The sequence below is a fragment of the Pseudomonas sp. AP42 genome (assembly GCF_001728935.1).
Classification (GTDB): domain Bacteria; phylum Pseudomonadota; class Gammaproteobacteria; order Pseudomonadales; family Pseudomonadaceae; genus Aquipseudomonas; species Aquipseudomonas lactis.
On record NZ_LYSO01000035.1, the window covers coordinates 1 to 53,504 of the forward strand.

A 53,504-nucleotide genomic window follows, 5' to 3' on the forward strand; every position below is an offset into this window, starting at 1 on the left:
CTGTACACCTCAACTGCCGGCACCATCGCCTCAATCAGACTCATGACGCGCTCGCTCATGTCGCCATACAGCGCATAGTTTGAGGAGAACGGGACAATGCCGTGTTGCTTGAGCTTGTGCTTGATCTGGAAATACGGCTCGCCCATCTTAATGAACGGCTTGGCGTCGTAGCTTCGAGCAATGACACAGCCGTCGTTATTGCTCAGCACCACGATGGGCACCTTCGCCAAGTCCGGCCGGAATACCCGCTCGCAACTGGCATAGAAGCTGTTGCAGTCGACCAGCGCAAAGGTCGGTTGCTGCTTAGACATGGCTGCGCACTGTGCTGGTGATCACACCCCAGATTGACAGCTCATCCCCTTCGAGAACGTATCGCGCCGGGTATTTGGGATTTTCTGACAAAAGGACAACCTCTGGGCCACGCTTACATAGGCGCTTGCAGACGGGCTCATTGTTCAGCAGAGCCACCACCACATGCCCGTGCGCCGGCTCAATGGCACGATCCACCACCGCGAGATCGCCTTCAAAAATACCAATCCCCTGCATGCTTTCCCCGGTGATGGCTACCAGGTACACATGCGGTGCGCGGATATTCAGGACCTCATCCAATGAGATGTGCTGCTCAATATGATCCGCTGCCGGCGAAGGGAAGCCAGCCGGAACCTGAAACGAACACATAGGCAGCTTCACGCCTGCCTCAGCGATAGGACCTAAAATGGTGAAGCTCATGATGCGGCCTTTTACATGCACTGTACGAATGTACAGTTAACTTTGTAGGGCGCGTGCGGTCAATTTTTCTGTAGGGGATTTCGACAGACGGAGAAGCCGCATGTGCGGACGATTTGTGCAGTACGAAGGGATGGCGATCTTTATTGAGGAACTGAGCCCCCAAATAGAGCTGTTCGGCGGCTACGACGCTCAGCCTATTGATCGCTACAACGTCGCCCCGTCGACAGGGGTGCAGTTACTGCACGCCGCAGAGGATGGGCTGCATATCGATGCAGTCAAATGGGGATGGGCGCCGTTCTGGGCCAAGGGCAATCGCCCCAATCCGATCAACGCCCGTGTAGAGACGGTCACCACGGGAAAGTTCTTCAAGCAACTTTGGCCGAATGGCCGAGCCCTGGTGCCGAGTGAAGGGTGGTATGAGTGGGTCAAAGACCCTGACGATCCGAAGAGAAAGCAGCCCTACTTCATTCGCCTGAAGAGTCAGAAACCCATGTTCTTTGGCGCGCTTGCCCAAGTTCACCCTGGCCTGGATCCCCACGAAGGCGATGGGTTCGTGATCATCACAGCCGCCAGTGATCAGGGCATGGTGGACATCCATGACCGCAAGCCGTTGGTGCTGACACCTGAGCACGCCAGGGAATGGATCGACCCCGACCTCACTCCAGCCAGGGCCGCGGAAATAGCAAAGGAATGTTGCCAGCCTGTGGAGGACTTTGAGTGGTATTCAGTCGGCAAAGCAGTCGGTGACCCCCTAAATCAAGGAGCCTCTTTAATTCTCCCGTCTGATGGGAAATAGGCTGCCGCAGCAGCAATACGGTTCGAGGAAATTTTAGCTGCTAAAATTCTGCTGCTGTGCTCAAAACGAGCAACCTGGAAGGATCCCCCCTCATGTGATTTTAATGAAGCATTACTCACTCGCTATTTCGTCATGGTCACTTCGCCACCTCGTCATTTCGTTACTTCACAACCTCACAACCTCATAACTTCATAACTCATCAACCTCCTCACTTCGTTATTTCGTCATTTCGCTATTTCGTTAATTCGTTAATTCGTTAATTCGTTAATTCGTTAATTCGTCGATCCACTACGATGCCCTATTGTACCTTTGTACTTACGTACCTACGTACCTACGTACCTATGTACCTATGTACCTATGTACCTTGCATACGCAAAAACGTTTTAACGTTTTAACGTTTTAACGTTAAAACGTTAAAACGTTAAAACGCATGATGCTATCGCTAGACCGCTAAAGCACTGCTAGCGGAGGACACTACAACGCCAAACCCCAACAAAAACGGCCACTACAGGGCATCGACCCCAAGTACGTGCGTAAGTGGGCGTCACTTCCCCAACTTACGCCCGCAAAAAAAACAGCAACAAGCATTGACTTAAAACCCAGCCGCGTACTAGCCTAAAAAGGACTCGGCACAAAACCAAATCTTAGGACAACCAACAACAAGTAGATTCCCGCCATAGCTCCTACGTAGCCTCACTGATTTCCGCAAACGATATATCGGTCCCTGAAGGCTCGAATTTCTTTACAGAGAAAACATCATGAAATGGATCGCTTTACTAATTGCGCTCACCAACGTTTTTGACGCTCTGCGGAAGGCTTGGGAGATTTTTAAGTCCTAAAATATTAGGTTGCTTGGGTTATGGATACCTTGCTGCGTGAGTTTAAAAAAGGGATCCCAGAGAATCTGGTTGCCAGTTCATGATGACCAATTCTCCGCTGAGACCTGACGAGCCTTGCCGCTGGTTTGTGGTGCTGTAGCGAATATCCACCGTTTCGAAATGGAATCCTTCAAACACTCGCCGGATATCAGGGTGATCGTTGATGCTAACCATCACCTTGCCTTTGCAACGCCGCATGAACTCGGCCATCCGCTCGTAATTTTCGAAAGGGAAGTCAACACCATAGCCGGCGGTCTGCCAGTAAGGCGGGTCCATGTAATGGAAGGTATGCGGCCGGTCGTAGCGTTCGGCGCATTCCAGCCACCCAAGGTTTTCGACATACGTGCCGGACAAACGCTGCCACGCTGCTGACAGGTTTTCCTCGATCCGCAACAGGTTAATGGCCGGGCCGGTCGTTGCAGTGCCGAACGTCTGCCCGGTCACTTTGCCGGCGAAGGCATGGTGCTGCAGGTAAAAGAAACGGGCGGCGCGCTGAATGTCGGTGAGGGTTTCCGGGCGGGTCATCTTTTGCCACTCGAACACTTGGCGGGAACTGAGCGCCCATTTGAACTGGCGGACGAATTCCTCCAGGTGGTTCTGCACGACGCGGTACAGCGTGACCAGGTCGCCATTGATGTCGTTAAGAACTTCAACAGGCGCTGCCTGGGGACGCATGAAGTAGAGCGCGGCGCCGCCGGCAAAGACTTCAACGTAGCATTCGTGTGGCGGGAAGAGCGGGATAAGGCGGTCGGCCAGGCGGCGTTTGCCGCCCATCCAAGGGATGATGGGTGTAGACATAAAATAGCAAGACCTTTGCTGTATGGATGAACAGTGCTAGGCTCGCTCCGCTTTGTGCACGAAGCAGGAGCCTTGGCTGGACTTGCAGGGACGATCTGCGGGGAAGGTGGCCGGGTTGGATGTTGACGCATCCTGCCCGGCCGCTCCTTTTACTTCGGTGTAGAAACTTCTTTTGCGTAAGCCTGACAGGCCCGCAGGGCGATCAATCCACGGTCGCCGGCATCGGTGATTCCGATAATTCGTTGAGCATGCGCTGGGTCAAGTTGGGCTCTTGTGGTGCCATGAACCACGCGGCCGGTGGCGGTGGTGGTTGGCACTGAACAGCTGCCGGTGGTTTCGGTGGCGGCGAGTACGACTGACAGCCGCAGATCAGCAGTAGCCAGGCGATCACGCAGACGAGCCTGCTTGATTTGCTCATCGGTCAATTCCTTGTAGTGGGTTTCGTCTTTGTTCTGCAGGCGGAGCTCCAGGGCAAGGCGCTTGTCCTGCTCTGAACGCTGCAGAGCAGCAGAAGCTTGGGATATTTCGTTGAGGGTGTCCGCCTGCAGCCGGGCTTGCCGCTCCAACACGCTGCCATAACGCCACTCCTGAGCAGTCCAGGCCAACGCCGCGGATCCGGCGGCGACCATCAGCAACAAGCCGCCGACGACAGCGATTCGAAACTGCGCGGGGATCAGGTCGAAGAGACGCATAACACTGCCCTCGCCCTATCCCAGAGCTGCAGCCGATCCTCCAGGCCGTTGAGGCCGCCATTGATCCGACGGGTGATTGTGTTGAACTGGTCCTGATCCGCGAGCGCATTCAGCCCATTCACCGACCAGAACCACGCGGCCGACTCTGCAGCCCATTGCGGCTGCTCGAGCAGCTCTGGGGTGCGCAACAATCGTTCATCGCCAAACAGCGCCAGACTGCAGCGCAGGTAGTTGTCGTGACCGGTGACCTGAATCAGGCCACGACCACGGTAGCGCTGACCATCACCGTCGGCTTCTGGGGTGTTACCGAGCTTGGCCGCCAAGGCGCCGGTGTCGTATTTGCTGAGGTACTGATCGCTGCCCAGTTCGCGTACGTATTGCAACTGACCGGACTCGTGGCCGACCTGGGCGAGGAATGCGGCCTGGCGCTTGGGTGTATTGATCTTCCTGTTGATCATCGCTGCATTTAGAGCAGATACAAAAACGCCCGCTTGGCGGCGGGCGTTGGGCATGATGCGTTGAAGTTGTTGCTCGGTGATGGGCATGGCGCCTCCTGAGTTCATCGTTGCGGGTCCCTCGATGCGTTAAGCGGTCACGGCACTGTCAGCACAGTGAGCGGCTTTTTCTGTTTCTTACCTTTGGCCTTGGCTTTGCCTTTTTTGCCGGCGTTGCACTCGACCGTGGTGGACCAGCCGGCCTGGGTGAACACCTGTTCCACCGAGTCCACCAGAAAATCTCCATCCAATCCGTCCTTGAAGCCCTGCGCGTTGATATGGCGCTCGGCAAACAAGTCGGTGCGCCCCACCATCTCCAGCCGAACTGCTGCAGAGGAGCGGTTGAACGCATTCAGCCGTGCCTTGGCGGCCTGTTCCGCTGCAGACTTGTTGGGATGGATGTGTCGGTCGGTATGTACCGGCGGCATGCCTTCCGGGGCGTCATCGTTGCCCAGCTCCAGGGTCACCAGCTCGCCGTTTTTTTTGTCCTGGTAGCGTGTCTTGACCGCCTTTTGCGTGGTGCGATCAGCGAAATGAAACTGCCAGCGGCTGACATCGCTTTTCTTGATGGTGACCACGCCGAGGGTTTTGCCGCTTGCGCTCTGTCCCGCTTGACGCTGCATCACCAACAGCTTGCCGTCGGCGACCTTGGCGGTGCAGTCGTATTGTTTGGACAGGCGAGTGATGAAGTTGAAGTCGGATTCGCCGATCTGGTCGACCCGAGGCACCACAGTGGTGATGGAACATACGGGTTGCCAACCGTTGCGAGCGGCCACGTCGGTGACGATCTGCGCAAGGGTGACGTTTTCCCAGCTACCGGTGCGAGTGGTTTTGCCGGATCCGCGCATGTCGCTGGCTTTACCGCGAATCACAATGGTGTCCGGCGGGCCGGATGCTTCGACCTCATCCACTATGTAGCGGCCCAGGCGCGTCAGGCTGTTGCCGGCGTAGCCCAGGTAGATCTCAATGCCGGCACCGCGCTTGGGCAGTGACACAGCACCATCGCGGTCATCGATACGCAGCTCGAAGTCATCCGACTCCATGCCGGGTTTGTCGACGGTGCGCAGGGAAAGCAGGCGGTCGTTGATCAGGGTCGTGATATCGGTCCCGTCCGCGACAATTCTAAAAGTTGGTTTCATTTCGATACCCCAGAAACGACAAAGCCCCGCATTGCGGGGCTTCGTCATGAATGGGTGCTCAGTTGATGTCGAGCACCACCAGGCTGTCCTCTCGAACAGCAATACAGCTTTGACACACAGGGCAGGCGAAGACGTCGGTCTTCGGCTCAATGACCATCGACTTGGTACACGCCGGGCAACTGCCGACTACCTGGGTTTCACGGAAACCGAAGGTTTTCCACAGCGTGGCGAGGATCACGCCTACGGCCAAAAACCAACCGACGATGGGAATGAAGGCCAGGAGGATCGCCCCCACAATGCCGAAGAAAATCCAATTCATTCGATAGCCCAACTCAGCCCAGATGCCCCGTTTTACCGTCCTTAACACTGTTGATCTTTCCATGAGGCGTCCCGCGCTCGATCCAAAAGGGGCGAGTCTATCGGCGACAGCCCTATGGGGCAATCGGCCATCAGTCCCACAGCTGCACGGTTTTGTCCGTGACCAGAGGAAGGTCTGGGAAGACAATCAGCAACCCGGCTTTGAGCGGTTGCGGCTGGTCGGCCAGTCCTTGGTTGTGGGCCAACACCGCCTCCACGGTGCCGTTGAGGTGTCCGTAAAGCTGGTTACATAGGGTATCCAGCACGTCGCCGTCAGACGTTCTGCAGGTCATCGCCATATCGTACAAACTCCAGGGTAAATACTTGCTTGCGCGGGATCCCGCCCTGCAGCAGCGCGCTCTGTTCTTCCTCGAGGTTCTTCAGGCACCAAGTGCCCAGCACTTCCCCGTAGCCGGTGGTGAGGGTCAGTGGTAGCAATTGGGCCCCGATGCTGCGCAGGGTGTCCAGTTGCTTGAGCCCTCCTTTGAAGCCCGGAAAGATCGAGCCTTTTAGGGTCATTTTTTCCTCGCCCATACCGATGGCCTGTTGCGCCGGTCGACGGCTGAGGCGTTCTTGCGCAGCCCAGCGAAACTCCGTCTGCCGGCGTAACTCGTCGAAGGCCGCCGTATCCAGGTTGAAGTAGTAGGGTTGGGTGTTTGGCTTGAGCGGCTGGATGATCAGCAGGTGAGGAAACGGCTTCACGGCCTCAGCGAGAGGAGTCTGAGACAGCCCCAGGGCTTCGGTCGGTAGAACGTTTGCCAGCGATGGGCTGACCGTCCCGGCCACCTTGTTAATAGCCGCGCCGGCCTTAGCGGCTTGTTCTTTGAGGACACCCAGGCGCTCGTCTATTTGAGAGGCCGCCCGCGAAGCTCGGCTGTATGTCTCAACCACTGCGCCGACCTTGGCCTGTGCTGCACCAATCCCCCGCATGACACGTTGGAGTTTTTCACCTGCACCTGGCGGTAGGAACGGCACATTTTCAAGCTCAGCAGCCGCACCCGTGATCTCGCTGATCGCGCCGTTTACGGGTCCCATAATCCCATCAATGCTCCTCCGGCCCGCCTCGCCCGCGCTGACCAGGTATTTGAAGCCGGACTGCATCTGCTCCAGATATTCCATGATCCCTCCTTATGTATGGGCGTCGTCGTAGAGATTACGTCGGGCTTCCTGCTGTGCGGCGTCATTCAGTGCGCGCTGCATCAGGGGTAGAAGCTGCTGAACAAATTGCTGCGGATCCTTGGCATCACCCTCAACCGTGACCGGCATGTTCAGCGAATAGCTGAACTTCTGGTCCACCCGTGCAGGCTCTGGCTTAGGTGCCGCAGGCGCCTGAATAACCAGATTGGCGGGTTTTGGAGCAACAGGCGCCGCCAGTGAGCGAGTGACGTCGCCCAACGCTGGCCCCATTGGCATCATCATCGGTGCTGTTGGTTTCGGCGTTGCTGTTGCAACCAGCGCCTGTTGCCGCACCGGAGGCACGGCGAGGCTATTTACCGGCACCGGTACCGCCTGAATCAGCGGTTTTGCAACAGGCGACAAGGGAGCCACAGCCGTTCCGATATCCTGCACTGCAGGTGTTGGCTGAGTCGTCACAACGACAGGTTGCCGAGCGGCGAAGCTATTCGCCATAGTTGCCAGACTGGGTACCGCTGGCCCAGGTCGCGCCGCCATCAACATCGGTGTAATCGGTGCGGCGGTCGCTTTGGGTTTGTCACTGCCAAACATCGACAACCCTGCCCAGCCCCCCAGTTGCTGACCTCCCATGCTCCCAAGGTATGCACCCACCATGCCGCCGATGGCTGTGCCAATGATGGGTACCACTGAACCAATGGCAGCGCCCGCAGCCGCACCCGCCATCGTGCCGGCAAGTGTTCCGGCGGCCTCACCATAGCCCTCCGCTTTTTCGTCCTGCGTTTCAGCAGTCAGGTAGGTGTTGAGCACCATGCTGCCGGCCTCGACCAAGGAGGCGCCCGGAACTACTTTGGCCGCTTTACCAACCTTACCGACACCCCCGGCGACCGAGGTCAGCATCTTCGTTCCAGGCCCTGGCAAAACAGGAGGACCAGGCGCTGGAACCGGTGGCCGTAAAGCCGGCGCAGGCACGGGAGGTGTCGCTGGCCGAGTAACCGGACTCCGTGGCTGAACCGGCGGACGCCGTACCGGCGCAGATGCACGCGGCGGACCAATCGGACGCGGTGATCGTGGCGGAGCCGATGGTCGGCGCCGCGAAGTACGAGGAATAGACGGTTTCCTATTTCGGCGCCGTGCAGACCGTGAATTACCCATGCCGCCCATGGACGCCATATTCACAACAAACACACGCTGAATACCGCCCACCGGCTCTGCGGCTTCCCCTCCACTACCCACCGCGTCTTGAATCATCGAGACGACATCAATGCCCGTGGCAACAGGATCCAAACCACCCGCCTTCGGATCAGCCCCAGGACCACCCTTATCTCGTAAGGCGGCGGCAGCTTTCAGCCCTTTCTCCACCACCGACAACGTTGTACCGCCTTTGCCCCTGCCTGTACGGACGCCGTCTGGATTCGAATTGGTGACAAATACCTTTTGCACACCAATTGCTTTTCCGCCCAAACCGCCACGCGCCAAATTAATCAGGCCCTTGCCGATCTTGAATGTCTGAAACGCTGCCACTGCTGCACCAATCGCACCAATAGCTACCGTCGTACTGCTGACGATTTTCGGGAATTCATTGGCAAGGCCCGCAATGCTATTGCCAACCTTGGTCAAGCCATCGGCCGCCAGGTCGGTGAGCGGTCGTAGCGCATCACCGAGGCTGGTCATGGTCGCTTCCATGCTCGATGTCGCCGCGCTCCACTTGGCGTTGGATGTCTCTCGAGCTTTCGCCGCGTCGGACTCGATCTTGGCCTTACCATCGGTTTTCTTGATGGTGGTCATGTTGTCTTTGATCGTGTTGCCGTACTTGATCTGGGCGAGCAACCCGTCACTCGCGCTCTGGTCACTGACGATATTCGCCAAACCCGCCGCCTGGATCAGCGCGACCATGGCCTGTTCTTCCTCGGCGCTGCCATCCTTGGACGCCTTGATCTTGGCCTTGAGCGCCGCAACCTTCTTGGCCTTGGCCGGATCCTGTTTTTGGATCAGCTGCTCACTGAGCATAATGAAGGCTTCAACCGGGTTGGACGCCTTGCCGCTTTTGGTAGCGGCCAGAATCGAACTCGTCAGGTCATAGCCTTGTTTCGCGAATCGCTCCTGGCTGGTGCTGCTGATCACCGCGTTGAGCAAGTTGTTCATGTTGGTCGCAGCAGCAGCCGCGTCCTGGGTCTGCGAGAACTGCGACTGCAGGCTCGCGCCGAGGAAACGCACGGCCTCCGGGCCTTCCATACCCAGGCGTTTAATCGTGCCGAGCAGTGCCGGCATGTACTTGGCCATGTCCTTGGGGCCGAACGCACCAATGTCACCCGCAGCGGCCACCTGACCCAGCATGGCGCCCATATCTTCCTTCTTGACCCCAGCCTCCTTGAAGGCACTGAACAAGGTGGCAATGGTTCCGGCCTCCATGCCCTGGCCGTCGACCAGGTCAGCAATCAGCGGCGCATAGTCCACCGACTCCTCCCAGTCGATGCCCTTCTCGATCAAGCCACCGACCGCCCGAGCGAGAGCCTGCTGCCCCATCCCCTTCTTCGCGGCCACCTCACTGATCTTGTCGGCCATTTTCTGTTCGGCGTCTGTGCCGGCAGTGTGTGCCCACAGCGCCATCTGCCGAATTTGCGTCTGGTAGTTGGCCGATACCTTGGTGGGAATGGCGATTAAAGCAGTAGCAGCCGCCGCCTTACCCAACGTGCCGGTAAGGCCCTCTTTGCCATCTTTGACCTGAGAGTACCCGGTGGCTTTCAGGTCGGCCTTGCGAGCGACCTGCTCCATGCTCTGATAAGCCTTGGCGAGGTTACGCACCTCGACACCCTGCTTTTTCAGCGTGCTCAGATTGGATTCCAATTTGCGCAGCAACGTACTGGCACCAGCGGCGCCGCTATCATTGGCCTTCTTCCATTCCTCCCGCAGTCGGATGGTGTCACCAATCGTGCGCTGCAGCACCCGAGCCTTGGTGCCTTGAGCTTCAAGCTGCTTGATCCGCCCCTGCACATCCTTGAAGGCCGTGCCCACCGTGGAGCTGACGGCGCCGCCAATCACCAGGCCGAGCGCGAGTTTGTTTGCCATGTCGTGGCTCCCTGTAGCGAGTGATTACGGTAGGTGGCTCAATCCGAGAGCCACCAGACCATCTCGGCAAACGGCATGGCCTGAATCTCGGCGGCTGAAAATCCGGTTTCCGCCGCCAAGCGTTTGGCCGCCAGTTTCAACAGTGCGGGGTTAAACCCCGTCGTCCTGCACCAGGCGAAAATAACCGGCCTGCAGGCGGTGGTAGTCCACCAGCTTCAGGCCCTCCAGATCCTGCTGGCCTGCTTCACAAAGGCCGGCGAACAGCATCAGCTCGCGCTGCTCTTCGTCGTCGCCCGAGGCGCGATCAGCAGCGCGCACTTCGCGCACCGTGGGTGAGCGAATCGTCAGGGTATCAACGGTCACGCCGTTGACCTCAGAGGGCCGAGACAAGGTGATGGTGGCATTTTCGGCGGTGAGCTTCAGCCAGGTAGGGAGTTTTTTCAGTTCAGGGGTAGCCATTCGATAAATTCCTTAGAGGCCCAAGTCGCTGCGCATGGATGCCAGTTGATCTACACCGTCGATCACCCGGATCGAGGCGACCATGTCAATTTCGTAAATGAGGCGGCCAGCGATCTCCAGCTTGTAGTAGCTGACAGCAATCGAGTACTTGAACTCGGCTTTGTCGCCTGGCTTCCAGTCGCCTGGGTCCAGCTCTTTGAGCATGCCGCGCAAGGTCGCCACCACTGCTGTGGTCTGCCCTTTTTGCCCTTTGAACGAACCGCGATAAACCCCGTTGAAGGCGGTTTGATCGGACAGCCCAAAAAACTTCATGGCCTCGCGGCGCACGCCGTTGGTGGTGAAACTGGCCTCCATCTTTTCCAGGCCCATGTCCATCTCGACAGGGCCAGCCATGCCGCCACCGCGATATTCGTCCGTTTTAACCACCAGCTTCGGCAAACTCAGGCTGGGCACATCGCCCTTGAAGTTGATGCCGTCGACGAACAGGTTGGTGTTGAAAAGCACTTGAGGAATCATTGTGCAGCCTCCTTAGGCGGCGGTTTCCAGGACTTCGGTGAGCCACTGATTGGTGACCTCGACCCGGAAAATCGGGTTCTCGGCAGGCGGTACGTCGGTGAAACGGATGTTCCAGTAAACCTTGCCCTGCTCCAGCTGGCTGACGGTGTTCAGTTCGGTGTCGGCGAAAACCTCGAAGTTGATCACCGCGCCCTGGTTTTTCAGGTCCTGCATGAATGCCTGCAGGCCGTCGGTGACATCCTTGATGTAGGTCTTGGTGATGCCACGGTCGACCGCCCACTTGTGCCCCGCCAAGATTGCGTCCATGACGATGTCGACCGTGCGCACACGGGTAACAAACGCCCACTTGGGATCCGCCGACAGCGTACGGTTACCCCACAAGCGATACCCGCCGTCGCGGATGATGGTGGTGATGTTGGCGTTATTGAGCAGGTTGGCCCGGCAGGTTTCGTCGCCATCCAGAAACTCGACCGGCCGCGAGGTGCCAGTGATGCCGACGAACTCTTTGTTCGAGGGCGAAGACCAGAAGCCATACTCGGCATCCGTCCAGGCAAACAAACCAGCGGCGAAGGCCGAGGCCGGCGCGTTGATGGTTTTGCTCTGCAGCGTGTCCCACAGTTGCACGCCCGGATCGACCAGGAAGCAGCGCTTGCTGCCGAACTCCTGGGCGTAGGCCATTGCGGCTTCGTCCGTGGTGTTCGGCCCGTCGAGAATCGCCAAGGCCCGAAGCTTGCCGGCCAATGCATCCAGCGCAGTTGCAACCGCCTGGGTCGCGGTATGACCTGGGGCAATCAGCAGCCGCGGCTGGGCGTTGAACCGGCTCTTGCCGTCCAGCAGTGCTTGCATGCCAGTGCGCTGCCCCGATGCCAGAACACCGCCAATGATTGAGGAGGTCTGCTGAGCAGGGTCTTCAACTTTGGCAACGCCGCAGCCAATGACCACGGCCTTCGCACGAACGAAAATCGCCTTGCATGCACGCGTGATCGCGGAGTCTTCGCCCCAGGCGGCAACCGCTTCACGCTCACTGGTGATCAGCGTCAGTTCGTTGGGTTTGGCGGATGCCGCTGGCGCCACAGTAAAGGTGTCGCATAGTCCAATAATGGACGACGACGGCAGCGCAATGGTCCGTGCCCCGGTATCTACCAAGGTGACGGTAACGCCGTGAAAACGACCGGAAGAGGCCATAATGCGAGTTCTCCAGAAATGACAAAGCCCCGCATGAGCGAGGCTTTGAGGGGGTAAGCGGCGGATACAAAAACGCCCCGGCTATGCGGAGCGCTAAAGAGTTTGCTGGTCGATCCAGCCAGGCTTTTTGGGCCGGTATTTTTGAGTCGGAAACTTCGTTGACTGGGGCCAGTCGCGCAGGAACTGCATATAGGCAAGAAGCTCGCCGTACTGGTCCGTAGTCAGTGACGTGGCACTACCTAACTCCAACTCATCGCGGTGGCGCTCACGCATCCATTTGACCGACTCCAGTTCACCATCGCGCCAACGGCGTTCGGCATTGGCATCGTCATCAGCGTTTGAAAGCGGTAGCGTCTGCCCCCCCTCTGTCACCCAACCCATATAAGCGACCCAGTCCTTATTACCCATGTCGTTGGGAATAAACACGCTATCGGGCAATCGCTGCACACCGGCCGGACTGTGTTTGTACTGAATGTTATCCATGAGATCACCTTAAAGTTCAGCGTCTGCCGTCCACTCGATTTGAAGCGTGTAGCCGGGCACGGAGCCGCTCGGCGGCACACATGACAATGCAAAGCCGGTTGCCCACAAACTTTGAATATTGGTCAGCGTGCATGGCTTACCAAGCGATTGCGCCCATACTTCCGATGTTTGCTCACCTGGTGAATACAACTTCAACGTTGGAACGACGCGTTTGATTTCTCGAAAATCCATACGCAAAGCCGACTGTGAAGACTGTGCAGCGGCGGCTTGTGTAAAGGTCGCTATGCAGGTCGACGGCCCATTGTTCGATTTGATCGGGTGATCCTGGAGGAATGATTTCTCAAAATAACGTAGGCATGCGCGGTGCTCCTCCTGATAGGTCCGGTAGTCGTAAGGGGTCGCCACGCTGCCAGTTTCAATCTGGACATTGGTAATGTCCGTGTAGTGGGCGCCCGTTCCCCAACTGGCAAAGATAACTTCTAGAAAGTCATTGGCGACACCCTTGTTCTTGTTCACCACGGCGCCCAAGTCGAGGGTGACAACGTATTTTTTATAGACTGTTGTCAGCTCCACCGAGGTACCCACATCAACGTTCGGCTCGGTTGAGTTAACCCCAAAGTTTTGACGAAGAATCACAGCGCACGTATGTGGCACGCTGGTTTTCATATAGAACGATACGGTGACCTTTCCGCCGGCCAGTGTTTCGACATTCTCGATGCGCTGACTAAGGTTCCAACCCTGCCCCTCACCTTGGCGAGAAAGCCGCAGGCCAAACTTTGCTTCGTTGATATTTGCATCTTGCTCAAGTGGCAGCTGGCTCCAATTGCACATGGCGTTCTTTGGGCTGTAAATCATCCAGCGGTCCGGGCCGAAAGCACTTTCAGGGTCACCGTTGGCTTTGCCAATAACGCCAGACTTACCCCGCTGCCAGACCTGAAAGGCGCCATTGATCAGTCGATTTTTTCGGTAGACGTGAACAGGAAACGCCTGTTTAGGGCTTTCTATCTGAGTCCGCACCGATTCGGTGTTGGCACTACGTTTAGATCTGTCGTCAACGGCAGGTGTTGGAACATTTTGCCCAGCGGCCCATTGGAAAGTCAGAGGTGTTGTTCCCACAACTATCGGGCCATCTGTGATCAGTTGCCAAACTGTGTCGGCGTTGGCGGTACCGCGCTCGACCGTGACAAGCAAACCTGGCGTCACTTTGTCGCTACTGTCGGCATCAACCGCGCGTACCCAACTTTCAGCGCCAACCAGGTATAAACCGTTGTCCTTCGCCTGCGCCTGATCTTTTACCAGCACCCGCGAGCCCGCAGGAGCCACAAAGCCGTCGATAGCTTGAATTCCGGCCAGGACCAAAGGGCCGGTGGTCGCCACCAATACCGACTGTTTAAAGTCCAGTTTGTTGATGGCGGTGGTGATCGACTCGTCTACATACTTACGGGTCGCATTCACCACTGACGGATCGATCATCAGCACCACGTTGGCTGTGCTTTTGACAATGAAATTCATACGCACAATTTGCGTACGGCCGGAGCCTTGGGAAAGCTTAGATTTGTAGCTAGGCGCGCAGTTAGCTACTGCCACCAAGTCTCCGTCTGAATCGAACAACCCCAGCTCACGAACCCAAAAACCGCCATCCTCAGCGGGAATAATTTGCTCGGCCACCAGAGTGCTAGGATTCGCCGGATCTGGACCTAGCGAGTTCAATGGAGCTCGGCGGCGCTCATTGATCAAAGTCTTTTGTAGGCGGTCAGGTATCGGATTGGTGTCATTGGCGTCACCCACGGCCATATGGGTGAGCTTCCAGCTCATGAGGCCGGAATTTGCTTTAACCTGTTTATCTTCCCCGACCGCCGTCAGGATGGCAAAAAACTGCGTAGTCTCGTCAACAATCATGGGTATACGTCCAAAAAGTCTATGGAATGTTCGCGCCCGGACATGCCGAGGTAGCAATCAACCGAAATAGCAGCGGGTGACGGTGGATACACTTCGAGCATGTCAATTGAGTGTTCGTGGCCAGCGCTGCCGATGACGCCCGTGCTGACGATGTCGCGAACGACTGGCGGGTAGACGTCGATAACATCGCCGTCGTAAGTGCTGGCGAAAATATTGATGGTGCCCGTGGTTTCCAAGCTGATGGCTAGGCCTGTCAGGTGGCGCGTGACGGGCCTGGCGTCGTCAATGAGCCAGGTCAGTTCCTGGTACATCTCCTCGGTAATACCGGTTTCCAATACGCCTACCTTCAAGGCAAAGGTGCCGGGAACACCCGTAGGAGTGGTCTCCCACCACTCCTGGACTTCAATCAGGTAACCGAGCGGCTCAACGACCCGACGCAACGCGCCAATGGTGCCCTTGTGTGCATGTACGTAGAACGCCGAACGGATGGCCGAACGCTTGACTGCTTCCGACCAGTTGTTGTCCCAGCGGTCCACCGACCAGGCCCAGGCCAGTTGGTGCAGCAAGTGCGCCGGACAGGTGTCAGGGTTGTACAAAGTGCGCAACGGCACGTCGGTGTCTTCGTCGGTCGCCGCTTCAATGGCCCGTTCCAGTTGCGTGCTGTTTATAGGCAGTAGGCTTTTCACGACGGCCCTCCCTGCTTCACGGTAAAGCCGATGCAGTAAGCCGCCTGGTACTTGGTCGGCTTTATATCCTGCCAGTTGGGAAGGTCCACCCGACCGACGCCGCTGATATGCAACTGCGCGTCGATGGCTGAACGTGGCACCTCAACGCCAAGCCGCCGTCGAGGATTGACCCAACCCGCCAGACGCTGCTCGGCCGCTGCCAGGATCGCCTCGTTTTCCGAACCGGTACCGGCCATGTGCAGCACTGCATCAATGCGGTATTCAATGACCTCCGCGCTTTGCACGGTGAGACGATCACCTACAGGCCGGATGTCGTCATCACTGAGGTATTTCATCACCGCATCCAGCAGCGGCTGCGGGGCGACCCCATTGCCCTGCAGGTGCAGTACGGTGACCACCACCTCTGCTGGGGATGGGCTTTCAGCCGTGGCATCCGCCACCAGGGCAGACGCGTTACGGGCGTGCAGAATGTAACTGTTGCGTGGGCCGGCGGTTGTCAGCCCTTCGTAAACCAACTGCACCCGCTCACGCAGTGCGTCGTTGGATTCCATCACCCGAGGCGTCGGAGGAACGGTATTGAGGTTTTCTTCTTGGATCACCAGGCGCTGCAGTCGAACATTGCCAGCCAGTTGATCAAGATCACCATCAATGGCATAAGCCAGCATCAGTGCCTTGGCCCCGTCATTTACTCGGGCCCGGTTCTGGATGCGCCGGTAAACCCCCAACTCCAAAAGCTTGACCACTGGATCACTTTCCAGCTCGGCGGTCCAGTTCTCGCCCATGTACAAACGAAACGCGGCCAACTCCTCGGCGTAGGTTTGCTCAAAGTCGAGATCCTCCAGCACAGGCGGCGCCGGCAGCGCTGATAAATCCACAGTGCTCATGCGGCGACCCTCAGTAGCGCGTTTTCGCCCTTGAACAGGCCCTTGAGTTCAAACTCGATTCGGCCATCTAAAACAGCCACCACACGCACCTGGCTGATACTGAGCCGGGGTTCCCATCGCCCCAGCGCCCGTGCCACTTCGGCCTGGACTGCGCTTTTCCAACCTTCGGTAACGGGTAGGTCGACGAAGCGGCGTAACTGGCTACCGTAGTCGGGCCGTTGCCGGCGGCTGCCCAACGGGGTGGTCAGGATGTCTTCAATGCACTGACGCAGATGCTCGATGCCGGAGATGGGCTGCCCGGTGCGGCGATCCATTCCGATCATCTGGGTTACTCCGGCGCGGGTTCGAGGTCAGGATGGCTTTGAAGAAATTCGTATTGATCAGAGGTGTCAGCGGTCACCACCCCTTTGATAACCACCAAGCTTTCGCCGTGCGGTGTGATCAGCGTTCGCGAGGTGAACACGGTGTCGCGAAAGCGGCGAGGCAGGCCAACAGCTTTCGGTGACGACTCTACCTTCGGTGCTGGCAATGACTGGGGAGCGGCCGGCTGCTCGTCCGACTTGGGCTTGTTCATGTGGGCAAACTCCAGAAATGAAAACGCCCGCACGCGGCGGGCAAAAATAAGCGGTTAATCAGTGTTTGTGATTTGCGGTGTTGCCACCCGCATCAATGATTTTGCCGGCACCGTTGATATCACCCGTCACCGTCAGCGGCCCGGTGATCGTCACATTGCCTGTGAGTCCGATGTCCCCGGAAACCACCGTTACGGCGCTATCAGTGACCGTGGCTACGGTGCCGCCGACCTTGATGGTGACGGTCCCGGTAGGCAACGTGATGCTGTAACTATTGGCCTGCCAGTCATAGACCAGCGACCCGCCATCATCAAACCGCCACACCTCAACATGATCCCGATTATCTGGCGGCGGACCAGCATCGCCATATAGACCAGGAATGAAGGTGCCCATTGCCGGGTTGCCGCTAGGGCTGAACAGCTTGCCCTGCTCGCCCAGGCTGGGGACTCGCCAGTTCCGAGCCTTGCCGGCGGCGACGCTGTGCCAACGCACCCAGGCGCTGGTCCACTCCCCTGCCCTGACCCTGACAACCGGCGGCGAGGCCGTCGTATCAACGGCAGCCACCACGCAATCCATCAGCATAGCGGCGATCATGCGGTCGCTTTCCCCGCTGGCGAAGCTCATGCCAGCAACTCCGGTGCGACGTACTGATCTCGACTGCCTGGGCCAATTTCAGGGCTGACACCTATCAACAGCGTGCCCAGCGGCTCATCCGGCCAAGGCCACTCTTCGGTACCGAGATAAATCGTCTGATTCCATTCCACCAGCCAGACCGTGTAACCATCCAGCTCAGGACGGGTCCAGTCCTGCACCGCTTGAATAAACTCAGCGCATTCGATCTCTAGGCCCCAGTTCTGCGCCCGTAGCAACACAATCAACTGAGTCGCCAGCTGCACCACCTGGCGATGATGATCAGCCTGAATGGGGTCAACGATGATCCGCGCTTCGAACTTGCAGACCATGGTGGTTTCACCGGTCCCGATATCAGCTCCCGGCTCAATCTCGGACATCTCCAGGAACACAGCTGGCAATGGGATGTGATCCTCAATGTTCGGCCACGCAGCAACGGTTTGAACACCTGGCAGATGCGCCTGCAGGTGCTGCTCGATAGCTTGATAAAGCTGGTCGAGGCTCAACGTTTCGTCAGACACGCGGCGTCCCCTTTAAATACTTCTGCAGTTCAAAGTTGAGTTCCTGTGTGAGGATCTCCAGCAGACGCTCATCCGCACGCTTCACCCAGGCATCAAAGTGCGGTCGCACTTGCTCCAACGACACCTTGGCCTTCGCCAGGGGAAAGCGGTTGTCGTTTTCTTCGACGAAGCCAGAGCGCCTGCCACCCTGCGCGGCATCCGGGTAATCGGTGGTGTTGAAGTGTTTGCTCGACGTGCGGATCCAGATATCAGCATTGCTGCCGTAGACCTTCTTGTAGAAAGCCCCCTGGTAACGCCGGCCGGCGACTGAAACACCCGCGCCGGTTTGCCGCGCACGCCCGACGCGGCTGGCCTCGATGGCATTGATACCGAACCACAACTTGCCGCGCATATCGCCACCGGTAACCGGATACGCCCGAAGTCGCTGCCGGACGGCGCCGATAGCGATGCGTTCTTGCTTGCCGACAGCCCGTGCAATGTGGGTGCGCAACCAACGGATGGTTTTGTTGATTGCACGCCGCTGAGCCGCCGCTGCCGCCTTGGGCACCATGTCGCCGAACTCTTTCAGCGCCTGAACATGCACCGCCGACGGCTGGATAGTGAGCATCCCGCCGTCGCGTTTCTGCTGGGTATAGCTACCGATGCTCATGGCCGCTTCCTCAAAATCAACGCCACCAGACCGTTGCCGTTAGGTTCAAGTTGCAACAGGTCATAGTCGCCACCGCCATCCAACGCCGTCAGATCAACGCTGACCCGCAGACCTTTGACCAAGCCATCCGAATCCTTGACGCGAATCTCGAAGCGCGGCTCTCGCAGGCCAGTGTTGAGCTTGCCGAACTGAGGCTGTTTCCAGGGTGCCGAGAACATACCCAGCACCGGCTCCGGGCGCCCCTCGATCACAGCACTGTCGCCCAGGGTTTCAAAAACCACGTCGTCGATGTCGTCGATCAGATCCCGGAAGGCCACGATCACATCTCCAGCAGGATCTGCGCCCGAGGCCGCGTGCACAGGTGCAGAGGGTTGGACTGGGCTTCGCCGGCCACACCCTTGTTGAACGGCAGCGGCTCGATCTTGCTGTAGTACGGAATGCCCTGGGTGTTGACCGTTTCCATGTAGTCGGCCGGTGCGAAGGACGAGATATACAGATCAGGGACGCCCTCGGGGATCAGCAACGCCTTGTCGTCGTGGACAAACGCAACACCAGCAACTTTGCCGCGATAACGCTCCCAGACGATCCCGCCGAACTCGAAGGCTTCACGGGCATCGCCACGTAGAGACGCGGCTTGCATGGTGTTGAGGTAAGTCTCTTTGACCGACTTGTGGACGATCAGCTTGTTCCAGAAGTTCTTGCCGCACATGGCGCGGGAGCCGCTGCTGGTGACGCTGCCGAGGGCTTCTTCCTGCATATCCAGCGCCTCGCCGCATTTGACCCGCAACTCGGTATCTGGACTGTTCAAGCCCATCGGTAGCTTCTGGCGATTCACGCCGAAGGATTTATAAATATCCAACAGGACTGTCTTGCCATCGGCGTCCAACACCTGCCCATTCAACGCGCCCATACGCTGGAATTCGTGGGTGGCATCCAGCTGTCGTCGGGCCTTTGCCAGGCGCTTGTTGACCACATCCTGCACGGCCTGCAATTCGCTGCGGGTACCGAAGGCGCGGATGCCCTGGATCTCATCAGCCTTGATGGTGAAGCGCTCAGGCAGGTGCACGGTGTTGAAAGGGATCAACGTGCGCTTGGTCCCGCCAACCACCAGGCCCGAGGTGCCGCGCTCGCCCGATGGCACCAGGGCCAGGGTGTCGCCGTCTTTCTCGATCTGCACGGTCAACGTGCTGATGCCCTCTTCGCGGAAAAGGCCAAGGCTGCTGATACGGCCCGGCAGGTATTCCTGTTCATTGATCGCAGCGGTCAACGAGGAGACACTGAATGCATCGTCTTCAAAAATGGCGATATCGGCCATGGGGAACTCTCCAGAAACGAAAAATCCCGCACTCGGCGGGATGGATAAATGAGGTGAAAGCTTTAGCGGACGATCACGAAATGGGCGGCCAGGGCCTTTTCGGCGGCGGGGTCGAGGCCGGTTAAGTGCGCTTCGCTGACCTCGGCCAGCCGCACAATGGCACGACCGCGCCGGGCAACATCGGACTCGCCCAGCGGGCCATAGAGAATCGCGACGGCGTTTTCGGTACCGTCCTCGGCGGTTGGCTGGTACGGGGCAAACTCGCTGGTGGCGGTGACTAGGCCGAGGATCTGGCCCGGCTCCAGGGCTGGCCCGGCTGCAACGTTGATCGCTTCGCGGGAAATGTTGCCAGCGCCTTCGGACAGCAGGAACTCTCCCGCGTGCATCGATTCGATTTTCATGCTCTTGCTCCTTTCGAGGTTCCGTTCTGTGCCGCCTGACGGGTAGCCCAGATTGAATGGGTGTCGACCTGTTTGGCCTTAATGGTGGGTTCCGGGTCGTTGTCCAGCGGCAGGCTGTTGTTGATCTCAAAACCACCGCCGCTGCTGACCAGCTTGTCAAACAAGCGCGCTCTGACAGCAGCTTCATCCAAGCCAGCGGCCAGGAACTCACCGGTCAGTTCCGGCAATCGTGCCGCGACACACAAGCCGTGCAGCGCTTTTGCCTTGGTCAGCGCCGCAGTGACTACCGCTTCGCTTTCTAGCTTCGTCGAAGCGAGTATCGGGTCCACCAGGTTGCTGATGCCTGCCGCCGCACACCCCTTGGTAACCATCAACGCCAAGCCGGCCGCGTCCAATACGGGTGCTGGATCCGGAGGGTTTACAGGATCAGCCGGCTCGACATCTGGCTCTTCATCTAACTGGGCCAGCAATTCAGCCGGGGCATGCTGGAAGCGCTGCAAGACACTGCCCTGGCCGAGACAGGCTTTGACCTTGAGGCCGTCGCCCACTTCATCTGCCAGGCCCAGCGCCACCGCCTCATTGGCCGTCAGCCATGTTTCGGCGTTGACCATGCGCCGCAGCTCGGCCTCGTCAATGTCGGGCGCCTTGGACTTGTAGGCCGCGATGATCGCTTCCAGCGTCTGGTCCAACACATCAGCAACACGGCGGAAGTCTTCAGCGTCCCCCCCAGTGAATGTATAGGGGTTGTGGATCATCAACATGGCGTTGGCCGCAATCACCACCCGGTGAGCGCCGCACACCGCGACACTGGCCGCGCTAGCCGCCAAGGCATCAATGCGCCCGGTACAGCGGTCGCCCAAGCGCGACAGCGCGTTGTGAATCGCCAGGCCGTCGAACAAGTCGCCACCGATGCTGTTGAACGCAACGATTACCGGCGACGCGCCGTCATCCATGGCACGCAGGTCCTGGACAAACTGATTAGCGCTGACACCCCAGGTGCCGATCTCGCCGTATACAAACACCTCAATGGTTTGCTGCTCGGCTTCACCGCGGGCCTGAAAGGTGTACCAACTCTTATCCGCGACTTTTACCTGCTTGCCAGCCTTGTCATAAATGCGCGGGATCGCTTTTTTACTCATGGTTGTTCCTTGTCATCAATCGGCTCGATGGCATCAAGCGTGGTGTAGTTGAGGCCCAGATCGGTGGACCTGGCGAGGTCAGCGGCGTTTTCCGCGTCGATGGTTTCCGCGTCGTAGCCGTTGCGCAGACACATCTCACTGCGTGAACCGAAGCCCGCTTGCACTTCCATCCGCCGCGCCTGCACGTCCTGCACCGGCTGGATGTAGGCCCAGCCTTGTGGCACCCAACGTGTACGCAGGTATTCGCGTCGACGTTGCGCGTAGTCTTCCAGTACAAGGGCACCGGACAGCACCGCCATGTCCATCCAGGCGGCACGTACCGGGCGACACAGTTGATGCACGTAGACGCCGAATTGCAGTTGCTCCAGGCGCCGCCGGAACTCGTTGAGCACCACCCGCAACGCCCGGTCGTTGACCTCGCGCATGTCGCCCGTGAGGATCTCGTATGGCGTGCCCGAACCCGCTGCCGCAGCCATCAGTTGTTGACGCATGAAGTCCGGGTAGTTGTTGCCGGCGTCCGGTGGTTTGGAGAACTCCACCTCTTCACCTGGCCCCAGCTCCTGCATGGTGCCGGGCTCCAGGGCCACCATCGGTGTGAAGCCGTCGCGGTCGGTGGTCAGCAGTTGCCCCGTTACCGGGTCACGCGGTTGGTGCCCGCTGTCCGGCGCCGGTCGCTTGATGAAGCCAGCAAACAGGTTTGCCACCTCCTGGCGAAACAGCACCGCGTCGTCGTAGTTGTCCAGGCTGCGCAGTCGTTTCAATACCGGTGCCAGACGCGGCACGCCGCGCAGTTGCCCTGGCTCCATGGGTTCGAAGATGTGCAGCACCTGCGTCGCTGGCACCCGTACTAACTGGTTGTACCCGGCGTTCAATGACGACGAATCGCGTGGGTGCGACAAGTACATCCAGTACGCCACACGCTTGCCGGCCGGGCTGAACTCGATCCCGGCGCGGATGACGTTGCCGTTTTTGGCCGTCTCGAACTTGTCGTGCGGAACAAACTCAGGGGCCAGCGCCTGCAGCTGCAGCGGCACCGCTAAACCTTCGCTTGGACTGCGCGGCCGCAAGCGAACAAAACATTCACCAGCAGTTTCCACCGTGCGTGCCACCAGGGCCTGCATGCCGTAGAAGTCAGTCAGCTCGTCTGCGTCCGCTTCATCCACCCAGTCGTCCCACAGCTGCTGCTTGAGTTTGCGCAGTGCCGCGTCGTCCGTGGTCGGCCTTGGCGTGATGCCGGTGCCGATCAGGTTGCTGACGCGCTTGTCGATGACGTTGAACGCGTACGGGTCATTGCGCACCGCTGCCCGCGAGCGGGCACGCAGATTGCGCAGTGCCGGGGTATTGATGCTGTTGATGCCGTTGTCGGTCGCTTCCCAACTGGCCGAACGACGGCCCTCCCCGGCGCCTTCGTAACTGGCCTTGATGTTCGACGGCAGCAAGAATCCATTACGGGTTAGCGTCGGATAATGTCGGGCCATTAGAGTCCCTTGCCTCCATGCATGAGCCGAACCACGCGAGAGCGCGGCCCGGCGGCGTTGGTCAGCGACGTGCGGATCTCGTCGCGAGCCTTGAGCAGTTCGTCGATGGAGCGGTATTCCACCGTGCGGTCGCTGTAGCGCACGGTCTTTTCACCGCGTGCGATGGCGCGCTCGATGGCTTCGAGGTGCTTCGGAGTAAACGACATATCAACGTCTCTTCAGGTAACCGCTGGTGGAGCTGCGGCGTTGAGGGGGTGCAGCGGGTCGCGGTTGGGCGACCGGGGCAACGGGTTGCGGCACCACTTGCGGTGTCGCGGTAGCCTGTGGGGCAACCGTTATACGCTCAGCAGCGACCACCTTTTCATCGAACAAACCGGCCTGTGCCAGTGAGTTCCGTACCCGGTCCCAGTCGTGTTCCTGATATCGGTTGATGCCGAGGTAATGCGCCATCGCCAGGCAATACACCATCAGGTCGAGGGCTTCGTTGCGCTCGGCCTTGCCCTTGATCCACTCGATACGCTTGTGGCCCCGCACGTACTTGGCGACCTTGCGCTCGGCCACGCACTGGGCAAAGAACTCGTCCGGCAGGTCGTTGGCAAAGTGCAGCGCACCTGGGCCGGACTCGAACGGGTAACGGTTGTAGATCCAGTCTTTTGCGGTGTCGGTACCGACAAACCACAGCTCGGCGCCGCCGCGTTCGGTCTGGCCCTTCCAGGTCACATCAACCATGGACGGCCGCTGAGCGATCACCGGCTTACCGGGTTTGCTCGCGCCCTTGATGGCGAAGATGTTGCGCCAGCGCCGCACGCGGCAGAACTGGTAGACCTCGTCGGTGTGGTGGCCGCCGGAGTCGACGGCGACCGCGAGAATGCCCAGGCCGACGCCGCAGGGATGCCGGTACCGCTCTTTCAGCAGTTCATCCAGCACCGCCCAGGTGCGTTCGTCCGACGGGTCGCCCGCAATCACCCGGTGGTCAATGACCCAGCGTTCCATGCCGACACCCCAGCCCATTGCCATGAACTCCAGACGGTCGGCCTGTACGTCGACGGCGCCCGTGATCATCATCACGGCGGCGGGCATCGCACCGAGGGAGAACCCTTCCTGGCGTGCCCGCTCGATCAGTACCGATGCCTTGGTCTGCTCTTGCGCACTGTCCCACACCTTAGCCAGACGGGTGTTGTAGAACACCTGCATGGGCTCAAGGTCGCCTTTGGCCTGTGCCTTTTTCGCCTTCTCGAATTGCTTCGCCAGCGACTTCCAGCCTGTCCAACCCAACGGTGAATACAGCGCGTTGAGATGGAAGCCGACGGTCTCACCATCGCCCTTGGCATGGGCACGCCACTCGCCACGGGCGAGCATATCGCCCTTGTGGTGCTCCTCGATCAGCACGTCGCAGTCAGGCCCGGCGCACTCGTAATGCACCACGCTGACGTCCTGAGAGTAATGCAGCCGCTCCCACTCCAGGGTCTGCATGTGCCCGCAAGTCGGGCACGGCACGTAGTAGTAACGCTGGTCGCTACCCTCGAACAGATCGTCGATGCGCGAGGCGCCCTTGATCGTCGGCGAACTGGAGAAGTAGAACTTGGCATTGCGGCCGAAGGTACTGCCCCGCGTTTCCGCCAGCTCGATGGGGTCGCCCTCTTCGCCTACGTCGACCTCCCAACGGTCGATCTCATCGCCGTACACGTAACGCGCCGACAGCTCGGCCAAGTTGGCGGCAGAGCCGGCAGTGGTGACGTACAGCGAGCCGCCCTCGAACTCCTTGGTGTCCATGGTGTTGCGCGAGTCCCGCGAGCGGCTCGCCGCCACACGCTCGCGCAGCACCGGGGTGGCCTTGATGGTCTTGCCGATCCGCGAAGACACCCGCTTTGCCAAGCCTAGGCTGGGCAGCAGCGTGAGAATGTTCGACGGCACCATGTGGATCAGCGCACCGATCCAGTTCAAGGCGATCTGGGTTTTCATCAGCTGCGAGGCGACCATGGTCACTACGCGCTTGCAGGGGTGAGCCGGTGACAGGCACCGCATCGGCTCGCGTGCGTAGGGCGTTCGCACGGTGCGATACTTCCCTGGCTCGGCGGCGCCGGTATCACGCGGGATGCGCATGTACTCGTCGGCCCACTCGTCCACCCACAGGCTAGGGTCTGGACGCAGCCCACGGAAATACGCCTCACGGTACACCTCAGCGCCGTCAGGTTTTTCCGTTTGCATGGGTTAACTCGTAGTGATCAGATCGCGTTCAAGGTCGGCCGAAGACATGCGCTCGGCCTCTTCCAGAGACAGCCGTAGCGCCTTGGTCAGGTGCTGCTCAATTTCCCAAGGGTCTGTCATCGCCGCCAGTTCAGGGGCTAGTTGCGGGGGCATGCTGAGTAGTTGATCGCGCAGCATGCGTCCGGCGTTGTAGGCACCGGTGGTGACCGCCTTCATGTCCACTAGCGAGCCCTGCACCTTGTGAAACTCGGCCTCGGCCAACTGGGCCAGGTAGTACTCGCGGTGTGCACGAGCTTTCTGGAAGTCAGGTTGCCCGCTCTTCGCGCCAGCAGGCTGCGGCGGCGCAGCCGTGTTAGTCGGCTCGACCATGGGGGACAGTTGGCTGTAAACGTCACGCTGGAGCCGGTCTTGCTGGTGTCGAGCCGCGACGGCGGCCTTGCTGGGGTCGGCGGTTTCGAGGATCAATGCTTCGGTTGCCAGCACGTCGACCTTCTTGCCATCTGGCGAGAGCACCAGGCGGTTGTTGTCTTTCAGCCAGGTGATGTAGCTCGGCGTCCTGCCAATGCGAACCGCGAAAGCGCTTTTCGACAGGAACAGTGGATCCGTCATAAGCCCTCCTTTTCAACGGCTTTTCAATGGAAACCTTTCAATTTCAATGGATTGAATTTCAGTAAGCTGGCAGCCCTGCCGCTAACGCTTTCCCGCGGGTTTCATGCCCCGTGTCCCTCGAATGCCGCCAGGGTCCCCGGCGACTTTTCGGCGCACTATTTTGACGCTTCCCGCTACAGGCCACGTGTTCCGTGGCCTCCAGCACATCATGTCTGACCGCTGCCCGAGGGCGGCACATCGCACACGCCCAACCGCTTGGCGGCCCAGCGTTCATACAGCCCGATGGCGACATCGGCGCCGGCCATCGCGGTGAGGCATCCGATGCTCCCTGCCGCCAGGACCGACATGCCCGAAGCGTGCAGCAACATCATGGTGGAAAGCCCGCAGACCACGCAGGCCCCGGACCGAAGGAGCAAGCGGCGAATCAAAGACCAGCCGCTTACCCCCGCTTTGTCGGCTCGCCATGCCTCGCCGGATATGCCGCCGACCAGGGACAGTACGATCACCATCCAGATCGGCATATCAATAAGCGCTTGCTGCTCGTTCGTCATCGCCCTACCCCATAAACGCAAAAACCCGGCGCAATGGCCGGGTTCAGTGTGGTGGTGTGTCCCGCTGCTTGCGGTCGCACCTATCGAAGATGGGTACTTTTTACAGGTGGATTATCATGGCAGCAAGCAGGTTTTAATGCCATGGAGCAATACGGGTGCCATACGGGTATGACGCAGGTGCAACGGAGGGACAACGCATTCAATCGGCTATCGCTTCTGGTGCCCTGTCTTACTTGTCCCACTATTCTGGATCGAAGTAGGACAGCTACAGGCGCCTAAATACGGGGCTCTGCCCTACTGTCCTACCTTTTTTACTTTTCTCTTGTGTATAGAGAGAAAGTTAAAAGCACGCGTGCGCGCCATGGGCGCGACTACGTGCCTGCTATGCTCATGTGTGCGTGGGGCGGGTAAAGGTTGGACAGTAGGACAGCCCAGCGACGGCGCGGCCTGCGCCTGTCCAACTGCGCGTAATGGCAGCCGGACAAGGCGGGACAGTAGGACAGAGGTATGCGGAGTGACGCCGAGGATCATGCAGCCTTCCCCATCAGCATGCCGGCGATGGATACATGGGCATCGTGTAGTCGACGGTAATAGGTCGGCGCGCTGCAACCGCAATGAAGCATTTTCTGTGAGAGGAAGCTCTCGTGATTGCAGTAGTGCTCCATCACCACTAGGGCTAGCTCGGGCGCCAAGTGCTTGTTGACGATCAGCTCGATATCCGCCGATTCATCCAGCAGCACCCGGCTTCCACGCGTGCCGCGTATCAACTCACCTTTGCACTCCATCAGCATAGCGATCATGTTGCCGCCACTCGGCCCGCCAGCACCGTCCGGCACAGGCGAATGCAGATCCTGCGCCCAGAGTTTGAGCATCTCGTCGATTCGCTTAATCATCGAAGCAAGGCTCCTCGATCACCGCCTGCTGCAACGCAGACGCACGCCCCCAGCCCGCAGGCTTTTCATAGGCCCATGGGCGCACTCCGCTTTTTGGCAGCGCGGGCATACGCCGCTTGCGCCATCCCAACCGGTGCATGATCGCCCCAACCCGCATCTGCTCGGGCTTGCCCCAATGTCCGAAGTCCAGCTTCAGCGCCTGGGTCAGGATCTCGTTGCCGGTAGCGGTCTCCCCGATCTGCGACTCTTCCATCCAGGCCAGGATTGGCCCCTCCCATTCATCCACCACAAAGCGCTCGTCTTGAGCCTCGGCGAACATCTTGGATTCGTCCTTATTCACCCACCAGATATCGCCCGCTTCAAAGCAGAACAGCGCCTCAGCCCATAGCTGATCGCGGATCTCGCGCAGTTGCTCCAAGTCGACCTTGTTGCAGAACACCGGCCAGTAACGACGGTTGCCCGTTGCGTCCTTGAGGTATTCCTCTTGGTTGGTGGTGCCCACGAAAACACACTGGCGTGGCACGTCATTCGTTCTGCGGCCGTAGCTCTCGCGGTAGGTGTCGGTAGACGCGGAGAAGAACTGTTTAGCCTTGGTGCTTTCCGCCTTGTTGAAGCTGTCCAGCTCGCCCAGCTCGACGATCCATTTGCCGCGAATCGCCTGGAAGCTGTCCTTGTCACCGAGGGCAAAAGGCGTATCCATGAACCACTCGCCACCGAGGACGCCCATGGCCGTGGACTTGCCGGCGCCCTGCCCGCCTTCGAGGATCATCACAGAGTCGGCCTTGCAGCCTGGGCGCATCACACGGGCAACCGCCGAGATGAGCCAGCGCTTACCGACCTTGGCCGAGTACTCACTGGCCTGGACGCCCAGCACGTCGGTCAGCCAGGTTTCAATGCGTGGCACGCGATCCCATTCCAGCTTCTCCAGGTACTCACGCACCGGGTGGAAGGCGTGGTCGTGGGCAACCACGCTGACCGCCTCGATCACATGGGAGGCTTTGACCCGCAGGTTGTATTGCTGCGCGAGCCACTTCATCACTCGCATGTCGTCGATGTCTGCCCAGTCACCAGCACCGCCGCCGAAGGGCGCAGACCGCAGCTTAACGATCTTGGAGCTGAACACGCTGTAGCCGATGACACCGGCCCAGCGTTCGTCATTGCCCAGGATCAGCTCGACGTTTTGCATGTGCGCAATGAGGGAGCCGTTTTCGGTGCGGGCCAGTTGGTCTTTCCAACCACCTGCTGCAGGAGGCTTGACCACCGCGAGCACCTGGCGGCGTACGGCCTCCAACCCCTCGGCAACGTGCAGGTCGTTGAAGTCGGTCCACTTGATCTCCCGCCCGCCGGAGAACACCGGGGCGACGACTTGACCGCCGACAACCAACGCGGCGTTGTTGGCTTTCTCTTCGCCTGGGTTCCAAGGGTCACCGTTGGGGCGCTTGGTTTTCCAGTCGTCATCGCGACAGATGATCAGCGGGCAGCCGGGAAAACGCTCGCGCATTGCCTTGGAGACAGGCAGCAGGTTGCCCGCGTCGAACGCGATGGCGACAGTGAGCGAAGTCGCCATGTGCAGGCTTGCGCCTGTGGCGTAGCCCTCACACACCAGCACCGGTTCGCCGGGCTCGGGGTGGGGACCGATCAGGTGGAAAGCCCCCTCTTTTGACATACCGTGCGGCCAGTATTGTTTATCCCGACCGGTGTCTTCTTGCTTGACCGGGAAGATCACCTGCAGACCGACGATCTGGTCACGGACGTTGCACATGGGCACCAAAAATGCGCCAGTACGTGGCGCATAGCGAACCTTGAAGCCAACGATCTGCTTTCGATACAGATAGGCGCTCTTGCCCTTTTCGGGCATGCGCTTGAACAGGCCGGCAGCACGGTTGGCCGCTCGGCGTGATGCGTTGGCTGCAATCTCAGCGGCCTTACGCTTCGCATCTTCCTGCCGAGCGCGCATGACTTCGCGCTCCTCGGGGCTCATACGTCCGGGTTTAACCTTGATCTTCTGGGTATCGCCAGAACGCCAGTCACCGAAACTACCGAAGATCAGCGTCTCGTTTTTTTCGGTACGGTGTTCGTGGATGACGTACCAGCCGTTTTTTTCCTTGCCTTTGTCCTGGGTGGTTTTGCAGCGGGTGAGCTTGCCGAATACCAAGGGCTGAGCGGGCTCAAGACCATAGTCCGCGAACTGATTGATCACATCATCGAGCATAACGGGTAGCCCTCTGATCATCGACGGTCTTGCACTCAATGCAGAGCGTGCAACCGGGCTGTGCCAAACGACGGGCCTCTGGGATAGGGCCGTCGCATTCTTCACAGAACATCAGGGAATGCTGAGCCGTGTTGGACATCAGCGCCAAGCGTGCAGCGACGGCCTGATCGATGCGCTCTTGCACCAGGTCATTTGCGAAATCAGCGATATCAGCCACGTTCCACCCCGCAAGTCGTCTGATTGACGTAGCGGGCGCGGTTGTACATGCCCAGCAACCCCTGAATGCCACGAAACACCAACTGTCGTATCTCAGCCAGCTCACGGTCATCGACCTTGCCGTCGCCAATGTGCTTGGCCCAGGTTTCGGACAAGTCGGCGACCTGCCGGAAAAACATGGCGATACCCGTGGTCAGGGTCTCAGGCATGTCGTTGGTGTACGCCTCAGCCAGTTCCTGCCAGATCGTGTCGCCGACAAGGGCGTGCACCGCATCGAGAATGCGGCGGTCCTTGGTCAGTTCGAGGATCTCACCGAACTCCTGAATGTTGACGGTGTGCGAGGGATGTGTGGGAGACAACTTGTGCTGCAGCGTGGTGGCATTGCGGCCGGTGGTGGCGGCGATTGCGGCGGCACCGCCAGGATAGTCCCGTGCGGCGTGGTACAGGGCTAATTCGAGCGTCAGTATTTCCTTTTGCGCTCGATCAACACAGCTTAAAGCTACTCGGCTCATGGCATTAATCCTACTAAGTTGCCAGTGCCTCGCGACGTGTAGTGGTGATACATTTGCCGCGTGGCTTGAAAGGGCCCAAACGCCGGCAAGATCTAGGGATCGAAACCGGCACCGTGCCGAGGCGAACAATCCGTTGCTCACCTCTAGCGCAACAGCTGCCTAATCTGTGGTGGAAAAGGCAGCAACCCAAGACATCCGTGTCTTGGCAGCGCGATAAAGGGAGGTGGTTTGCATGTGGTGTGCCCTCCTACCTTCGTCGCGACCCGACAGCACTGTGGTGGTGTGTGCCGGGAGGAACTGGGCGGCCCTTGGGTCGCCTTTTTTCTATCTACGCTGCAGCTTTTTGCGGGGCCGATGCGTTGAGCAGCCAGGCAGCGTCAAAAGCGTTGCCCTTTTGCTCTGCAGCAGTCGCTAGAAGCTTCGCGTAGTGCGTTTCACCTGTGTAATCGGTGCGTGGAAGGCTGGCAGCCAAGCGCCATTTATTGAGTGCTTGGTAACTCCTGTCACATACCTTGGCGGCGGCTCCGATGCCGCCTACTGCTTCAAATGCGAACGCGATGGCGTTCGGAAAATCTGCGGGGTCCAACATGGCAACCTCCATTTATCAACTCGCGGTTGATATTAACATCAACTGACTATTGCGCAACCCCTGTGAGAGTATCAACTCATGGTTGATAAGAATGAGCTACGGGCAGCTTTCACGGCGCGCCTTCACGAAGCACTCGACGATGCCGGTGTACGCACCCGGGGGCGTGGGGTGGATATTCATAAGCATTTGGTGAAAGTTGGAGTCGAGAAAAGCACTCAGGCCATCAGCAAATGGCTGAATGGTGAATCTATACCGGAGGCAGACAGCATGGTTGTGCTGTGTTCATGGTTGAAGGTGCGGAGGGAGTGGCTGGAGTATGGCGTGTTGCCTAAAAAGCAGGAAAACGATAGTGATACGCACAGACTCGCAAAAGGGACTGAAAGTAATATTCACGAAGTCACCCGGATCTTTGGGAGGGTGCCATTAATTTCTTGGGTACAAGCAGGCGCGTGGTGCGAGGCCAACTTTGAAACTCATGACGGCGAAACATGGCTCTCTTGCCCTGTAGCAATCAGCGGTAGCGGATACGCACTTAAAGTACAAGGCGACTCCATGACAAATCCAGGACCAGGGCGCAGCTATCCTGCTGGATGCATCATATTTGTGGATCCCGAAGCAGAAACCAAAACAGGGGATCGAGTGATAGCGCGAGTCCCTCGCACAAACGAGGCGACTTTTAAGGTTTTGGTAGAGGATGCGGGGCGACAATTTTTACGCCCTATTAATCCGCAATACCCAATCATTGATATCACGGAAGAGACTCATATTTGCGGAAAAGTTGTTGGATCATTTATTCCAGAATAGGGTCCTTACCACTCCCTAGACGAACAAATATCTCAGATTTAGCAGGCACTTTGGTAGAGACCTTTATTCCAGTCACTCCCCCATTCGCCTCTTCAACATCTACTCCATCAACCTGCAACGATTGAACGACGTGCTTTGTGTAATGCGAATTTTTCCTGGCAACAATAACATCACCAACCTTAACCGAATGAATCTGTAAATCCACAACGACAACTGCCCCTTTCATCAAATGCTCGGACGGCAAGCCTAGGCAAATCAGATCCTTAGGCATTAACGTGATTAACCCATAAGCAAATAGCTGTTCCCGGACATCATCCTTATTTAGAATCCCATCTCGTATTAAGAAGAAAGCCAAATACAATTGATAAGTTGTCAGCAGCCCCCTCTCGTCTAGCAATGCATCTTGCAACTGATGATCGGTAAACGGCGGATTCTTTCTTCTATCAGGGCTTACATACCTTTCGTGATTAACAATATAAAGCCCATAAACTTCAAAACTATTACGCTGCTTCATCCTTCTATTCTTGATCTTGGTGATTTGCGAGCACGCCTTGTCAGTAGAGGTTCCACCGATGCCTTTAATTTCAACTACAAGGAGCTTATCTCCACAATCAACCTGTAAATCTTCCTCTAGAACATCTGATGAATGCTCGTCCTGATTCACGACTGAGTTAAAACCCAGCCACCTGAAGTAATGTGCAACAGCCTCAACCAGATTGTCACCAGTTTCGAAAATAAGACTTCTTAAAAAACCATACTCACTTTTTAAATCAACGATTGCCTGCTCATTTTTTTTAACTCGTTCTTTATAATCACTTTCTATCTTTTTCCGATCACCTAGAAGCTCTACCTCGCCGGGGACAGGAAAAGCGCCATTGTCTAACCACGCAAACTGACCACTGGACGGGAACAATTGCGGAAAGTGCTCGGGCAAAAAAGACTCAAACAACTCAAGAAGAAACCCACTAGTATTCTCCAATGGCGGAAACAGAAACACCACACCTTCTTCAACACTTTGAAGATAAGATACAATCTCTCCCTTATCATTTAAGGCAAGCGGTACAAATCGCTCATCATCCTCATCCCTATAGATACTACTATTCCACCTCTGAGGATGCTCAAACACAACCCCATACTGACTGTCCCCGAAGTACTTCTTTATCAGAGAAAACAATACAGATTCAGGTTCGGCTGCGTGCAATCGCCGACCCACTTTTCCTTGAGACTTTGGAAAAGCCTCATATAAATCCTGAGTAGAACCTGAAAAACCATCATGCCACTCGGTGCCCTTACGGCTAATCTTTACCGTCCTGTAGTGAGCAGATTCGATTGAATCAGCAAAAATTATAACCAAGGATATTTTTTTTAATAACGCATCAATCTCTTTCCCTACAATACTCATTGCACCAGGGCGAGGATCAAAAACACTTTCAGGGTAGCTCGTGTGGATAGCGTAAGCTTCACCTCCCGTAGCATTCCCAACGGAATGAGGGCGATATGAAATAACTTCTTTTTCGCCGCACAAATCCAATACAACCACATCAAATTCGTGCAAATTTTCAGGGTAGTCATAATTCAGAGATACATGTTTAACGTCACCTCTAGATCTATTTGCAACCCCTATAGGACTACCGAGAGTTGCCAACTCAACATTGTAATGTTTTTCTATTAAAAGATCTGAAACATCAGCCTGTATATCAAAAAGACAAATTGCAGGCCTTTCAATTAAAAGTGAGCCGCTTTCTAACTCTTCCCCGACTACATCCATGACAAATTTTCCAATGTTATTGCGGTCCAACCTATTGAATATAGAATCTACAATGAGATGTCAATCCGACATCAGTCACCCAAATCATAAAAATCGCAACGGTTGACAAAAATCAACCAACAGTTGATATTCGCCAAACTCTTCCACCACAGAGCGAGGCAACACCATGCACGCCACAACCACCCTGCACGTCCACCCGGCCGCCGCTAGCCCCTCCCGCATCTTCGAAATCCGCCGCCTGGCACAAGACTGCGGCTGCGCCTTCATCCCGTCCAAACCCAAGCTGAAACAGCGCAACGCACCTGCTCCGTTCGATCCGAACGGCGGAGGGCAAGCGGCATGAACAAGTACAAACTCGATAACCGCACCCTGGCCCTGCTCAAGGCCCAGGTGAGCCTGACCGAAACCTTCAACCACCTGCTGCGTACCGAAGTTCAGCGTGAGGCCCTAGCCTTCCGCCTGAAAGTCGAGCGCCGCAAAGCCGACACGCACTTCACTATTGAGTTGGGCTGCGAACGCCACACGCTGACCCTGACCAATAGTAAGAAGATGCACCTTATGCTTGCGGACTTCATTGAAGAGATCGTCAACGGGCCAACCAGCCCAACCGATCTGTCGTCTTTGCCGCACTCAGATCGCCGCTACGGCGTATTCGAAATTGAACACAAGCAACGTGTGTTCGACCTAGTAAAAACCGGCGGCGCGCTCAGCCTCGATATGGGCTTTGAGCAACCGATCAACCTGGCAATCCATCGCAATAAGACCCGCACTGGCATTACCACCATCATGAGCATCGGTGTCAGGAAGCCACGTACCAAGTGCTTCACGGTGTATGGCAGTGACGTGGAGATCTACTCCATGGTGGCCGAGTCCATCACTCACCTGGCAGCCGTGGCGACTCCAGCCGCGCATGCAGCCTAGGAGGCGTAGATGGAACGTAGCCTGGATAAAGCCGCCAAGTACTTCGGCCTCACCCGGCCCAAACTGATTGCGCTTATGCGTGAAAAGGGCTTGCTCACTGACCGCAACCTCCCGGCGTTCCCTGTACGGGACCGGGAATACCTGCGGATCAAGAACGGCAACTGGTACCACGAGACGGCCGGATTGCAATACAGCCAGTCGACGAAGGTCCGGCAAGCCGGCATGCCCTGGCTGGCGAGTCAGCTGGGCCTTGAACTACCAGCCATCCCGGCAGACAACCGTGACGTGGCCTAGGGAGTACGCCCGCCAGATCGTCGCTATGCACACACGCGAGGAGCGCAATGCCGCGCTCCTCGAAGTGCCGGAGCATCTGAGGGAGCTGACCAAACGCCACTGCCTGAATGCCTGGAACCACCCTTCACGACTCAAACGCAAGGAGGCCGCCGCCCATGAGCAACAACAGTCAAACACCGCTACGGCTACAACCCGCGCCGGATAGCGCAACCGTCGAGATGCTGCACCAACTCTTTGGCGACGTGCTTATCCCACTGGAAAAGCTGCGCGTGCATTACTTCAAGAACCTCAACGAGAAGACTTTCACTGAGGCGATCAACAGCGGCCGTATTCAGCTGCCGGTGACCACCCTGGATCACAGCGTCAAGGCGTTGAGGTATGCCCACATCAAGCATGTCGCGGCACTGATCGATATCCGGGCCTACAGGGCGGATGAGGACATGCCGCGACCACAGACTGATTCAACCGAGCCAGAGCAGTAACACCAACGGCTGCCACCACCAGCCAACAAATCACCAGGAGCACACCACATGACCGTAATTCAAATCTGCGCACTGATCACCATCGTTATCGCGCTCGCGATCCTTTATTGGGTCGGCTACAGAGGCGGCTTAACAGATGGACTGGCTCAGGGCTACGACGAAGGACACGCACAAGGATTTATTGAAGGGATGGACGAGGGGGAGTCAGCGGGCTCTACCGCTCTGGAGCAGATCTCCGAGCGGTGTCGGCGCCTGCAACTGATATTGGACCATCAGCCACTGGATCGCCTCACCCTGTTAGCCATTGCCGAAAAGCTCAAGCTCGCGGCCGACACCTTCCGTGCGGTGAGATCTGACAGCCAGGCAACTCAAGCACTTACCTTACGTGACAAGGCGCTGAACATGGCTGCCCAGCTGGATCCATTCGAGTTGGGAGACGCAGCATGAACTGGATCCTGACCCATTCAGGCAAACACTTTGACCTGCTCGAACCCGACGCCGACATGATCGACCCACGAGACATCTCGCACGCACTGGCCCACCTGTGCCGCTTCAACGGTCACACCCGCGAGTTCTACAGCGTGGCACAGCACAGCTGCATCGTCGCCGAGCTGGTGCCGGAAGAACACAAACTCGCGGCCTTACTTCATGACGCACCCGAGGCATACCTGGGCGACATGACGCGGCCACTCAAGCAATGGATAAGTGCCTATGAGCACTTCGAGGACTGTATCTGGTGGCGCGTCTGTGATCGGTTCGGCATAGCACCAGAACTCCCCGCCTGCGTCCACAAGGCCAACCTGATAACGCTGGCTACCGAACGTCGCGACCTCATGCCACCCGATCCGGCTATCTGGGATTGTTTGGTCGGCATCGAACCCATTGTTGAGACCATCCGCCCCTGGTCTGCAGCAGAAGCCCGCGACACCTACCACCAGCGCCTGATGGACCAACTCGCTATCGAACACCGGAGGAAAGCGGCATGAAGAACCAACAGAACAGCACCAGCGCCTTGTCCGCTTTGCTCCGCACTGCAAATAGTGGCGACACGCTAGAAACAAACAGTCTCTGCTGCGCAGCAGCAGGCATTATTGCTCCTTCCAGAGCCACCGCCGGGGCACTTACACCCCACGACAAGCTGCGCGGGGCAGCGCTCAGTGATGCAACGCTAACCGCTCCAGCTCACCCGCTCGCGCAGCCTGCCTTGGGGTATAAGCCCCATCTACCCGTCAAAACCATCGAAGCCGAAATCCTGTCAGACGAAGAACTGGCCGACCTTACTGGCTATAAACAGCGAGCCCACCAGCGGAGATGGCTCAAAGAACGCAGTTGGGTCTTCATCGAGAGCCGGGGCGGCCGACCATTAGTTGGCCGCATGTACGCTCGCATGAAGTTCGGCATGACCAATCCAATACTAGTCGACCAAAGCCCTCAGTTGACTCGACCAGTTTGGACACCAGACTTCTCTAGAGTTAACTGAAATGCGACCTCGAAACACAGAAAACAGGGACTTGCCGCCTGGCATGGTGCGCCGCAAGCGGCCCCGCAAGAACGGCAAAGTGTGGGTCGGTTATTACTACAGGGATGCAACTGGAAAGGAGATCCCGCTTGGAGGGGACCTCAACAAGGCTCGATTGAAGTGGGCAGAACTTGAGGCCAAGGAAAAGCCAGCAGACCTGACGATCATGAGGGGGATCTTTGATCGGTACGTCCGCGACGTCATACCGAAAAAGGGCGAGCGTACCCAGAAAGACAATCTGGCCGAACTAAAACAGCTAAGACCCACATTCGACGGCGCCCCCATCGATTCCATCACTCCGGCCAATATTGCAGGATATCGTGATGCACGTACGGCCAAGGTTAGGGCCAACCGGGAAATCGCCCTTCTTTCTCACGTGTTTAATATGGCACGCGAATGGGGACTTACCGAGCGGGAGAATCCATGCCAAGGCGTCAGGAAGAATAAGGAGGTGCCACGCGACTATTACGCCAATGCAGTAGTTTGGGATGCAGTTTACGGGACCGCAGGACCGGAGCTAAGGGAAGCAATGGATCTGGCGTATCTGACAGGCCAGCGGCCAGCTGACGTGATCGTAATGCGTAGCGACGACATCGATGGCGATTACTTCCTGGTCACCCAAGGTAAAACAGGACAAAAGCTCAGAATCTTGATGCAAACGGACGCCGGGGAAAACAGCCTCGGGAAATTAGTTCGAGAAATAACAGAAAGAAACGCTCACCACTCATCCAAATACCTGCTGATCAACAAGTACGGGAAGAGGATGACGAAGGGCATGTTGCGCTTACGATGGGACAAGGCACGGGAACAGGCACAGCAGAACGCACTGGATCAGGGGGACTCAATGCTCGCAGCAAAAATTGGAGGGTTTCAGTTTCGTGACATTCGGCCCAAGGCCGCATCGGAAATTGTCGATATTGGCGACGCAAGTCTACTGCTGGGACATAGCAAACAGGAGATCACCAAGCGGGTTTACAGGCGGATCGGCGCCACCGCTAAACCCTCCAAATAGACAAAGTTTCGGAACGCCTAACCGAAAGTTTCGGAACCCCTCTCAGAAACCGACTCTGCCTATCCAAACCCCGAAAACGCAAAAGCCCCGCAATCGCGGGGCTTTTGTGTGAATCTTGGCGGGAAACCAGGGATTCGAACCCTGGGAACGCTATTAACGTTCGCCGGTTTTCAAGACCGGTGCATTCAACCACTCTGCCAATTTCCCTTGTGCATCACAGGATTATAGTAGCCCATCCCGTGTCAGCGGGCGCCATAATACCCGAATGAAACACACTGTCAAACTCTCTGCATCGCTTGTTACAGGGCGTCTGTTATGATCTTTGCGACTGAACGTTTCAAAACTGAAGGAGTGTCGCCATGCGCGAACAGAATTACGCAGTGAATGGCAACGCGCAGGCTGAGCAGCTTGAAGTCAGCCGCGTGTTGCGCAACACCTACGGCTTGCTCGCCCTTACCCTCGCATTCAGCGGCGTGATGGCTTACGTGGCCCAGCAGATGCGAGTCGGTTACCCGAATATCTTTGTCGTGTTGATCGGCTTCTACGGTCTGTTCTTCCTGACCAACAAGCTGCGTGACTCGGCCTGGGGCCTGGTGTCGGCGTTTGCCTTGACCGGTTTCATGGGCTTTATCCTCGGCCCGATCCTTAACCGTTACCTGGGCATGGCCGGCGGTGCGGAAGTGGTCAGTTCGGCATTTGCCATGACCGCCCTGGTGTTTGGTGGTCTGTCGGCCTACGTGCTGATCAGCCGTAAGGACATGAGCTTCCTGGGTGGCTTCATCACCGCAGGTTTCTTCGTGCTGCTGGCGGCGGTGGTGGCCAGCATGTTCTTCCAGATCAGCGGCCTGCAACTGGCGATCAGCGCGGGTTTTGTGCTGTTTTCCTCGGTGTGCATCCTGTTCCAGACCAGCGCCATCATCCATGGCGGTGAGCGTAACTACATCATGGCGACCATCAGCCTGTATGTGTCGATCTACAACCTGTTCATCAGCCTGTTGCAGATCTTCGGCATCATGAGCCGCGATGACTGATCAGCCAGCGCCATAAAAAATGCCCCGTATCGCAAGATACGGGGCATTTTCATTTTCAGGCCCGATAAAGCTCAGTACTGATTGGGTTCCATTTCCAGCTGGACCTTGAAGCGCGTGAAGATATCTTGCTGGATGCGTAGCGCCAGCTGGGCAATCTCCTGCCCGGTGGCGGTGCCGTAGTTGACCAGCACCAGCGCTTGCAGCTTGTGCACGCCCGCATCGCCCTCCCGGAAGCCCTTCCAACCGGCCTTGTCGATCAGCCAGCCGGCGGCGAGTTTCATTTGGCCGTCGGCCTGAGGATAGGCCACCATGTCTGGATACTGGCTTTGCAGCTCCACAGCCAGGGCTTGGGGCACCAGCGGATTCTTGAAGAAGCTGCCCGCATTGCCCAGCTCTGCCGGGTCTGGCAGTTTCTCGCGGCGAATGCTGCAGATCGCGCGGCTCACATCGCTTGGCGTAGCGTGGGTGACGCCCTGCGCGGTCAGGCGCTGTTGCACCGGGCCGTAGTCGAGTTTCAGGTGAGTGGCGCGGCTGAGGGCAAAGCGTACCCGCAGGATCAGCCAACGCCCGACTTCGTGCTTGAACAGGCTGTCACGGTAAGCAAAGTTGCATTCGTCGAGGCTGAAGTCCCGCAGTTCACCCGTCTGGCGATCCAGCGCGGTTAGGCCGGCGAAGACATCCTTGATCTCTACGCCATAGGCACCGATGTTCTGCATCGGCGCGGCACCGACAGTGCCGGGGATCAGGCTGAGGTTTTCCAGGCCGCAGAAGCCGTGTTCAAGCGTCCACAGCACAAACGGATGCCAGGCTTCACCCGCTTCGGCTTCGACCACCACGTGCGTGCCATCGTCGCTCAGCACGCGAATGCCTTGGGTCGCCATACGCAACACCAGCGCCGGAATATCCTGGGTCAACAGTAAATTGCTGCCGCCACCGATCACCAGCAACGGCACCGCGTGTGCCGAGGCATAGGCGATGGCCTCGCGCACGTCAGCATCACTGTGGGCCTCGGCGAACAATTGCGCGCTCACATCGATGCCAAAGCTGTTGAATGGCTTGAGCGATACCTGCGCAAGCACTTGCAAGGTCATAGCCGCCCCTTCAATTCGATCACCAATAAATCACAGGCGCGTTCGATCAGGTCCAGGACCCGTTCGAAACCTTGCTCACCTTCATAGTAAGGGTCTGGCACCTCGTCCACTTCGCCATCAAAGCGACGCAGGAATAGATCCAGCTCCGCCTTGCCCTGCCCCGGCTGCATGGCCTTGAGGTTGCGCAGGTTGCTGTTGTCCATGGCCAGGATCAGGTCATAGCGGGCAAAGTCGGCGCGGCTGACCTGCTGGGCACGCTGGGATGACAGGTCGTAACCACGCCCCAGTGCCGCACGTTGGCTGCGCTGGTCCGGCGGGTTGCCGACATGCCATTCCCCGGTGCCGGCAGACGCCACCTCGATCTGGCCGGCCAGGCCCGCCTCACGCAATTTATGGCGCAGCACGCCTTCAGCGGTGGGCGAGCGGCAGATATTGCCCAGGCATACAAACAGAACTTCCATCAGGCGCCCAGCAGGCGACGGACGCGTTCGAGGTCTTCCAGGGTGTCGACACCCGCCGGCGGCGCTTCCAACGCATCGCCCACATGGATGCGTACGCCGTGCCATAAGGCGCGCAGCTGTTCGAGGGATTCGGTATTTTCCAGCCAGCACGGGCCCCAGCTGACAAAATCATGCAGGAAACCGGCGCGGTAGGCGTAGATGCCGATATGGCGGCGATATGGCACGCCCTCCGGCAACACGTCGCGATTCTTGGCAAAGGCATCCCGCGCCCACGGCAAGGTGGAGCGACTGAACGTCAGTGCCAGGCCATTGATGTCGCTGACCACTTTCACCACGTTCGGGTTGAACAGCGTCTCGATGTCTTCGATCGGTTCGGCCAGGGTCGCCATACGCGCCTCGCCATGGGCTGCGAGGTTGGCGGCGACCTGGTCGATGACACCCGGAGGGATCAATGGCTCGTCGCCTTGCACGTTGACCACAATGGCGTCGGGCGCCAGGCCAAGCTTTGTCGCCACTTCGGCCAGGCGGTCAGTGCCGGAATTATGGTCTTCGCGGGTCAGTACCGCTTCGGCACCAAAACCTTTGCACGCCTCGATGATACGCGGGTCGTCGGTAGCCACCACCACCCGCTCGGCGCTACTTTTGCACGCTTGCTCCCACACCAGCTGGACCATCGGCTTGTCGCCGATCATTTGCAACGGCTTGCCCGGCAGGCGCGTCGAGGCATAGCGCGAGGGGATGACAACGGTAAAGGCGGTGGTCATTTATCCAGGCGCTCATCGGTGGTCAGGGTACGGGCTTCGCTTTCGAGCATGACCGGGATGCCATCACGGATAGGGTAAGCCAGGCCGGCACCTTTGCTGATCAGCTCGGTTTTGTCGGCGCTGAGCTTGAGCGGGCCTTTGCAGATCGGGCAAGCGAGGATATCGAGCAGTTTGGTGTCCATGAATGTTTCCTGGAAAGAAGCGTTTTAAGGCAAGAGACGGTTGGGCAGCAGACGCATCAGCTGCGTGTCGAACCAGGCGACGAACGCCGGCGACGGTACCGCATCCACCGCAAGGTACCACCAGTCGGGCTGGGCAAAGGCGCGGCACTTCACCGCGTCCTTTTCGGTCATGACCAGCGGCAATGACGGGGTAAAACTCAAGACCTCGGCGCTGTAGGGCGCGTGGTCGGCAAAAGCATGGGGCAGCGGCTGCCAGTGTAGCGTTTCAAGGGTATTGAAGAAACGTTGCGGGTTGCCTATACCGGCCACCGCATGCACCTGCTGGCCCTGCGGGAAATAGGTGACCGGCTGGCGCTCGCCGCTGTACAGGTTGACCAGCGCTGTGGGCTGCAGGCGGAAGGCAAAACCCTCTTCACGGTCCGAGGCGGCACCGTTATAGAGCACCGCATCCACACTGTGCAGGCGCTCCACTGGTTCGCGCAACGGCCCGGCAGGCAGGCAGCGGCGGTTGCCGAGGCCACGGGCGGCATCGATCAGCACCAATTCAAGGTCGCGGGCCAGGCGGTAGTGCTGCAGGCCGTCATCGGAGAGGATCAGGTCCAGGGGCTCACTGGCCAGCAGGGCCTTTACCGCGCGACTGCGATCGGGGTCGATCATCAAAGGGACGCCACTGCGCTGCACGATCAGCAAGGGTTCATCACCGGCCACCTCGGCACTGTGGCCGGCCTCGACCCGCCACGGCAACTGCGGCGGCTTGGCACCGTAGCCTCGACTGACCACGCCCACGCGCAAACCGCTGCGGCGGCAGTGCTCGATCAACCACAGGATCAACGGCGTCTTGCCGGTGCCGCCTACAGTGATATTGCCCACCACGACCACCGGCACCGGCGCTTGATAAATCTCTCCCTCGCCTGCCACAAAGCGCGCACGCTTACGTTGCACCACGCGGCGATACAGCGATTCCAGTGGCCGCAACAATGCCAGTGCCGGGTGGCCCTCGTACCAGGCCTTGAGTAAGCGCTCGGACATGGCCATCAGGGCGGGCTCGCCGCCTCGACGGTGGTCATGCGCAAATGGCTGAAACCGAGCTTGCCGGCAGCGTCCATGGCGGTGATCACGGCTTGATGCGGGGTCTTGCCATCGGCGCTGATGGACAGCGGCAACTGGGTGTCGCCGCCAGATTCCTTCTGCAACGCCTCCATCAAGCTGGCAAGGTCGTTTTTCTCCAGCAACTGGTTATTCACCGAAAACACCCCTTCGGCGCTGATAGCGATGTCCAGTTGCTTGACTTGCTGGTCTTCGGCAGGCGAGCCACTCACCGCTTCAGGCAGGTCGACACGCAACTGGGTTTCGCGGGTGAAGGTAGTGGTCACGACAAAAAACAGCAGCAGGATGAACACCACATCGATCAACGACGCGAGGTTGATATCAACATTTTCCCGTTGCTTGCGGCGAAATTTCACGCTTTGCCCTCGACCAGGTCTACATCACGGTCGCCCTGCACCACCTCCACCAGCTTGATGGCTTCCTGCTCCATGCCGACCACCAGTTCATCAATGCGACGCAGCAGGAAACGGTGGAAGAAGACCGAAGGGATACCCACCATCAGGCCAGCTGCGGTGGTGATCAACGCCTTGGAGATCCCACCAGCCAGGACCGCTGCGTTGGTGGTCATGCCCGAGCCTGTGAACGAGCTGAAGATATCGATCATGCCGAGTACTGTGCCGAGCAAACCAAGCAGCGGTGCCATGGCGGCGATGGTGCCAAGGGCGTTGATGTAGCGTTCCAGTTCATGGATGACCCGGGCGGCCGCCTCTTCGATGCACTCCTTCATGATCTCGCGACCATGCTTGGAATTGGCCAGACCGGCGGCGAGGATTTCACCCAGCGGCGAATTGGCGCGCAGCTCCTTGAGTTTCTGCTTGTCGAGCTGCTTGTTCTTGATCCAGCCCCAGACCTGCCCCAGCAGATGCTCAGGGGTGACGCGACTGGCGCGCAGGGTCCACAGGCGTTCGGCAACGATGCCGAGTGCAGCGATGGAACTCAGAATGATCGGCAACATCATCCAACCGCCGGATTTGACCAATTCCCACACAGTGAATGCCCCCTCGAAAAAGTGCGCCACTTTACCATATAGGGTCAACAGAGGGGTTCACCGGCTACAGGTCCGTCTGTCGCGGTTCGAGACGTTGGTAACGCCTGATTACGGTAACGGTTCGCGCCAGAAACGACGTTGGCTGCGCGCAACCGTCGCAGGCGCAAACGCCCCCAGGCGCAGGCGCACGGCCCCCTGTTCTGCACTGTCATACACGCGGCTGCCCAGCGTTTGGTAGCGCTCCAGGACCTGCGGATGAGGATGGCCGAACGTATTGCTGCGCCCGCGGGAAATCAACACCGAGGTGGGCGCCAACCGCTGCACGAAAGGCCAGGACGAAGAACTGCGGCTGCCATGGTGCGGGGCCTGTAGCCAGTCGGTCGAAACCGCCAGCGGCGATGCGAGAAACGCCTGTTCGGCGGCGCGATCAATATCGCCGGTGAGCAGCAGGCGTTCGCCATTAGCCTGGACTTGCAGCACGCACGACCTCGGATTGCCCTCAAGCCCACCCGCCCACTGCCACAGTTCAAACGACACGCCGTCCCATTCCCAGCGCTCGCCGCTAGCACAGGGCTGGGTGGCGAGAAAGGCTGGCAAGCCCTCGGTTTCGCCGCCCACCACGCGCTTGACGGGCAGCCCCCGAGCCACTGTTGCCGCACCACCGGCGTGATCGGCGTCGGCATGGCTGAGCAGCATCATGTCCAACTGCCCTACCCCGAGTTTTTTCAACGACGGCAACACGACACGCGCCCCGAGGTCGACAGGCCCCGAGCGCGGCCCGGCATCGTAGAGCAACGTGTGGTGGCGGGTACGCAGGATCAGTGCCTGCCCCTGGCCGACATCCAGTTGCAGCACCTCGACCTGTCCGTGGGGCACCCACTCCCTGGGCGGGAAAACGGCCATCAACAACATGGGCCAGCCCAGCACTCGGAACGGCACCCCTTTGGGCAGCAGTAACATCACCGTGCCCATCAGGCTGACCAGCCAATACCCCAGCGGCACCTCGGGTGGCACCCAAGCCGGCAATTGCCCGGCCAGCAGCGCCAGGCCCTTGAACAATCCGTCCAGCGCGCCGCCGGCCAGCCACAGCACACCTACCCCCGCCAGCGGCACCCACAACAACGCCGTGCCCAGCAGCGCCAAGGGCAGCACCACCAGGCTGATCCACGGCACGGCAAACAGATTGGCCACCGGTGCGCTGAGGCTGATGGGCAAACCCAGCACCAGCAACACCGGAAACAAGCCAATGGCAATCAACCACTGGGGCCGGGTCCACGCCTGCCAGACGCTCCACGGCCCCAGGCGCCCGCCGAACGCCAACAGCAACACCGCGACCGCCGCAAACGACAGCCAGAACCCCACCTGCAGGCTGGCCAGGGGCTCCAGCACCAGCACGCCGTTCAGCGCCAGCAACAGCGGCCACCATAGCCCCAAATGGCGGAACCGCAGACGCCACAGCAACACCAGGCCGACCATCACACAGGCCCGCTGCACCGGCACACCAAACCCCGCCAGCAGGCCATAACCCAACGCTGCGCCAAAAGCCAGGCCGCACGCCCACGGCAGCCACGGCCAGGTTCGGGGCCAGCAACCATAGCGCGCCAATACCGCGACCAAGCCGTAGATCAAGCCCGCCAACAAGCCGATGTGCTGCCCGGAAATCACCAGCAGATGCACCGTGCCCGTGTCCTGCAGCACCTGCCAATCCTCAGGCGCCAGACCGGAACCATCGCCCAACACCAGCGCCGCCAGCCCTGCCTCGCGGCCTTGGGCATCCACCTCCATCAGGCGCTGGCGAACAGCATCGCGCCAGGCATTGCGGGCCGGTGCGAGACGTTCACCGTCTTTTACCGTTGCAGTGGCACCGATACGCTGGGCCAGCAGCCAGGCTTCATGGTCAACCCCATGGAAATTGAGCAGGCCCGCAGGCCGCTTGAGCGTCAACGCCAGGCGCCAGCGTTCACCGCTGTTCACCACTGGCCCGCCGTGCCAGGACACGCGTATACGTTTGGGCAGCCGCCCCTTGCGCAACCGGCCGTCGGCCAGTTCAAAGCGCACGCCCGTACCCGTCTGCTGGGGCAAGCCGACCACACGCCCCTCCACCCAGCGAGTCTGCCCGTCCAGGGCCGGCTGCAGTCGATCATCCAGCGCCCGCTGCGCGCTGAAGCAAGCCCAGCTCAACCCCACCAGGAAGAAGGCCAAGGGATAGGACCGAAAAGGCAACAGCATCAAGGCCAGCACCAGCATGGCCAATAGCACGGCGCCGGGCGGCAGGGCCGGCAACCAACGCAACGTCAGCAACCCCAGCGCCAACGCCAACATCCCTGTCTTCATGGATCATCCTTTCTCCGTGATCCACTCAGTCTTAGCCAGCTGAATGACAGCGCCTATGATGTTTTGTCACAAAGTCTGAATTTTCTGTTTATAGAATCCGGGCATACTTGCCCCTCGAATTGACGTGGACCCCTTATGCCCCGGCGCTTATTCAAACGGTACATGCCCGATCCCAGCAGTATCAGGGAACACAAGTCATTACAGTTTCTTGGCACGCTGCTGCATGACCCCAACCTCTGGCACCTGAACCGGCACTCCGTGGCGCGCGCCATGGCGGTGGGTTTATTTGCGGCGTTTATCCCGATTCCGTTGCAGATGTTGCTCGCCGCAGTGCTCGCGATCTCGGTGCGCGGCAATATGCCTATCGCCATCAGCCTGGTGTGGTTGACCAACCCCATCACCATGCCGGTGGTGTTCATCTGCACCTATATGACCGGCGCCTGGCTGATGAATGTACCGCCACGCAGCTTGCCCGATAACCTGACGTGGGAATGGATCAGCGGCCAGTTGAGCACCCTCTGGCAGCCATTCTTGCTGGGTTCGGTGGTATTGGGGGTAGTTTTGGGCGCCCTGGCCTATTGCCTGACCATGGCGTACTGGCGCTGGTGGGTGGCGCACCAGTGGAAAAAACGCAAACTGCGTCGGCGCTGAGCGCTAACGGGCCAGCAAGTGCAAATGCACCCGCAGCCCCTGCCCGGTGTTTTCTGCCCATAAGCGACCGCCCTGGCGCTGCACGGCGTTGCGGGCAATGCTCAGGCCCAGGCCGAAACCGCCATCGCCGGGCCGCGAGCCGTCCAGGCGGGTAAAGGGCGCGAAGATGCGCTCCAAGTCACCCTCCGCAATCCCCGGGCCCTGATCCCGCAGCCAGATATGCCAATAGTCGCCCTCACGACAGCCGTCGAGTTGCACGCAGCCGCCCTTGGGCGAGTGGCGTATGGCGTTGCGCAGGATATTTTCCAGGGCCTGGGCCAGTGCATTCAGATTGCCGCGCACCCAACTGTCCGCCGGTAACAGGCATGGCAAGCGCGATGCGGGCCAACCGCTTTCAAAACACGCGTTCTCACGCAATATGTCCCATAACGCCTGGAGCTGAATATCTTCCTGGGGCAGCGGCGTTGTTTCGCTGTCGAGCCAGGCCAGTTGCAGGCTGTCTTCCACCAGGCGCTGCATGGCGTCGACTTCCCGGCCCAGGCGCTCGCGCAGTTTGGCAAGGTCTTGCTCGCTGTCGCAGGCTACCCGCAGGCGGCTCAAGGGTGTGCGCAGTTCATGGGACATATCGCGCAGCAACTGCTGCTGCAAACGCACGGTGCCCTGCAGGCGTTCGGACATGTGGTCAAAGGCGCGGCCCAGCTCGCCCAGTTCATCCTGACGGCTGGTGGCATCCCGGGACATCCGCGTATTGAGTTGGTCGGCACGCCAGGCATTGGCCTGCTCGCGCAATTGATTGAGGGGCATGATCAGCAGCCGATAGAGGCCGATGCACAGCAACAGGGTAAACAGACCGGGAATCACACCATTGGTGACCACTCGCCAGAACAGTTGATAGCGCCCTGGCATAAAACGCTGCGGCAACTCGATCACCAGCGATCCCGCGCCAGGGTCGACCGGAAACGGCACCTTCATCCAGGGCAAACCGATGACATGCCGGCTGACCGGCCAATCCAATCCACGCAAGAACGTCAGGCGCTGGCTTTCCTTATCACTCAAGGGCGTGCTGCTCAGGGACTGCAGGTCATTACCGATCACCCCGACCCAAGTGCTTTCACGCTCGGCCATCCGCTGCAGCCAGGCATCTACGCCCGCGCTGCCTTGTGTGCTCCACGCCAGTTCGGCGCCCGCAGCATAACCAGTGAGAATCTCCCGCGACTTCTCGGACAGGTAAGCGCTCTGCTGCTCCATGTAGCGCCCCCACGACCAACTGAGCCAAATCATCAGCAAACAGAAGGCGATCAACAGGCAGGCCAGCTTCCAGAACAACGAGTGTTTGCCGGGCAGTCGCTCAAAGCCCTTCATCGTGACCACTCAGCACGTAGCCCTTGCCCCACACGGTGCGCACTTCACGCTCGATGTAACCGATGGCCTTGAGCTTGCGGCGGATCTGGCTGACGTGCATGTCGAGGCTGCGGTCATGGGGCGCATAACCGCGCTGCAACACCTGCTGATACAGGAAGGCTTTGCTGAGGACTTCTTCGGTATTGCGGTGCAGGGTTTCCAGCAGGCGGTATTCGCTGCGCGTGAGCGTGGCCCACTGGTCCTGGCAGGACACATCGCAGCGCTCATCATCAAAGTGCAGCACCCGGGTATCTTCGGGGGCCGGGGCACGCGGCGGCTCGGGTCGGCGGTCCAGGGCAACGCGGCGCAGAATCGCTTCAATACGCACGCACAGTTCAACCATGCTGAACGGTTTGGGCAGATAGTCGTCCGCGCCCAGGCGAAAACCGCTGATACGATCGGCCTCAGCGCCCAGGGCCGACATCAGGATCACCGGCATGGCGTGGCTCTGGCGCAAATGGGTGAGGATCGACAAACCGTCCAGCCCCGGCAGCAGAATGTCCATCAGCACCAGGTCGAAGGCCTGGGCGCGGGCCAGTTGCAGGCCCTGCTGGCCGTTCCGGCACCAGGTCACCTGGAAGCCACTGCGGCCAAGCTGCTCGTGCACATAGGCGCCCAACACCGGGTCGTCTTCGATGGTCAGGATACTGGGTAGGCCAACTGCTGCGGGAGTCATTAGCGTCTGCAAGTCATTCTCAATCACTGATTATTCAAGATTAAACGTTCACAGGCAATCGCCACCCGGCGCCGAATGGCCCGAAGATTGCCGCATGTCATTAATTTGCAAGATTCCAGGCCGCGCAAATGGCTACACTGCGCAGGTGGCGCGGGCCGGATGCCGGCGTGGATGATTGATAACAACGTGGTAGCAGGAGAGTGGCGTGCTTAGAAGAATGGGGATAAAAGGCCGCGTACTGTTGCTGACCTTATTACCGACCAGCCTGATGGCGCTGTTGTTGGGCGGCTATTTCACCTGGATGCAGCTCTCGGAGTTGCAGACCCAGTTGCTGCAACGCGGCGAAATGATCGCCGAGCAATTGGCACCCTTGGTGGCACCTGCCCTGGGCCACAACAACACCGACCTGCTGGAGCGCATCGCGACCCAGTCCCTGGAGCAGCCGGATGTGCGCGCCGTGTCGTTCCTGGCGCCAGACCGCTCCTCCCTGGCCCACGCCGGCCCGACCATGCTCAACCAGCCACCCACCGGGAACAGCTCGCACCTGTTGCAGCGCACCGGCAACGACGCCACCCGCTATTTACTGCCGGTGTTTGGCCGCCATCGCAACTTGGCGGGCGAGTTGATTCCGGATGAGGCAGACCGCCTGCTGGGTTGGGTCGAAGTGGAGCTGTCTCACAATGGCATGTTGCTGCGTGGCTATCGCAGCCTGTTCGCCAGCCTGCTACTGATCGCCATCGGCCTGATGTGCACCGCCGCCCTCGCCCTGCGTATCAGCCGCACCATCAATTCGCCGATTGGCCAGATCAAACAAGCGGTGGCCCAGCTCAAGGACGGCAACCTGGAAACACGTTTGCCACCCTTGGGCAGCCAGGAACTGGACCAACTCGCATCCGGCATCAACCGCATGGCCGAAACCCTGCAAAATGCCCAGGAAGAGCTGCAACACAGCATCGACCAGGCCACCGAAGACGTGCGCCAGAACCTGGAAACCATCGAGATCCAGAACATCGAGCTGGACCTGGCACGCAAGGAAGCCCTGGAAGCCAGTCGCATCAAGTCGGAATTCCTGGCCAACATGAGCCATGAAATCCGCACGCCGCTCAACGGCATCCTCGGCTTTACTCACCTGTTGCAAAAAAGCGAGCTGTCGCCGCGCCAGTTGGACTACCTGGGCACTATCGAAAAATCTGCGGATAACCTGCTGGGCATCATCAACGAAATCCTCGATTTCTCGAAGATTGAAGCCGGCAAACTGGTGCTCGACAGCGTGCCTTTCAATCTTCGCGACTTGCTGCAAGACACCTTGACCATCCTCGCCCCCGCCGCCCATGCCAAGCAGCTCGAACTGGTGAGCCTGGTGTACCGCGACACGCCCCTGGCGTTGGTGGGCGACCCGCTGCGGCTCAAGCAGATTTTGACCAATCTGATCAGCAATGCGATCAAGTTCACCCGCGAAGGCACCATTGTGGCCCGAGCGATGATCGAGGATGAGCAGGAAGACAGCGTGCAATTGCGCATCAGTGTGCAAGACACCGGCATCGGCCTGTCCAACCAGGATGTGCGTGCCCTGTTCCAGGCATTCAGCCAGGCCGACAACTCGCTGTCGCGCCAGCCCGGCGGCACCGGTTTGGGCCTGGTGATTTCCAAGCGGTTGATCGAGCAGATGGGCGGCGAAATCGGCGTCGACAGCACGCCGGGGGAAGGCTCCGAGTTCTGGATCAGCCTGAACCTGCCCAAAACCCGCGACGACGTCGAAGATTTGCCCGCCGCGCCGCTGCTGGGGCGGCGTGTGGCCGTGCTGGAAAACCACGAACTGGCGCGCCAGGCCCTGCAACATCAGTTGGAAGACTGCGGCCTGGAAGTCACGCCCTTCAACACCTTGGAAAGCCTGACCAACGGCATCACCAGTGCGCACCAGACCGAACAGGCCATCAGCCTGGCGGTGCTCGGTGTCACGGCCAATGACATTCCGCCCGAGCGCCTCAACCAACACCTGTGGGACCTTGAACACCTGGGCTGCAAGGTGCTGGTGCTGTGCCCCACCACCGAGCAGATGCTGTTCAACCAATCGGTGCCCAACCCCAACAGCCAATTGCAGGCCAAGCCCGCCTGTACCCGCAAGCTGCGCCGCTCCCTGGCCGACCTGATCAGCCCGCGCCCTTCGCGCAGCGAACCCGGTGAGCCGTTGTCCAGCCGTGCGCCACGGGTGCTGTGCGTGGACGACAACCCGGCCAACCTGCTGCTGGTACAAACCCTGTTGGAAGACATGGGCGCCAAGGTGCAGGCGGTGGAAAGCGGTTACGCGGCCGTCGACGCCGTGAAGCAGGAAACTTTCGATTTAGTGTTGATGGACGTGCAAATGCCCGGCATGGATGGCCGCCAGAGCACCGAGGCGATCCGCCAGTGGGAAAGCGAGCGCCACGGCACGCCGCTGCCGGTGGTGGCCCTCACGGCTCACGCCATGGCCAACGAAAAACGCGCCCTGCTGCAAAGCGGCATGGACGACTACTTGACCAAGCCCATCAGCGAGCGGCAATTGGCCCAGGTGGTCTTGAAATGGACCGGCCTGGCGCTGCGTAACCAAGGCCCGGAGCGCACCCACGAAGGTGCGGCCCAGGGCGTGCAACTCTTGGTACTCGACCACGAAGAAGGCCTGCGCCTGGCCGCCAACAAGGCCGACCTGGCCGCCGATATGCTCGCCATGCTGCTGGCCTCCCTGGAGGCTGATCGCCTGGCGATTACCGTCGCCCGCGAAGCCAATGACAACCATGCCTTGATCGAACGCGTGCACCGTTTGCACGGCGCCACCCGCTACTGTGGCGTACCGCAATTGCGGGCGGCCTGCCAACGCGCCGAAACCCTGCTCAAACAGGATGACGCCAAGGCCATGGCCGCGCTGGACGAACTGGACATGGCGATTGCGCGGTTGGCCAGTGAAGCCAGAGTGAGTGCCTGACCCTGTTTTCATGGGCAACGAATCAACAATGTGGGAGGGGGCTTGCCCCCGATAGCAGTGTGTCAGTAGACGAATCCATCGCTGATGTACCGCTATCGGGGGCAAGCCCCCTCCCACATTCAGTCAGCATTCCAATGTGTAAATTGCAGGGAGCCTTTTTAATGCGCGTCATTCTCTTCAGCAGCCAAACCTACGACCGCGAGAGTTTCCTCGGCGAACCGCTGCCGGCCGGCCTGGAACTGCAATTCCAACCGGCACGCCTGAACCTCGATACCGTGGCCCTGGCCGAACACCACGAGGTGGTCTGCGCCTTTATCAACGACGACCTCAGCGCCCCCGTGCTGGAGCAACTGGCCAAGGGCGGTACGCGCCTGATTGCCCTGCGCTCGGCGGGCTACAACCATGTCGACTTGCCGGCCGCCCAACGCCTGGGCCTGAGCATCGTGCGCGTACCCGCCTATTCGCCCCACGCGGTGGCTGAGCACGCCGTCGCGCTGATTCTGGCGCTCAACCGCCGTCTGCACCGTGCTTACAACCGCACCCGCGACGGTGATTTCAGCCTGCACGGGCTCACCGGTTTCGATCTGGTCGGCAAAACGGTCGGCGTGGTCGGCACCGGGCAGATCGGCGCGACCTTCGCCAAGATCATGGCCGGCTTCGGCTGCCAGTTGCTGGCCTACGACCCCTTCCCCAACCCGCAGGTGCAAGACCTTGGCGCCCGCTACGTGAGCCTGCCTGAACTATTGGCCGAGGCGCAGATCATCAGCCTGCATTGCCCATTGACCGCCGACAGCAAACACCTGATCAATACCCGCTCGCTCGCGCAGATGCAACCCGGCGCGATGCTGATCAACACCGGGCGCGGTGGCCTGGTCGATACGCCAGCACTGATCGAAGCACTCAAGGTTGGCCAGTTGGGCTACCTCGGGCTGGACGTATACGAAGAAGAAGCGCAGTTGTTTTTCGAAGACCGCTCGGACCTGCCCCTGCAAGACGACGTGCTCGCGCGCCTGCTGACCTTCCCCAACGTGATCATCACCGCGCACCAGGCCTTCCTCACCCGTGAAGCCCTGGCGGCGATTGCCGGCACCACATTGGCCAACATTGCCGCGTGGGCCGATGGTCGGGCGCAGAACCTGGTCGAGGGATGATCAGCGGTCACATACCAGGCTCATGATAGGCCGGCACCCGTGATAGGATGCCGCGCCTATTTGGAGGATCCATGGCCGAACACGATTTCCGCTTCAGCTTGCTGAGCCCGCAACACACCCTGATCGAATGCCGCGCCCTGGTGCCGGGCCGTTACCAGGTCACCGGCAACGGTGGTTCGATCAAACATGGCGACGTCCTGATCGTCAGCCTGCGCGGCAGTAAAACCCTGTCGATGCGACTGACCGTCGAAGGTGACGCGCGCTACTCCATCCGCCCGGCGGGCCAGTGGGTCGCTATGGCCCAAGGGCCGAAGTTCGGCGAACTGGAAATTCACACCTGGAAGGTCAACTGCGACAGCTGCGACGCCGTGCTGGAGTTTGAATTCGCGGTAGAAACCAAGCTGACCAAGGCCCCCCTGCAACCGGCCGCCAACGCGCGTATCAAAGAACTGGGCTGGGCCAGCGAAGGCGATAAGCACCGTTGCCCGAAATGCCAGCAGGCCGCGCAATGAAAGGCCGGCTGCTGCTCGCCGCAATCGGCATGAGCCTGGCAGGCTGCGCCGCCGATGGCGCCAAGCTCGAGCGCGACCACAGCTACGTAGTGGAATGGATCGGTGAGCGGCCGTTGATGGACTACGCGCACCTGACCGTCACCCTGGGTGCCGATGGCCGGGCCTATGGCAATGGCGGCTGCAACCACTGGTTTGCACCGTACACCGTCGAAGGCAACAAGCTCAGCTTCGGCCCGGTCGGCAGCACCCGAAAAATGTGCGCCGAAGCCCTGATGGAGCAAGAGCATCGCTTCTTCCAGGCCCTGCAAAGCGTGCAGCGCTGGGACATCTCGCCGATCGAGCAGACGCGGTTCTGGCCGGCCGAAGGCAAGCCAATCCGCTTATGGCTCGAAGAAGGCTGACCTAGGCGCACGCTCCTGTATTAACGCGGTGTCCTCTGGTTCTGTGGAAGCTGGCTTGCCTGCGATGCGGACGACGCGGTGTATCAGGTACACCGCAGCGATGCCATCGCAGCATCGGTATCTACACAACTTCGAGGCGACGCTGGACCTGTGGCGAGGGAGCTTGCTCCCGTGACGGCCTGCCAGCCGATGCCAATCTACCCTGACACCCCGCGATCAACCTGTGGGAGCGGGCTTGCTCGCGAAGGCGGCCTGGCAGTCAACACAGTTGTGTTGTGTACATATCCATTCCTGCGGTAACGGCC

General features: G+C 59.1%; 62 protein-coding genes, 1 tRNA gene and 1 pseudogene. 16 read left to right on the plus strand and 48 right to left on the minus strand.

Going from position 1 to position 53,504, the window contains the following annotated elements:
• Nucleotides 1-311, minus strand: a pseudogene (locus A7K61_RS14735) (DNA polymerase V subunit UmuC); the annotation flags it as partial.
• Nucleotides 304-729, minus strand: a complete 426-nt coding sequence (locus tag A7K61_RS14740) for a LexA family transcriptional regulator (RefSeq protein ID WP_069557827.1) — start codon at nucleotides 727-729, stop codon at nucleotides 304-306. The gene A7K61_RS14740 and the pseudogene A7K61_RS14735, both read right to left, overlap by 8 nt.
• Before the next feature lie 100 nt (nucleotides 730-829).
• On the opposite strand from A7K61_RS14740, the gene A7K61_RS14745 reads away from it, so the two are divergent.
• A complete protein-coding gene (locus tag A7K61_RS14745) occupies nucleotides 830-1,525 on the plus strand; it encodes an SOS response-associated peptidase family protein (RefSeq protein ID WP_069557828.1) in 696 nt (231 codons plus the stop codon).
• 881 nt (nucleotides 1,526-2,406) lie between these two features.
• Here the strand turns inward: A7K61_RS14745 and A7K61_RS14750 are convergent.
• The 34 genes from A7K61_RS14750 to A7K61_RS14915 form a co-directional block, all read right to left on the minus strand.
• Nucleotides 2,407-3,201, minus strand: a complete 795-nt coding sequence (locus A7K61_RS14750) for a DNA adenine methylase (protein ID WP_069557829.1) — start codon at nucleotides 3,199-3,201, stop codon at nucleotides 2,407-2,409.
• Nucleotides 3,202-3,350: 149 nt separating this feature from the next.
• A complete protein-coding gene (locus A7K61_RS14755) occupies nucleotides 3,351-3,893 on the minus strand; it encodes a lysis system i-spanin subunit Rz (RefSeq protein WP_069557830.1) in 543 nt (180 codons plus the stop codon).
• Nucleotides 3,875-4,438, minus strand: coding sequence for a glycoside hydrolase family 19 protein (locus tag A7K61_RS14760; RefSeq protein WP_069557831.1), 564 nt, complete (start codon nucleotides 4,436-4,438; stop codon nucleotides 3,875-3,877). The genes A7K61_RS14755 and A7K61_RS14760 overlap by 19 nt, the downstream gene beginning before the upstream one ends.
• A 47-nt stretch (nucleotides 4,439-4,485) precedes the next feature.
• Complete coding sequence (locus A7K61_RS14765; RefSeq protein WP_069557832.1) at nucleotides 4,486-5,526, minus strand: phage late control D family protein; 1,041 nt, start codon at nucleotides 5,524-5,526, stop codon at nucleotides 4,486-4,488.
• Between the two features lie 58 nt (nucleotides 5,527-5,584).
• Entirely contained in the window at nucleotides 5,585-5,845 is a 261-nt protein-coding gene (locus A7K61_RS14770) for a hypothetical protein (RefSeq protein ID WP_043046692.1), read from the minus strand.
• 130 nt (nucleotides 5,846-5,975) lie between these two features.
• Complete coding sequence (locus tag A7K61_RS14775) at nucleotides 5,976-6,182, minus strand: tail protein X (protein WP_069557834.1); 207 nt, start codon at nucleotides 6,180-6,182, stop codon at nucleotides 5,976-5,978.
• Nucleotides 6,157-7,002: a phage tail protein gene (locus A7K61_RS14780; protein WP_069557835.1), complete on the minus strand. Its 846-nt coding sequence runs from the start codon at nucleotides 7,000-7,002 to the stop codon at nucleotides 6,157-6,159. The genes A7K61_RS14775 and A7K61_RS14780 overlap by 26 nt, the downstream gene beginning before the upstream one ends.
• A 9-nt stretch (nucleotides 7,003-7,011) precedes the next feature.
• The gene (locus A7K61_RS33760) at nucleotides 7,012-10,083 is read right to left on the minus strand and encodes a phage tail tape measure protein (protein ID WP_083263098.1); all 3,072 of its coding nucleotides are present in this window, start codon (nucleotides 10,081-10,083) and stop codon (nucleotides 7,012-7,014) included.
• Between the two features lie 150 nt (nucleotides 10,084-10,233).
• Nucleotides 10,234-10,542 carry a phage tail assembly protein gene (locus A7K61_RS14790; protein WP_056845384.1) on the minus strand — a complete coding sequence of 103 codons (309 nt, stop codon included), beginning with the start codon at nucleotides 10,540-10,542 and terminating at the stop codon, nucleotides 10,234-10,236.
• Between the two features lie 12 nt (nucleotides 10,543-10,554).
• On the minus strand, nucleotides 10,555-11,058 hold the full coding sequence (locus A7K61_RS14795) for a phage major tail tube protein (RefSeq protein WP_069557836.1): 504 nt from the start codon (nucleotides 11,056-11,058) through the stop codon (nucleotides 10,555-10,557).
• Nucleotides 11,059-11,070: 12 nt separating this feature from the next.
• A complete protein-coding gene (locus A7K61_RS14800) occupies nucleotides 11,071-12,243 on the minus strand; it encodes a phage tail sheath family protein (protein WP_069557837.1) in 1,173 nt (390 codons plus the stop codon).
• Between the two features lie 93 nt (nucleotides 12,244-12,336).
• A complete protein-coding gene (locus tag A7K61_RS31400) occupies nucleotides 12,337-12,726 on the minus strand; it encodes a phage tail assembly chaperone (protein ID WP_139129496.1) in 390 nt (129 codons plus the stop codon).
• Between the two features lie 9 nt (nucleotides 12,727-12,735).
• The gene (locus A7K61_RS14810; protein ID WP_069557838.1) at nucleotides 12,736-14,625 is read right to left on the minus strand and encodes a phage tail protein; all 1,890 of its coding nucleotides are present in this window, start codon (nucleotides 14,623-14,625) and stop codon (nucleotides 12,736-12,738) included.
• Nucleotides 14,622-15,311, minus strand: coding sequence for a phage tail protein I (locus A7K61_RS14815; RefSeq protein WP_069557839.1), 690 nt, complete (start codon nucleotides 15,309-15,311; stop codon nucleotides 14,622-14,624). The genes A7K61_RS14810 and A7K61_RS14815 overlap by 4 nt, the downstream gene beginning before the upstream one ends.
• Entirely contained in the window at nucleotides 15,308-16,195 is an 888-nt protein-coding gene (locus A7K61_RS14820) for a baseplate J/gp47 family protein (RefSeq protein ID WP_069557840.1), read from the minus strand. The genes A7K61_RS14815 and A7K61_RS14820 overlap by 4 nt, the downstream gene beginning before the upstream one ends.
• On the minus strand, nucleotides 16,192-16,518 hold the full coding sequence (locus tag A7K61_RS14825; RefSeq protein WP_043046683.1) for a GPW/gp25 family protein: 327 nt from the start codon (nucleotides 16,516-16,518) through the stop codon (nucleotides 16,192-16,194). Before A7K61_RS14825 ends, A7K61_RS14820 begins: the two co-directional genes overlap by 4 nt.
• A gap of 5 nt (nucleotides 16,519-16,523) precedes the next feature.
• Entirely contained in the window at nucleotides 16,524-16,769 is a 246-nt protein-coding gene (locus A7K61_RS14830) for a hypothetical protein (RefSeq protein ID WP_069557841.1), read from the minus strand.
• 58 nt (nucleotides 16,770-16,827) lie between these two features.
• Nucleotides 16,828-17,391, minus strand: a complete 564-nt coding sequence (locus tag A7K61_RS14835; protein ID WP_069557842.1) for a phage baseplate assembly protein V — start codon at nucleotides 17,389-17,391, stop codon at nucleotides 16,828-16,830.
• Nucleotides 17,388-17,918: a hypothetical protein gene (locus tag A7K61_RS14840; protein WP_069557843.1), complete on the minus strand. Its 531-nt coding sequence runs from the start codon at nucleotides 17,916-17,918 to the stop codon at nucleotides 17,388-17,390. The genes A7K61_RS14835 and A7K61_RS14840 overlap by 4 nt, the downstream gene beginning before the upstream one ends.
• A complete protein-coding gene (locus tag A7K61_RS14845) occupies nucleotides 17,911-18,567 on the minus strand; it encodes a phage tail protein (protein ID WP_065935936.1) in 657 nt (218 codons plus the stop codon). The genes A7K61_RS14840 and A7K61_RS14845 overlap by 8 nt, the downstream gene beginning before the upstream one ends.
• Nucleotides 18,564-18,884 (minus strand): hypothetical protein, encoded by a 321-nt coding sequence (locus tag A7K61_RS14850; protein WP_069557844.1) that lies wholly within the window; start codon nucleotides 18,882-18,884, stop codon nucleotides 18,564-18,566. The genes A7K61_RS14845 and A7K61_RS14850 overlap by 4 nt, the downstream gene beginning before the upstream one ends.
• 2 nt (nucleotides 18,885-18,886) lie before the next feature.
• Nucleotides 18,887-19,882 carry a major capsid protein gene (locus A7K61_RS14855; RefSeq protein ID WP_043046677.1) on the minus strand — a complete coding sequence of 332 codons (996 nt, stop codon included), beginning with the start codon at nucleotides 19,880-19,882 and terminating at the stop codon, nucleotides 18,887-18,889.
• Between the two features lie 62 nt (nucleotides 19,883-19,944).
• Nucleotides 19,945-20,283 (minus strand): head decoration protein, encoded by a 339-nt coding sequence (locus tag A7K61_RS14860; RefSeq protein WP_069557845.1) that lies wholly within the window; start codon nucleotides 20,281-20,283, stop codon nucleotides 19,945-19,947.
• Nucleotides 20,280-21,422: a head maturation protease, ClpP-related gene (locus A7K61_RS14865; RefSeq protein ID WP_069557846.1), complete on the minus strand. Its 1,143-nt coding sequence runs from the start codon at nucleotides 21,420-21,422 to the stop codon at nucleotides 20,280-20,282. Before A7K61_RS14865 ends, A7K61_RS14860 begins: the two co-directional genes overlap by 4 nt.
• The gene (locus A7K61_RS14870; RefSeq protein ID WP_069557847.1) at nucleotides 21,419-22,900 is read right to left on the minus strand and encodes a phage portal protein; all 1,482 of its coding nucleotides are present in this window, start codon (nucleotides 22,898-22,900) and stop codon (nucleotides 21,419-21,421) included. Before A7K61_RS14870 ends, A7K61_RS14865 begins: the two co-directional genes overlap by 4 nt.
• Nucleotides 22,900-23,106 (minus strand): phage head-tail joining protein, encoded by a 207-nt coding sequence (locus A7K61_RS14875; RefSeq protein ID WP_056783432.1) that lies wholly within the window; start codon nucleotides 23,104-23,106, stop codon nucleotides 22,900-22,902. The genes A7K61_RS14870 and A7K61_RS14875 overlap by 1 nt, the downstream gene beginning before the upstream one ends.
• Nucleotide 23,107: 1 nt before the next feature.
• Complete coding sequence (locus tag A7K61_RS14880; protein ID WP_069557848.1) at nucleotides 23,108-25,108, minus strand: phage terminase large subunit family protein; 2,001 nt, start codon at nucleotides 25,106-25,108, stop codon at nucleotides 23,108-23,110.
• A gap of 3 nt (nucleotides 25,109-25,111) precedes the next feature.
• Complete coding sequence (locus tag A7K61_RS14885; protein WP_043046670.1) at nucleotides 25,112-25,717, minus strand: hypothetical protein; 606 nt, start codon at nucleotides 25,715-25,717, stop codon at nucleotides 25,112-25,114.
• Nucleotides 25,718-25,923: 206 nt separating this feature from the next.
• Nucleotides 25,924-26,268, minus strand: coding sequence for a phage holin family protein (locus A7K61_RS14890; protein WP_069557849.1), 345 nt, complete (start codon nucleotides 26,266-26,268; stop codon nucleotides 25,924-25,926).
• A 527-nt stretch (nucleotides 26,269-26,795) separates the two neighbouring features.
• The gene (locus A7K61_RS14895) at nucleotides 26,796-27,161 is read right to left on the minus strand and encodes a hypothetical protein (protein ID WP_043046668.1); all 366 of its coding nucleotides are present in this window, start codon (nucleotides 27,159-27,161) and stop codon (nucleotides 26,796-26,798) included.
• Nucleotides 27,154-29,373 carry a VapE domain-containing protein gene (locus A7K61_RS14900; protein WP_069557850.1) on the minus strand — a complete coding sequence of 740 codons (2,220 nt, stop codon included), beginning with the start codon at nucleotides 29,371-29,373 and terminating at the stop codon, nucleotides 27,154-27,156. The genes A7K61_RS14895 and A7K61_RS14900 overlap by 8 nt, the downstream gene beginning before the upstream one ends.
• Nucleotides 29,363-29,590: a TraR/DksA family transcriptional regulator gene (locus A7K61_RS14905; RefSeq protein ID WP_069557851.1), complete on the minus strand. Its 228-nt coding sequence runs from the start codon at nucleotides 29,588-29,590 to the stop codon at nucleotides 29,363-29,365. Before A7K61_RS14905 ends, A7K61_RS14900 begins: the two co-directional genes overlap by 11 nt.
• Entirely contained in the window at nucleotides 29,583-30,101 is a 519-nt protein-coding gene (locus A7K61_RS14910; RefSeq protein WP_043046664.1) for a phage regulatory CII family protein, read from the minus strand. The genes A7K61_RS14905 and A7K61_RS14910 overlap by 8 nt, the downstream gene beginning before the upstream one ends.
• Nucleotides 30,102-30,429: 328 nt before the next feature.
• Complete coding sequence (locus tag A7K61_RS14915; RefSeq protein ID WP_065929212.1) at nucleotides 30,430-30,690, minus strand: hypothetical protein; 261 nt, start codon at nucleotides 30,688-30,690, stop codon at nucleotides 30,430-30,432.
• Between the two features lie 78 nt (nucleotides 30,691-30,768).
• Between A7K61_RS14915 and A7K61_RS31405 the strand changes: the two genes are divergently transcribed.
• Complete coding sequence (locus A7K61_RS31405) at nucleotides 30,769-31,494, plus strand: LexA family transcriptional regulator (RefSeq protein WP_083263099.1); 726 nt, start codon at nucleotides 30,769-30,771, stop codon at nucleotides 31,492-31,494.
• Here A7K61_RS31405 and A7K61_RS14920 read toward each other — a convergent pair.
• Nucleotides 31,481-33,262, minus strand: a complete 1,782-nt coding sequence (locus A7K61_RS14920) for a hypothetical protein (RefSeq protein ID WP_139129499.1) — start codon at nucleotides 33,260-33,262, stop codon at nucleotides 31,481-31,483. The genes A7K61_RS31405 and A7K61_RS14920 overlap by 14 nt on opposite strands.
• Before the next feature lie 166 nt (nucleotides 33,263-33,428).
• On the opposite strand from A7K61_RS14920, the gene A7K61_RS33170 reads away from it, so the two are divergent.
• From A7K61_RS33170 to A7K61_RS14955, 8 genes are all read left to right on the plus strand, one after another.
• Complete coding sequence (locus A7K61_RS33170; protein WP_171905476.1) at nucleotides 33,429-33,605, plus strand: hypothetical protein; 177 nt, start codon at nucleotides 33,429-33,431, stop codon at nucleotides 33,603-33,605.
• The gene (locus A7K61_RS14925; protein ID WP_069557853.1) at nucleotides 33,602-34,183 is read left to right on the plus strand and encodes a hypothetical protein; all 582 of its coding nucleotides are present in this window, start codon (nucleotides 33,602-33,604) and stop codon (nucleotides 34,181-34,183) included. The genes A7K61_RS33170 and A7K61_RS14925 overlap by 4 nt, the downstream gene beginning before the upstream one ends.
• A gap of 9 nt (nucleotides 34,184-34,192) precedes the next feature.
• Entirely contained in the window at nucleotides 34,193-34,477 is a 285-nt protein-coding gene (locus tag A7K61_RS14930) for a phage antirepressor KilAC domain-containing protein (RefSeq protein WP_069557854.1), read from the plus strand.
• A gap of 155 nt (nucleotides 34,478-34,632) precedes the next feature.
• Nucleotides 34,633-34,959 (plus strand): pyocin activator PrtN family protein, encoded by a 327-nt coding sequence (locus tag A7K61_RS14935; RefSeq protein WP_065929207.1) that lies wholly within the window; start codon nucleotides 34,633-34,635, stop codon nucleotides 34,957-34,959.
• 48 nt (nucleotides 34,960-35,007) lie between these two features.
• Complete coding sequence (locus A7K61_RS14940) at nucleotides 35,008-35,406, plus strand: hypothetical protein (RefSeq protein WP_069557855.1); 399 nt, start codon at nucleotides 35,008-35,010, stop codon at nucleotides 35,404-35,406.
• Nucleotides 35,403-35,945 carry a phosphohydrolase gene (locus A7K61_RS14945; RefSeq protein ID WP_069557856.1) on the plus strand — a complete coding sequence of 181 codons (543 nt, stop codon included), beginning with the start codon at nucleotides 35,403-35,405 and terminating at the stop codon, nucleotides 35,943-35,945. Before A7K61_RS14940 ends, A7K61_RS14945 begins: the two co-directional genes overlap by 4 nt.
• Before the next feature lie 251 nt (nucleotides 35,946-36,196).
• A complete protein-coding gene (locus A7K61_RS33175) occupies nucleotides 36,197-36,439 on the plus strand; it encodes a DUF4224 domain-containing protein (protein ID WP_069557866.1) in 243 nt (80 codons plus the stop codon).
• 1 nt (nucleotide 36,440) lies between these two features.
• Nucleotides 36,441-37,490, plus strand: coding sequence for a tyrosine-type recombinase/integrase (locus tag A7K61_RS14955; RefSeq protein ID WP_069557857.1), 1,050 nt, complete (start codon nucleotides 36,441-36,443; stop codon nucleotides 37,488-37,490).
• Between the two features lie 116 nt (nucleotides 37,491-37,606).
• Here A7K61_RS14955 and A7K61_RS14960 read toward each other — a convergent pair.
• Nucleotides 37,607-37,697, minus strand: a tRNA-Ser gene (locus A7K61_RS14960).
• 152 nt (nucleotides 37,698-37,849) lie between these two features.
• Between A7K61_RS14960 and A7K61_RS14965 the strand changes: the two genes are divergently transcribed.
• Nucleotides 37,850-38,521, plus strand: coding sequence for a Bax inhibitor-1/YccA family protein (locus tag A7K61_RS14965; RefSeq protein ID WP_003192030.1), 672 nt, complete (start codon nucleotides 37,850-37,852; stop codon nucleotides 38,519-38,521).
• 71 nt (nucleotides 38,522-38,592) lie between these two features.
• On the opposite strand, the gene murB is transcribed toward A7K61_RS14965, so the two are convergent.
• From murB to A7K61_RS15005, 8 genes are all read right to left on the minus strand, one after another.
• Nucleotides 38,593-39,612, minus strand: coding sequence for a UDP-N-acetylmuramate dehydrogenase (gene murB / locus A7K61_RS14970; protein ID WP_069557858.1), 1,020 nt, complete (start codon nucleotides 39,610-39,612; stop codon nucleotides 38,593-38,595).
• Nucleotides 39,609-40,073 (minus strand): low molecular weight protein-tyrosine-phosphatase, encoded by a 465-nt coding sequence (locus A7K61_RS14975; protein ID WP_069557859.1) that lies wholly within the window; start codon nucleotides 40,071-40,073, stop codon nucleotides 39,609-39,611. Before A7K61_RS14975 ends, murB begins: the two co-directional genes overlap by 4 nt.
• Nucleotides 40,073-40,837 (minus strand): 3-deoxy-manno-octulosonate cytidylyltransferase, encoded by a 765-nt coding sequence (gene kdsB, locus A7K61_RS14980; protein WP_069557860.1) that lies wholly within the window; start codon nucleotides 40,835-40,837, stop codon nucleotides 40,073-40,075. Before kdsB ends, A7K61_RS14975 begins: the two co-directional genes overlap by 1 nt.
• On the minus strand, nucleotides 40,834-41,019 hold the full coding sequence (locus tag A7K61_RS14985; RefSeq protein ID WP_003174668.1) for a Trm112 family protein: 186 nt from the start codon (nucleotides 41,017-41,019) through the stop codon (nucleotides 40,834-40,836). Before A7K61_RS14985 ends, kdsB begins: the two co-directional genes overlap by 4 nt.
• 24 nt (nucleotides 41,020-41,043) lie before the next feature.
• Entirely contained in the window at nucleotides 41,044-42,054 is a 1,011-nt protein-coding gene (gene lpxK, locus A7K61_RS14990) for a tetraacyldisaccharide 4'-kinase (RefSeq protein WP_069557861.1), read from the minus strand.
• Entirely contained in the window at nucleotides 42,054-42,482 is a 429-nt protein-coding gene (locus A7K61_RS14995; RefSeq protein ID WP_014718877.1) for a biopolymer transporter ExbD, read from the minus strand. The genes lpxK and A7K61_RS14995 overlap by 1 nt, the downstream gene beginning before the upstream one ends.
• Nucleotides 42,479-43,114, minus strand: coding sequence for a MotA/TolQ/ExbB proton channel family protein (locus A7K61_RS15000; protein ID WP_034128146.1), 636 nt, complete (start codon nucleotides 43,112-43,114; stop codon nucleotides 42,479-42,481). The genes A7K61_RS14995 and A7K61_RS15000 overlap by 4 nt, the downstream gene beginning before the upstream one ends.
• 108 nt (nucleotides 43,115-43,222) lie before the next feature.
• Entirely contained in the window at nucleotides 43,223-45,448 is a 2,226-nt protein-coding gene (locus A7K61_RS15005; RefSeq protein ID WP_256557862.1) for a DNA internalization-related competence protein ComEC/Rec2, read from the minus strand.
• A 135-nt stretch (nucleotides 45,449-45,583) separates the two neighbouring features.
• Here A7K61_RS15005 and A7K61_RS15010 point away from each other — a divergent pair, with 135 nt between their 5' ends.
• Nucleotides 45,584-46,099, plus strand: a complete 516-nt coding sequence (locus A7K61_RS15010; RefSeq protein ID WP_003192045.1) for a DUF2062 domain-containing protein — start codon at nucleotides 45,584-45,586, stop codon at nucleotides 46,097-46,099.
• A gap of 3 nt (nucleotides 46,100-46,102) precedes the next feature.
• Here the strand turns inward: A7K61_RS15010 and A7K61_RS15015 are convergent, their stop codons facing one another.
• Together A7K61_RS15015 and A7K61_RS15020 are read right to left on the minus strand one after the other, a co-directional pair.
• Complete coding sequence (locus tag A7K61_RS15015; protein WP_069557863.1) at nucleotides 46,103-47,461, minus strand: sensor histidine kinase; 1,359 nt, start codon at nucleotides 47,459-47,461, stop codon at nucleotides 46,103-46,105.
• A complete protein-coding gene (locus tag A7K61_RS15020; protein ID WP_069557864.1) occupies nucleotides 47,448-48,176 on the minus strand; it encodes a response regulator transcription factor in 729 nt (242 codons plus the stop codon). The genes A7K61_RS15015 and A7K61_RS15020 overlap by 14 nt, the downstream gene beginning before the upstream one ends.
• 205 nt (nucleotides 48,177-48,381) lie before the next feature.
• Here A7K61_RS15020 and A7K61_RS15025 point away from each other — a divergent pair, with 205 nt between their 5' ends.
• From A7K61_RS15025 to A7K61_RS15040, 4 genes are all read left to right on the plus strand, one after another.
• Nucleotides 48,382-51,135: a response regulator gene (locus A7K61_RS15025; protein ID WP_032896707.1), complete on the plus strand. Its 2,754-nt coding sequence runs from the start codon at nucleotides 48,382-48,384 to the stop codon at nucleotides 51,133-51,135.
• Nucleotides 51,136-51,296: 161 nt separating this feature from the next.
• Entirely contained in the window at nucleotides 51,297-52,286 is a 990-nt protein-coding gene (locus tag A7K61_RS15030; protein ID WP_069557865.1) for a 2-hydroxyacid dehydrogenase, read from the plus strand.
• Nucleotides 52,287-52,357: 71 nt separating this feature from the next.
• Nucleotides 52,358-52,798 (plus strand): hypothetical protein, encoded by a 441-nt coding sequence (locus A7K61_RS15035; RefSeq protein WP_003192054.1) that lies wholly within the window; start codon nucleotides 52,358-52,360, stop codon nucleotides 52,796-52,798.
• Nucleotides 52,795-53,199 carry an META domain-containing protein gene (locus A7K61_RS15040; RefSeq protein ID WP_032896704.1) on the plus strand — a complete coding sequence of 135 codons (405 nt, stop codon included), beginning with the start codon at nucleotides 52,795-52,797 and terminating at the stop codon, nucleotides 53,197-53,199. Before A7K61_RS15035 ends, A7K61_RS15040 begins: the two co-directional genes overlap by 4 nt.
• Nucleotides 53,200-53,504 lie beyond the last annotated feature (305 nt).

Excerpts from the sequence above, each read along its gene's own strand:
- A7K61_RS14740 (WP_069557827.1), bottom strand. The coding sequence starts at position 729 with ATGAGCTTCACCATTTTAGGTCCTATCGCTGAGGCAGGCGTGAAGCTG.
- A7K61_RS14745 (WP_069557828.1), top strand. The coding sequence starts at position 830 with ATGTGCGGACGATTTGTGCAGTACGAAGGGATGGCGATCTTTATTGAG.
- A7K61_RS14750 (WP_069557829.1), bottom strand. The coding sequence starts at position 3,201 with ATGTCTACACCCATCATCCCTTGGATGGGCGGCAAACGCCGCCTGGCC.
- A7K61_RS14755 (WP_069557830.1), bottom strand. The coding sequence starts at position 3,893 with ATGCGTCTCTTCGACCTGATCCCCGCGCAGTTTCGAATCGCTGTCGTC.
- A7K61_RS14760 (WP_069557831.1), bottom strand. The coding sequence starts at position 4,438 with ATGCCCATCACCGAGCAACAACTTCAACGCATCATGCCCAACGCCCGC.
- A7K61_RS14765 (WP_069557832.1), bottom strand. The coding sequence starts at position 5,526 with ATGAAACCAACTTTTAGAATTGTCGCGGACGGGACCGATATCACGACC.
- A7K61_RS14770 (WP_043046692.1), bottom strand. The coding sequence starts at position 5,845 with ATGAATTGGATTTTCTTCGGCATTGTGGGGGCGATCCTCCTGGCCTTC.
- A7K61_RS14775 (WP_069557834.1), bottom strand. The coding sequence starts at position 6,182 with ATGGCGATGACCTGCAGAACGTCTGACGGCGACGTGCTGGATACCCTA.
- A7K61_RS14780 (WP_069557835.1), bottom strand. The coding sequence starts at position 7,002 with ATGGAATATCTGGAGCAGATGCAGTCCGGCTTCAAATACCTGGTCAGC.
- A7K61_RS33760 (WP_083263098.1), bottom strand. The coding sequence starts at position 10,083 with ATGGCAAACAAACTCGCGCTCGGCCTGGTGATTGGCGGCGCCGTCAGC.
- A7K61_RS14790 (WP_056845384.1), bottom strand. The coding sequence starts at position 10,542 with ATGGCTACCCCTGAACTGAAAAAACTCCCTACCTGGCTGAAGCTCACC.
- A7K61_RS14795 (WP_069557836.1), bottom strand. The coding sequence starts at position 11,058 with ATGATTCCTCAAGTGCTTTTCAACACCAACCTGTTCGTCGACGGCATC.
- A7K61_RS14800 (WP_069557837.1), bottom strand. The coding sequence starts at position 12,243 with ATGGCCTCTTCCGGTCGTTTTCACGGCGTTACCGTCACCTTGGTAGAT.
- A7K61_RS31400 (WP_139129496.1), bottom strand. The coding sequence starts at position 12,726 with ATGGATAACATTCAGTACAAACACAGTCCGGCCGGTGTGCAGCGATTG.
- A7K61_RS14810 (WP_069557838.1), bottom strand. The coding sequence starts at position 14,625 with ATGATTGTTGACGAGACTACGCAGTTTTTTGCCATCCTGACGGCGGTC.
- A7K61_RS14820 (WP_069557840.1), bottom strand. The coding sequence starts at position 16,195 with ATGAGCACTGTGGATTTATCAGCGCTGCCGGCGCCGCCTGTGCTGGAG.
- A7K61_RS14825 (WP_043046683.1), bottom strand. The coding sequence starts at position 16,518 with ATGATCGGAATGGATCGCCGCACCGGGCAGCCCATCTCCGGCATCGAG.
- A7K61_RS14830 (WP_069557841.1), bottom strand. The coding sequence starts at position 16,769 with ATGAACAAGCCCAAGTCGGACGAGCAGCCGGCCGCTCCCCAGTCATTG.
- A7K61_RS14835 (WP_069557842.1), bottom strand. The coding sequence starts at position 17,391 with ATGAGCTTCGCCAGCGGGGAAAGCGACCGCATGATCGCCGCTATGCTG.
- A7K61_RS14845 (WP_065935936.1), bottom strand. The coding sequence starts at position 18,567 with ATGAGCATCGGTAGCTATACCCAGCAGAAACGCGACGGCGGGATGCTC.
- A7K61_RS14855 (WP_043046677.1), bottom strand. The coding sequence starts at position 19,882 with ATGGCCGATATCGCCATTTTTGAAGACGATGCATTCAGTGTCTCCTCG.
- A7K61_RS14860 (WP_069557845.1), bottom strand. The coding sequence starts at position 20,283 with ATGAAAATCGAATCGATGCACGCGGGAGAGTTCCTGCTGTCCGAAGGC.
- A7K61_RS14865 (WP_069557846.1), bottom strand. The coding sequence starts at position 21,422 with ATGAGTAAAAAAGCGATCCCGCGCATTTATGACAAGGCTGGCAAGCAG.
- A7K61_RS14870 (WP_069557847.1), bottom strand. The coding sequence starts at position 22,900 with ATGGCCCGACATTATCCGACGCTAACCCGTAATGGATTCTTGCTGCCG.
- A7K61_RS14875 (WP_056783432.1), bottom strand. The coding sequence starts at position 23,106 with ATGTCGTTTACTCCGAAGCACCTCGAAGCCATCGAGCGCGCCATCGCA.
- A7K61_RS14880 (WP_069557848.1), bottom strand. The coding sequence starts at position 25,108 with ATGCAAACGGAAAAACCTGACGGCGCTGAGGTGTACCGTGAGGCGTAT.
- A7K61_RS14885 (WP_043046670.1), bottom strand. The coding sequence starts at position 25,717 with ATGACGGATCCACTGTTCCTGTCGAAAAGCGCTTTCGCGGTTCGCATT.
- A7K61_RS14890 (WP_069557849.1), bottom strand. The coding sequence starts at position 26,268 with ATGACGAACGAGCAGCAAGCGCTTATTGATATGCCGATCTGGATGGTG.
- A7K61_RS14895 (WP_043046668.1), bottom strand. The coding sequence starts at position 27,161 with ATGATTAAGCGAATCGACGAGATGCTCAAACTCTGGGCGCAGGATCTG.
- A7K61_RS14900 (WP_069557850.1), bottom strand. The coding sequence starts at position 29,373 with ATGCTCGATGATGTGATCAATCAGTTCGCGGACTATGGTCTTGAGCCC.
- A7K61_RS14910 (WP_043046664.1), bottom strand. The coding sequence starts at position 30,101 with ATGAGCCGAGTAGCTTTAAGCTGTGTTGATCGAGCGCAAAAGGAAATA.
- A7K61_RS14915 (WP_065929212.1), bottom strand. The coding sequence starts at position 30,690 with ATGTTGGACCCCGCAGATTTTCCGAACGCCATCGCGTTCGCATTTGAA.
- A7K61_RS31405 (WP_083263099.1), top strand. The coding sequence starts at position 30,769 with ATGGTTGATAAGAATGAGCTACGGGCAGCTTTCACGGCGCGCCTTCAC.
- A7K61_RS14920 (WP_139129499.1), bottom strand. The coding sequence starts at position 33,262 with ATGGATGTAGTCGGGGAAGAGTTAGAAAGCGGCTCACTTTTAATTGAA.
- A7K61_RS33170 (WP_171905476.1), top strand. The coding sequence starts at position 33,429 with ATGCACGCCACAACCACCCTGCACGTCCACCCGGCCGCCGCTAGCCCC.
- A7K61_RS14925 (WP_069557853.1), top strand. The coding sequence starts at position 33,602 with ATGAACAAGTACAAACTCGATAACCGCACCCTGGCCCTGCTCAAGGCC.
- A7K61_RS14930 (WP_069557854.1), top strand. The coding sequence starts at position 34,193 with ATGGAACGTAGCCTGGATAAAGCCGCCAAGTACTTCGGCCTCACCCGG.
- A7K61_RS14935 (WP_065929207.1), top strand. The coding sequence starts at position 34,633 with ATGAGCAACAACAGTCAAACACCGCTACGGCTACAACCCGCGCCGGAT.
- A7K61_RS14940 (WP_069557855.1), top strand. The coding sequence starts at position 35,008 with ATGACCGTAATTCAAATCTGCGCACTGATCACCATCGTTATCGCGCTC.
- A7K61_RS14945 (WP_069557856.1), top strand. The coding sequence starts at position 35,403 with ATGAACTGGATCCTGACCCATTCAGGCAAACACTTTGACCTGCTCGAA.
- A7K61_RS14955 (WP_069557857.1), top strand. The coding sequence starts at position 36,441 with ATGCGACCTCGAAACACAGAAAACAGGGACTTGCCGCCTGGCATGGTG.
- A7K61_RS14965 (WP_003192030.1), top strand. The coding sequence starts at position 37,850 with ATGCGCGAACAGAATTACGCAGTGAATGGCAACGCGCAGGCTGAGCAG.
- murB (WP_069557858.1), bottom strand. The coding sequence starts at position 39,612 with ATGACCTTGCAAGTGCTTGCGCAGGTATCGCTCAAGCCATTCAACAGC.
- A7K61_RS14975 (WP_069557859.1), bottom strand. The coding sequence starts at position 40,073 with ATGGAAGTTCTGTTTGTATGCCTGGGCAATATCTGCCGCTCGCCCACC.
- kdsB (WP_069557860.1), bottom strand. The coding sequence starts at position 40,837 with ATGACCACCGCCTTTACCGTTGTCATCCCCTCGCGCTATGCCTCGACG.
- A7K61_RS14985 (WP_003174668.1), bottom strand. The coding sequence starts at position 41,019 with ATGGACACCAAACTGCTCGATATCCTCGCTTGCCCGATCTGCAAAGGC.
- lpxK (WP_069557861.1), bottom strand. The coding sequence starts at position 42,054 with ATGGCCATGTCCGAGCGCTTACTCAAGGCCTGGTACGAGGGCCACCCG.
- A7K61_RS15005 (WP_256557862.1), bottom strand. The coding sequence starts at position 45,448 with ATGAAGACAGGGATGTTGGCGTTGGCGCTGGGGTTGCTGACGTTGCGT.
- A7K61_RS15010 (WP_003192045.1), top strand. The coding sequence starts at position 45,584 with ATGCCCCGGCGCTTATTCAAACGGTACATGCCCGATCCCAGCAGTATC.
- A7K61_RS15015 (WP_069557863.1), bottom strand. The coding sequence starts at position 47,461 with ATGAAGGGCTTTGAGCGACTGCCCGGCAAACACTCGTTGTTCTGGAAG.
- A7K61_RS15020 (WP_069557864.1), bottom strand. The coding sequence starts at position 48,176 with ATGACTCCCGCAGCAGTTGGCCTACCCAGTATCCTGACCATCGAAGAC.
- A7K61_RS15030 (WP_069557865.1), top strand. The coding sequence starts at position 51,297 with ATGCGCGTCATTCTCTTCAGCAGCCAAACCTACGACCGCGAGAGTTTC.
- A7K61_RS15035 (WP_003192054.1), top strand. The coding sequence starts at position 52,358 with ATGGCCGAACACGATTTCCGCTTCAGCTTGCTGAGCCCGCAACACACC.
- A7K61_RS15040 (WP_032896704.1), top strand. The coding sequence starts at position 52,795 with ATGAAAGGCCGGCTGCTGCTCGCCGCAATCGGCATGAGCCTGGCAGGC.